At 39.7% G+C, this 57,671-nt stretch carries 50 protein-coding genes (1 of these 50 running past the window's edge); 31 read left to right on the top strand and 19 right to left on the bottom strand.

All coding sequences use genetic code 11. The features are described from left to right. Positions 1 to 6: 6 nt before the first annotated feature. Together pdxH and recJ are read left to right on the top strand one after the other, a co-directional pair. Positions 7 to 663, top strand: coding sequence for a pyridoxamine 5'-phosphate oxidase (gene pdxH, locus J655_RS11525; RefSeq protein WP_032006602.1), 657 nt, complete (start codon positions 7 to 9; stop codon positions 661 to 663). Next, the gene (gene recJ / locus J655_RS11530; protein WP_032006604.1) at positions 664 to 2,364 is read left to right on the top strand and encodes a single-stranded-DNA-specific exonuclease RecJ; all 1,701 of its coding nucleotides are present in this window, start codon (positions 664 to 666) and stop codon (positions 2,362 to 2,364) included. Between the two features lie 45 nt (positions 2,365 to 2,409). On the opposite strand, the gene J655_RS11535 is transcribed toward recJ, so the two are convergent. After that, the gene (locus tag J655_RS11535; protein ID WP_019767384.1) at positions 2,410 to 3,177 is read right to left on the bottom strand and encodes a putative porin; all 768 of its coding nucleotides are present in this window, start codon (positions 3,175 to 3,177) and stop codon (positions 2,410 to 2,412) included. 392 nt (positions 3,178 to 3,569) lie between these two features. Here J655_RS11535 and prfB point away from each other — a divergent pair. From prfB to J655_RS11560, 5 genes are all read left to right on the top strand, one after another. Then, positions 3,570 to 4,665, top strand: a protein-coding gene (prfB, locus tag J655_RS11540) for a peptide chain release factor 2 (RefSeq protein WP_099475557.1) whose coding sequence is annotated in 2 segments (ribosomal slippage) — positions 3,570 to 3,641 and positions 3,643 to 4,665 — 1,095 coding nt in all. Because the reading frame shifts where the segments join, the coding sequence is not laid out codon by codon here. A gap of 221 nt (positions 4,666 to 4,886) precedes the next feature. After that, the gene (locus J655_RS11545; RefSeq protein ID WP_002121891.1) at positions 4,887 to 5,189 is read left to right on the top strand and encodes an ArsR/SmtB family transcription factor; all 303 of its coding nucleotides are present in this window, start codon (positions 4,887 to 4,889) and stop codon (positions 5,187 to 5,189) included. Between the two features lie 28 nt (positions 5,190 to 5,217). Beyond that, positions 5,218 to 6,276, top strand: coding sequence for an alkene reductase (locus tag J655_RS11550; protein WP_032052388.1), 1,059 nt, complete (start codon positions 5,218 to 5,220; stop codon positions 6,274 to 6,276). 158 nt (positions 6,277 to 6,434) lie between these two features. After that, on the top strand, positions 6,435 to 7,727 hold the full coding sequence (locus J655_RS11555) for a 3-deoxy-D-manno-octulosonic acid transferase (protein WP_032006607.1): 1,293 nt from the start codon (positions 6,435 to 6,437) through the stop codon (positions 7,725 to 7,727). Next, a complete protein-coding gene (locus tag J655_RS11560) occupies positions 7,724 to 8,431 on the top strand; it encodes a 16S rRNA (uracil(1498)-N(3))-methyltransferase (RefSeq protein WP_005078645.1) in 708 nt (235 codons plus the stop codon). Before J655_RS11555 ends, J655_RS11560 begins: the two co-directional genes overlap by 4 nt. Here the strand turns inward: J655_RS11560 and J655_RS11565 are convergent. Beyond that, entirely contained in the window at positions 8,411 to 9,391 is a 981-nt protein-coding gene (locus J655_RS11565) for a mechanosensitive ion channel family protein (protein ID WP_005078641.1), read from the bottom strand. The two genes, J655_RS11560 and J655_RS11565, sit on opposite strands and share 21 nt — an antisense overlap. 113 nt (positions 9,392 to 9,504) lie before the next feature. Beyond that, on the bottom strand, positions 9,505 to 10,080 hold the full coding sequence (locus tag J655_RS11570; protein ID WP_019767387.1) for a DUF805 domain-containing protein: 576 nt from the start codon (positions 10,078 to 10,080) through the stop codon (positions 9,505 to 9,507). 294 nt (positions 10,081 to 10,374) lie between these two features. Between J655_RS11570 and acs the strand changes: the two genes are divergently transcribed. Beyond that, positions 10,375 to 12,324 carry an acetate--CoA ligase gene (acs, locus tag J655_RS11575; RefSeq protein WP_019767388.1) on the top strand — a complete coding sequence of 650 codons (1,950 nt, stop codon included), beginning with the start codon at positions 10,375 to 10,377 and terminating at the stop codon, positions 12,322 to 12,324. A 42-nt stretch (positions 12,325 to 12,366) separates the two neighbouring features. Here the strand turns inward: acs and J655_RS11580 are convergent, their stop codons facing one another. Next, positions 12,367 to 12,909, bottom strand: a complete 543-nt coding sequence (locus J655_RS11580) for a cysteine hydrolase family protein (protein ID WP_019767389.1) — start codon at positions 12,907 to 12,909, stop codon at positions 12,367 to 12,369. A 105-nt stretch (positions 12,910 to 13,014) separates the two neighbouring features. Here J655_RS11580 and J655_RS11585 point away from each other — a divergent pair, with 105 nt between their 5' ends. Beyond that, complete coding sequence (locus J655_RS11585) at positions 13,015 to 13,428, top strand: Lrp/AsnC family transcriptional regulator (protein WP_005066843.1); 414 nt, start codon at positions 13,015 to 13,017, stop codon at positions 13,426 to 13,428. A gap of 93 nt (positions 13,429 to 13,521) precedes the next feature. Here J655_RS11585 and sfnG read toward each other — a convergent pair whose 3' ends face one another. Continuing rightward, entirely contained in the window at positions 13,522 to 14,634 is a 1,113-nt protein-coding gene (sfnG, locus tag J655_RS11590) for a dimethylsulfone monooxygenase SfnG (protein ID WP_019767390.1), read from the bottom strand. Positions 14,635 to 14,677: 43 nt separating this feature from the next. Further along, entirely contained in the window at positions 14,678 to 15,418 is a 741-nt protein-coding gene (gene msuE, locus J655_RS11595; RefSeq protein WP_032052389.1) for an FMN reductase, read from the bottom strand. A gap of 376 nt (positions 15,419 to 15,794) precedes the next feature. On the opposite strand from msuE, the gene J655_RS11600 reads away from it, so the two are divergent. Then, entirely contained in the window at positions 15,795 to 16,445 is a 651-nt protein-coding gene (locus tag J655_RS11600) for a response regulator (RefSeq protein WP_032036108.1), read from the top strand. A gap of 43 nt (positions 16,446 to 16,488) precedes the next feature. Here the strand turns inward: J655_RS11600 and J655_RS11605 are convergent, their stop codons facing one another. Then, positions 16,489 to 17,256, bottom strand: coding sequence for a hypothetical protein (locus tag J655_RS11605; protein ID WP_032006609.1), 768 nt, complete (start codon positions 17,254 to 17,256; stop codon positions 16,489 to 16,491). 389 nt (positions 17,257 to 17,645) lie between these two features. Further along, positions 17,646 to 21,143 (bottom strand): PAS domain-containing hybrid sensor histidine kinase/response regulator, encoded by a 3,498-nt coding sequence (locus tag J655_RS11610; RefSeq protein ID WP_032052390.1) that lies wholly within the window; start codon positions 21,141 to 21,143, stop codon positions 17,646 to 17,648. Between the two features lie 181 nt (positions 21,144 to 21,324). On the opposite strand from J655_RS11610, the gene J655_RS11615 reads away from it, so the two are divergent. The 4 genes from J655_RS11615 to J655_RS11630 all read left to right on the top strand — a co-directional run bounded on the left by J655_RS11615 (position 21,325) and on the right by J655_RS11630 (position 26,373). Next, the gene (locus J655_RS11615; RefSeq protein ID WP_000372818.1) at positions 21,325 to 21,657 is read left to right on the top strand and encodes a DUF485 domain-containing protein; all 333 of its coding nucleotides are present in this window, start codon (positions 21,325 to 21,327) and stop codon (positions 21,655 to 21,657) included. A 1-nt stretch (position 21,658) separates the two neighbouring features. Further along, positions 21,659 to 23,374 (top strand): cation acetate symporter, encoded by a 1,716-nt coding sequence (locus J655_RS11620; RefSeq protein WP_002121878.1) that lies wholly within the window; start codon positions 21,659 to 21,661, stop codon positions 23,372 to 23,374. 172 nt (positions 23,375 to 23,546) lie between these two features. Continuing rightward, positions 23,547 to 24,239 carry an ion channel gene (locus J655_RS11625; RefSeq protein ID WP_032006612.1) on the top strand — a complete coding sequence of 231 codons (693 nt, stop codon included), beginning with the start codon at positions 23,547 to 23,549 and terminating at the stop codon, positions 24,237 to 24,239. Positions 24,240 to 24,405: 166 nt separating this feature from the next. Beyond that, complete coding sequence (locus J655_RS11630) at positions 24,406 to 26,373, top strand: BCCT family transporter (protein ID WP_032006613.1); 1,968 nt, start codon at positions 24,406 to 24,408, stop codon at positions 26,371 to 26,373. A 59-nt stretch (positions 26,374 to 26,432) separates the two neighbouring features. On the opposite strand, the gene omp33-36 is transcribed toward J655_RS11630, so the two are convergent. Then, the gene (gene omp33-36 / locus J655_RS11635; protein WP_032052391.1) at positions 26,433 to 27,335 is read right to left on the bottom strand and encodes a porin Omp33-36; all 903 of its coding nucleotides are present in this window, start codon (positions 27,333 to 27,335) and stop codon (positions 26,433 to 26,435) included. Positions 27,336 to 28,345: 1,010 nt separating this feature from the next. Between omp33-36 and J655_RS11640 the strand changes: the two genes are divergently transcribed. Then, positions 28,346 to 30,055, top strand: a complete 1,710-nt coding sequence (locus J655_RS11640) for a GGDEF domain-containing protein (RefSeq protein WP_032006615.1) — start codon at positions 28,346 to 28,348, stop codon at positions 30,053 to 30,055. 40 nt (positions 30,056 to 30,095) lie between these two features. On the opposite strand, the gene uvrA is transcribed toward J655_RS11640, so the two are convergent. Then, a complete protein-coding gene (gene uvrA, locus J655_RS11645; RefSeq protein ID WP_032006616.1) occupies positions 30,096 to 32,927 on the bottom strand; it encodes an excinuclease ABC subunit UvrA in 2,832 nt (943 codons plus the stop codon). 296 nt (positions 32,928 to 33,223) lie between these two features. On the opposite strand from uvrA, the gene J655_RS11650 reads away from it, so the two are divergent. The 4 genes from J655_RS11650 to J655_RS11665 all read left to right on the top strand — a co-directional run bounded on the left by J655_RS11650 (position 33,224) and on the right by J655_RS11665 (position 35,620). Then, the gene (locus J655_RS11650) at positions 33,224 to 33,826 is read left to right on the top strand and encodes a TetR/AcrR family transcriptional regulator (RefSeq protein ID WP_005804456.1); all 603 of its coding nucleotides are present in this window, start codon (positions 33,224 to 33,226) and stop codon (positions 33,824 to 33,826) included. 3 nt (positions 33,827 to 33,829) lie between these two features. Then, entirely contained in the window at positions 33,830 to 34,807 is a 978-nt protein-coding gene (locus tag J655_RS11655) for a zinc-binding dehydrogenase (RefSeq protein ID WP_032006617.1), read from the top strand. A 65-nt stretch (positions 34,808 to 34,872) separates the two neighbouring features. Then, the gene (locus tag J655_RS11660) at positions 34,873 to 35,226 is read left to right on the top strand and encodes a DUF1304 domain-containing protein (protein WP_002122000.1); all 354 of its coding nucleotides are present in this window, start codon (positions 34,873 to 34,875) and stop codon (positions 35,224 to 35,226) included. A gap of 52 nt (positions 35,227 to 35,278) precedes the next feature. Beyond that, entirely contained in the window at positions 35,279 to 35,620 is a 342-nt protein-coding gene (locus J655_RS11665) for a GlpM family protein (protein ID WP_032052392.1), read from the top strand. Between the two features lie 42 nt (positions 35,621 to 35,662). Here the strand turns inward: J655_RS11665 and J655_RS11670 are convergent, their stop codons facing one another. The 3 genes from J655_RS11670 to tenA all read right to left on the bottom strand — a co-directional run bounded on the left by J655_RS11670 (position 35,663) and on the right by tenA (position 37,685). Further along, positions 35,663 to 36,469, bottom strand: coding sequence for an SDR family NAD(P)-dependent oxidoreductase (locus J655_RS11670; RefSeq protein ID WP_032006619.1), 807 nt, complete (start codon positions 36,467 to 36,469; stop codon positions 35,663 to 35,665). A 103-nt stretch (positions 36,470 to 36,572) separates the two neighbouring features. Continuing rightward, entirely contained in the window at positions 36,573 to 36,944 is a 372-nt protein-coding gene (locus J655_RS11675; RefSeq protein WP_005078608.1) for a MerR family transcriptional regulator, read from the bottom strand. A 66-nt stretch (positions 36,945 to 37,010) separates the two neighbouring features. After that, complete coding sequence (gene tenA, locus J655_RS11680) at positions 37,011 to 37,685, bottom strand: thiaminase II (RefSeq protein ID WP_032006620.1); 675 nt, start codon at positions 37,683 to 37,685, stop codon at positions 37,011 to 37,013. A 262-nt stretch (positions 37,686 to 37,947) separates the two neighbouring features. On the opposite strand from tenA, the gene J655_RS11685 reads away from it, so the two are divergent. The 3 genes from J655_RS11685 (at position 37,948) to ssb (ending at position 41,180) form a co-directional block, all read left to right on the top strand. Beyond that, positions 37,948 to 39,030: a DUF475 domain-containing protein gene (locus J655_RS11685; protein ID WP_005066886.1), complete on the top strand. Its 1,083-nt coding sequence runs from the start codon at positions 37,948 to 37,950 to the stop codon at positions 39,028 to 39,030. 146 nt (positions 39,031 to 39,176) lie between these two features. Beyond that, positions 39,177 to 40,541 carry an MFS transporter gene (locus J655_RS11690; protein WP_005078603.1) on the top strand — a complete coding sequence of 455 codons (1,365 nt, stop codon included), beginning with the start codon at positions 39,177 to 39,179 and terminating at the stop codon, positions 40,539 to 40,541. Positions 40,542 to 40,592: 51 nt separating this feature from the next. Continuing rightward, entirely contained in the window at positions 40,593 to 41,180 is a 588-nt protein-coding gene (gene ssb, locus J655_RS11695) for a single-stranded DNA-binding protein (protein ID WP_005066890.1), read from the top strand. Positions 41,181 to 41,220: 40 nt separating this feature from the next. Here the strand turns inward: ssb and J655_RS11700 are convergent, their stop codons facing one another. Both J655_RS11700 and J655_RS11705 read right to left on the bottom strand, forming a co-directional pair. Beyond that, positions 41,221 to 41,544 (bottom strand): AzlD domain-containing protein, encoded by a 324-nt coding sequence (locus J655_RS11700; protein WP_002117414.1) that lies wholly within the window; start codon positions 41,542 to 41,544, stop codon positions 41,221 to 41,223. Then, a complete protein-coding gene (locus J655_RS11705) occupies positions 41,541 to 42,236 on the bottom strand; it encodes an AzlC family ABC transporter permease (RefSeq protein ID WP_032006621.1) in 696 nt (231 codons plus the stop codon). The genes J655_RS11700 and J655_RS11705 overlap by 4 nt, the downstream gene beginning before the upstream one ends. Before the next feature lie 68 nt (positions 42,237 to 42,304). Here J655_RS11705 and J655_RS11710 point away from each other — a divergent pair, with 68 nt between their 5' ends. Continuing rightward, positions 42,305 to 42,853, top strand: a complete 549-nt coding sequence (locus J655_RS11710) for a helix-turn-helix domain-containing protein (protein WP_032052393.1) — start codon at positions 42,305 to 42,307, stop codon at positions 42,851 to 42,853. 305 nt (positions 42,854 to 43,158) lie between these two features. Then, complete coding sequence (locus tag J655_RS11715; RefSeq protein ID WP_002117418.1) at positions 43,159 to 44,601, top strand: amino acid permease; 1,443 nt, start codon at positions 43,159 to 43,161, stop codon at positions 44,599 to 44,601. 66 nt (positions 44,602 to 44,667) lie between these two features. Here the strand turns inward: J655_RS11715 and J655_RS11720 are convergent, their stop codons facing one another. Continuing rightward, the gene (locus J655_RS11720) at positions 44,668 to 46,167 is read right to left on the bottom strand and encodes a PLP-dependent aminotransferase family protein (RefSeq protein ID WP_032006622.1); all 1,500 of its coding nucleotides are present in this window, start codon (positions 46,165 to 46,167) and stop codon (positions 44,668 to 44,670) included. A 156-nt stretch (positions 46,168 to 46,323) separates the two neighbouring features. Between J655_RS11720 and gabT the strand changes: the two genes are divergently transcribed. After that, on the top strand, positions 46,324 to 47,616 hold the full coding sequence (gene gabT / locus J655_RS11725; protein WP_004789969.1) for a 4-aminobutyrate--2-oxoglutarate transaminase: 1,293 nt from the start codon (positions 46,324 to 46,326) through the stop codon (positions 47,614 to 47,616). Continuing rightward, on the top strand, positions 47,613 to 49,061 hold the full coding sequence (locus J655_RS11730; protein WP_017481786.1) for an NAD-dependent succinate-semialdehyde dehydrogenase: 1,449 nt from the start codon (positions 47,613 to 47,615) through the stop codon (positions 49,059 to 49,061). The genes gabT and J655_RS11730 overlap by 4 nt, the downstream gene beginning before the upstream one ends. Positions 49,062 to 49,165: 104 nt before the next feature. On the opposite strand, the gene J655_RS11735 is transcribed toward J655_RS11730, so the two are convergent. Together J655_RS11735 and ycaC are read right to left on the bottom strand one after the other, a co-directional pair. Next, complete coding sequence (locus tag J655_RS11735) at positions 49,166 to 50,140, bottom strand: LysR substrate-binding domain-containing protein (protein WP_032052394.1); 975 nt, start codon at positions 50,138 to 50,140, stop codon at positions 49,166 to 49,168. 20 nt (positions 50,141 to 50,160) lie between these two features. Beyond that, a complete protein-coding gene (ycaC, locus tag J655_RS11740) occupies positions 50,161 to 50,787 on the bottom strand; it encodes an isochorismate family cysteine hydrolase YcaC (protein WP_000046156.1) in 627 nt (208 codons plus the stop codon). 277 nt (positions 50,788 to 51,064) lie between these two features. On the opposite strand from ycaC, the gene J655_RS11745 reads away from it, so the two are divergent. The 5 genes from J655_RS11745 (at position 51,065) to J655_RS11765 (ending at position 56,963) form a co-directional block, all read left to right on the top strand. Next, positions 51,065 to 51,937, top strand: a complete 873-nt coding sequence (locus tag J655_RS11745; protein WP_032052395.1) for a pirin family protein — start codon at positions 51,065 to 51,067, stop codon at positions 51,935 to 51,937. 440 nt (positions 51,938 to 52,377) lie between these two features. Then, complete coding sequence (locus J655_RS11750; RefSeq protein ID WP_049069090.1) at positions 52,378 to 53,676, top strand: FAD-dependent oxidoreductase; 1,299 nt, start codon at positions 52,378 to 52,380, stop codon at positions 53,674 to 53,676. A gap of 4 nt (positions 53,677 to 53,680) precedes the next feature. After that, the gene (locus J655_RS11755) at positions 53,681 to 54,508 is read left to right on the top strand and encodes an SAM-dependent methyltransferase (protein ID WP_032006627.1); all 828 of its coding nucleotides are present in this window, start codon (positions 53,681 to 53,683) and stop codon (positions 54,506 to 54,508) included. Between the two features lie 8 nt (positions 54,509 to 54,516). Beyond that, positions 54,517 to 54,939, top strand: a complete 423-nt coding sequence (locus tag J655_RS11760; protein ID WP_002117390.1) for a GFA family protein — start codon at positions 54,517 to 54,519, stop codon at positions 54,937 to 54,939. 1,358 nt (positions 54,940 to 56,297) lie between these two features. After that, positions 56,298 to 56,963 carry a hypothetical protein gene (locus J655_RS11765; protein ID WP_032052396.1) on the top strand — a complete coding sequence of 222 codons (666 nt, stop codon included), beginning with the start codon at positions 56,298 to 56,300 and terminating at the stop codon, positions 56,961 to 56,963. Positions 56,964 to 57,222: 259 nt separating this feature from the next. Here the strand turns inward: J655_RS11765 and J655_RS11770 are convergent, their stop codons facing one another. After that, positions 57,223 to 57,671: the 3' portion of a hypothetical protein gene (locus tag J655_RS11770; RefSeq protein WP_032052397.1), read on the bottom strand. The gene runs 445 nt beyond the window's last position; 449 of the gene's 894 nt are visible here — the last part of the coding sequence; its start codon lies off the right edge, out of view; it ends in the stop codon at positions 57,223 to 57,225.

Genomic DNA, 57,671 nt, shown 5'->3' on the forward strand with positions numbered 1-57,671 from the left:
CATGACATGAGTGATGTCATTAAAGATTTAAGTGAATTACGCTTAAGCTACGAGCAAGGAGAATTGCATGAGGGGCAAGTTGAATCTAATCCTCATCAGCAGTTTCTTGGTTGGTTTAACCATGCTCTAGTAGCCAATTTGCATGAACCCTATGCAATGTCATTAGCGACAGCAAGCGCGAATGGCAGACCTCATGTTCGAACAGTTTTGTTACGTGGGGCTACAGAAGCTGGGTATGATTTTTATACTAATTACGACAGTCAAAAAGGTATCGATTTGGCAGAAAATCCATATGCCGAATTATTATTTTACTGGCCAAGTCTAGAGCGTCAGGTGCGAGTTGGTGGTCGTGTAGTCAAAATTGCTGAGCAAGAGTCTACAGATTACTATCGTAAACGACCACGTGATAGCCAAATTGCAGCGCATATCAGTACTCCGCAAAGTGGTAAGATTGAAAGCCGAGAGCTGTTACAGCAACGTTTTCAAGACTTACAACAGCAAGTTACAAGTCGTGAAGTACTTGATAAGCCAGAGTTCTGGGGAGGCTATCGTCTGCAACCAGATTATTATGAATTCTGGCAGGGAAGACCAAATCGTTTACATGACCGCTTGAGTTATGAAAAAATCGACGGTCAATGGACGCTGCACCGACTGATGCCTTAAATGACAAAAATACAAATCAAACAAAGACCTTTATTAACACGCCCTGAACAGTTTCAGGGCGTGCCTCCGTTTATTGCCGAAATTTTGGCAAGGCGTGGGGTACAATCTGAACAGGAATTAGAGTTAAAGCTTAAGAATTTATTAGCTCCACAGCTCAAGGGATTAGAAACTGCTGTGGCACTAATAGATCAAGCTATTGATGAGCAGAAAAAAATTGTTATTGTCGGTGATTATGATGCCGATGGTGCAACCAGTACAGCTTTAATGGTATTGGTGCTTCGCGATATGGGGGTACAAGTCGACTATTTGGTTCCAGACCGATTTAAATACGGTTATGGGCTTACCCCCGCAATTGCAGAGCTTGCACATCAAACTTATCAACCCGATTTATTAATTACTGTCGATAATGGGATTTCCAGCCATGCTGGTGTTGATGCGGCACATGCACTGGGCATGCAAGTGGTTATTACAGATCACCATTTAACCACTAAAGAAACACCGCTTGCAGAAGCAGTTGTAAATCCAAATCAGTTAGGTTGTGAGTTCCCAAGTAAGGCGCTTGCAGGTGTTGGAGTTGCATTTTATGTACTGGCCAATTTAGCAAGTTTACGTAACAAGCAAAACAAAAGTACAAGTAAAGTCACTCAATATCTAGACTTGGTTGCTTTGGGAACGTATGCGGATGTTGCTGTGTTAGATTATAACAATCGTATTTTGGTCGATGCAGGCGTAAAACGTATTCAACAACATCAATGCCGAGTCGGAATATTGGCGTTGCTAGATATTGCTGGCCGTGAGGCTTCATCTTTGCGTGCACAAGATTTAGGTTTTGTTTTAGGTCCGCGTATTAACGCTGCTGGACGCATGGAGAGCATGCGTATAGGCATTGAATGTTTATTAGCTGACACTATGGAATCTGCCTATCCAATCGCGAGACAGTTAAATCAATTAAATATAGAGCGCCGTCAAATCGAAGGGGAGATGAAGCAACAAGCCTTGTCTGCTTTAGATAGCTTGCAGCTCTCAAAGGAAGACGTTCCTCAAGCTCTTATACTCTTCGAAGAAAACTGGCATCAAGGTGTGATTGGGATTGTTGCAGGGCGTTTAAAAGAGCAGTTTCATCGTCCCACTATTGTGTTTGCACCTGATGAAGATGGTATTCATATAAAAGGGTCTGCACGTTCAATTGATGGGGTGCATATTCGAGATACGATTGAACAGGTTGCTGAACAACATCCAGAATTGGTGAGCCATTTTGGTGGGCATGCAGCAGCAGCAGGTTTAACCATACGTAAAGAAAACTTCGAAGCTTTTAAAACAGCATTTACCAATTGCATTGCACCAATGGAAGAATCTTTGTTTCAAGCAACGCTATGGACGGATGGAGAACTCCCTGCTTCGGCTTTGCAACTAAATACATTAGATTGGATAGAACAGTTGGGGCCTTGGGGACAAAAATTCCCTTTTCCTCAGTTTGAGGGGCATTTTAAAGTTGTTGATTATCGCTGGCTTAAAGAAACGCATTTGAAGCTTAAATTAGCACTCGACCAATACAGTTTTGATGCAATTGCTTTTAATGCAGCAGGCCGTTTTGAATTTGACCCAATGCGGGATTATGTACATTTGGTCTATGAAATAGATCGTAATGCATTTAATGGCAATGTGAATTTACAATTACGCATCATACATTTAAACCAATAAAAAAATCCGCTCAATTGAGCGGATTTTTTATGACTTTAGGATTGATTAGAAGCGGTATGCTGCACGAACACCATAAGTGTTGTCGTTATCACCAAATCCAACACGGCCTTCAACACTTACTTGCTGATTTAAGAATTTTTTAGCATTAATACCAAATTCATCTTTATCAGTTAAGTCGTTGTTGTAGTAATCAGCACCAACACTTAAAGTTTTGTCGATGTAGTAGTCACCACGAACTTTATATTCGTCTAGGTCACCAAACGCACCGAACGCTTCAAGGTTTACGTCATGTTGGCCTACTTGAGTTACGTATTTAGCACGAACTGTTGGATCAGCTCCGTCTTTACCGTCTTTTTCGTCGTAGCCTTTAACACCTAGAGCAAGTAATAAACCTGGAGCTGGTAAATAACCTACTTCAGCTGCATAAGTAGTTACTTTGCTGTCAATATTAGTGTTATCAATTTCACGCTCATTTCGACCTACATCACCGCTAAGGTAGAAATCTGAGTTAGGAACGTAATATTCAACACCTACGCCATACTGAGTATCTTTTGTACCGCTGTTATCGCCATAGTTGATAAGGGCGTTAACGTTACTTGCACGGCTTAAGAAAGCTGCTTCAGCAAGTGGAGCGTTACGAGTTTGAACAGGATTAAAGTAATAAGTCCCGTCAACACCGAATTTACTTACGCTGCTACCGTTGTCTGGATCAAGATAATTGTAAGAACCACCAACTTCAGCTTGGTAAGCGTTTGCTGCGCCACTCACTGCGAGTGCAGATAAAAGAGCTGATGCAATTGCTAGTTTTTTCATGGAATCTCTCCCCTCTAAAAAGCGATTTTATAAATGTTTTGTTACAACTTTTAGTCTAGACGAAAAAGCTTAGTCGTCAATCTTGCGCAAGTAACCGTACTGTAACCGTGTGATATTTATGTAAATCAATTTAATTTAACAAATTGATTTTAAAGTATAAAAACATAATGTTTTATTTTATTAAAATTGAGGATATTTTGTGTAGATCATAAAAAATGCTGTAAAAGTACCCAATTTTGTATGAGGATGTTACCAATTAATCTTAAATTGAACTGAAGAAAATTTATAAATTAAATTGATGAAATATGATGAGAAATACAAAGCGGGTTCGTAGATAACCGCAGCTATGCTAAAATAATTGACTGTTTATCTGCTCTTATGGGAACACTCGCGTGGAAATTAATCCTTATCTAAACCAATTGAAAGACTTAACTGATCGTAGCCAAACACTACGGGGGTATCTTTGACTACGATCTGAAAAAAGAACGTTTAGAAGAAGTTTTACGTGAGTTAGAAGACCCTGCGATCTGGAATGATCAAAGCCGTGCTCAGGCAATGGCGAAAGAAAAAGGTGAACTAGAAAACGTTATTAATGTATTGGATGGCTTATCTACACAGCTTGAAGATGCAAAAGCGATGTTAGATTTGGCTGTAGAAGCCGACGATGAAAGCCTGCTTGAAGATGTTCAGTCTGAGCTTGGGGCTGCCGAAGATGAACTGGCTAAACTTGAATTCCGTCGTATGTTTAGTAACCCAATGGACCCGAATCCTTGCTATGTAGAGATTCAATCAGGTTCAGGTGGTACAGAAGCACAAGATTGGGCGTCTATGCTTTTACGTATGTATATGCGCTGGATTGAACGTCATGGCTTTAAAGCAGAACTTATGGAAGTGTCTGACGGTGACGTAGCAGGTATTAAATCAGCAACGATTCGTGTTGAAGGTGAATATGCCTACGGTTGGTTACGCACAGAGTCAGGTGTACACCGTTTAGTTCGTAAATCACCATTTGACAGTGGCAACCGTCGTCACACTTCATTCTCTGCGGTATTTATTTCACCAGAAGTTGATGACAATATTGAAATTGATATTAACCCTTCTGATGTTCGTACCGATACGTACCGTGCATCTGGTGCAGGTGGTCAGCATATTAACAAAACCGACTCTGCTGTGCGTTTGACTCACATTCCAACAGGTATTGTGGTGGCGTGTCAGAACCAGCGTTCGCAACATGCTAACCGTGACCACGCATGGAAACAGTTACGTGCACGTTTATATGAATTGGAAATGCAAAAACGTAATGAAGCAGCTCAAGCTCTAGAAGACTCGAAGTCTGATATTGGTTGGGGAAGCCAAATTCGTTCATATGTATTAGATGATTCTCGTATTAAAGATTTACGTACGGGTGTTGAAAACTCTAATACAGGTGCTGTTCTTGATGGTGACCTTGATCGTTTTATCGAAGCGAGTTTAAAACAAGGTTTATAAGAGTCTGCTGAACTTTTAGTTTAAATACAGTTCATCTATGAATATTTAGAACTCTTGGATTTTTAGCGATTAAAACGGCAAAGCAGTTCAGTCTTCGAATGTTAATCGAAAAAATGCGATATGAATATCGAAAAAAATAGATATGAATATCGAAAAAATGCGATATTATGTTTTCGAAATGCTGAACAAAGCTTTGTTCGTTTAAAAGACGTGTTGAGCCTATGGATATTGATGCAATTAGCAAAGCCCTTTCCAACCCTCTACGTCGGCAAATTTTGCAATGGTTAAAAGAACCTGCACATTATTTACCGGTGGAAGAATGTGGTGGTAGTTTTGAGAAGGGTGTTTGTGCAGGTCATATTGAACGTTTGGGTAAAGTAGCTCAGTCTACAATGTCCAATCATTTGTCTGTGTTACAACAGGCGGGGCTTATTCAGGTCCAAAAATATGGTCAATGGTCTTATTTTTCACGTAACGAAGCTTTGATTCAGCAATATATCGAACATTTAAAACAAACACTTTAAATTATTAAAAGTGTAAGTCGAGGCGATTATGGCTGAACTCAATACTCCTTTAACGGTTGGTGATTTTGAAATCAAAAATCGATTGGTAATGGCTCCATTAACGCGTGCGCGTAGTGGTGAAAGCCGAGTGCCTAATGATTTAATGGTTGAATACTATCAACAACGTGCAAATGCTGGTCTAATTTTGACCGAAGCAACAGTAATTGGTTCAAAAACTGTGGGTTACGCAGACACCCCAGGATTATGGTCACAAGAGCAGGCACAAGCTTGGAATAAAATTATTGAGGCAGTTCATGCTCAAGGTTCAAAAATTGTAGCTCAACTTTGGCATGTAGGCCGTATTTCGCATCCTGAACTTTTAGATGGTGATATTCCTGTTGCACCAAGTGCAATTCAACCTGCGGGTGAAGTGAGTTTATTACGTCCTAAACGTCCCTATGTAACACCGCGTGCACTTTCAATTGAAGAGATTCAAGAAGTTATTGCTCAATACAAACATTCAGCAGAACTGGCTAAAGCAGCAGGTTTTGATGGTGTTGAATTACACGCAGCGAACGGTTACTTAATTGACCAGTTCCTTCAAAGTAATACCAACCAACGTGATGATGAATACGGTGGTCCTGTTGAAAATCGCGCACGTTTATTATTAGAAGTCGTTGATGCATTTATTGAAGTGTGGGGCGCAGGCCGAGTAGGTGTTCATATTGCACCGCGTGGTGATTCACACGATATGGGAGATGAAAACCCATTAGCAACTTTTTGTTATGTAGTGGAACAGCTTAATCAACGTAATGTTGCTTTCATTTTCTCTCGTGAATATGAAGCTGCTGATAGTATTAGCCCTAAACTTCGCGAAAAATTTAATGGTGTATGGATTGCCAATGAGAATCTAACACCAGAGTCAGCAAAACGTATCTTGCGTGAAGGTCAGGCAGATGCTGTATCTTTTGGTAAGGCATATATTGCTAACCCAGATCTTTTACAGCGTTTAGAGCAAGATTTGCCACTAAACGAACTTCAAGCAACGACTTTATATGCGAAAGGTGCTGAAGGTTATACAGACTATCCAACACTAGAAGCTTCATAAGGTTCTTTGAAATGATGTTTTGCTGACTTCGTCCATTTCTGAATTCAGTAAATCGCTTTTCTTGTAATGGTAGAGTTTAGGTATCGAAACTCTGCCATTTTTTCTATCTATGTTATATTTTCCCCAGTTTTAAACTTTGACTATTTGAGGCAAACCGCTTGGCGACCCCATTTTGGTACAACACCGCACTCCATTTATTAAAACCTTTTTACCACTGGCGTATAAAAAAACGTGCAGAAAGCCAGGAATTATATAATCAGGAATGTCTTGAAAGATTTGGGCCGTTTGAATCTCCGAAAAATGTGAGAGCAATTTGGTTCCATGCTGTTTCGGTTGGAGAAACCAATGCTGCGCAGCCTTTAATCGAGCATTATCTTAAACTCGGTCAGCCTGTGTTAGTTACTAATACGACTAAAACTGGGCAAGCGCGTGCCAAATCATTATTTTTAAAAGCGCCGTATTTAGATTTATTTCAAGCAGTTTATTTGCCTGTTGATCAAAAACATCTGTTAAAACAATTTTTTGAGTTGTACCAGCCAAAACTTTTAGCATTGGTTGAAACTGAACTTTGGCCAAATTTAATTGATCAAGCCAAGCTACAACAGGTTCCTTGTTTATTATTAAATGCGCGATTATCAGAAAAATCAGCTAAAGGTTATAGCCGTGTTTCAGGTCTAACAGCAGGAATGCTGAAACAAATTGATTGGGTGCTGGCACAAGATAATGCGACTCGACAACGTTATGTAGAACTTGGTTTAGATCAACAAAAAAGTCAGGTGGTTGGAAATATTAAATTTGATATTCACGCACCAGAAGCATTTATAAATCAGGCAGCAAAGCTATACCAGCTATGGTATTTGGGCCAACGAAAAGTACTGACAATTGCCAGTACACATGCACCCGAAGAACTACAAATTTTGCAAGCACTTCAGCCTTATCTAAGGTCAGATCCAGAGTTAGTTTGTATTGTCGTACCTCGACATCCTGAACGTTTCGACGAAGTCTTTGAAATTTGCCAAAACCTAGATTTAATTACTCATCGTAGAAGCTTGAACCAAAGTATTCATACGAGTACACAGGTTTATCTAGCCGATAGTATGGGGGAGCTTTGGTTATGGTACGCCCTAAGTCAGGTGTGTTTTGTAGGTGGATCACTTAATGAACCGGGCGGTGGGCATAATATTTTGGAGCCTATGGTTTTAAATGTACCGACCGTAATTGGACCTCGTTACTTTAATTTCCAAACCATTGTTGATGAATTTATTGATGAAAATGGGGTGCTCATTGCTCAAGACGCTGAGCAAGTTGTAGCAATCTGGATGGCATGTTTAGCCGAGCCTGAAGAAGCAAAGCAGGTGGTAGAGCAGGCGCATAAAGTCTTACAACGTAACCAAGGTTCATTACAAAAGCATATTGGTGTAATTAACCGGTATTTGGCCGAAAAACCATGAATATCGTTTTACTAGAACCTGACGATGTTCAGTCAGATTTATGGTTAATCCGTTCAAAACGCCAATTGCAGCATTTACGTGAACATCTTGATATTACGGTGGGCCAAAATCTAAAAGTTGGTGTTCGTAATGGTGCACGCTATACCACTGAAATTGTTTCGATGAATGAGCAAGAAGTTTGTATACGGCCTATCACTGAAGAAGTTGTACCTGCAAAACTTCCAGTACATTTAATCGTAGCGTTACCAAGGCCCAAAGTTTTACGCCGTTTAATTATGGATAGTGTGACTCTAGGTGTTGAAAGAATTAGTTTGATTCATAGTTCTCGTGTAGATAAAAGCTATTGGCAAACTCCATTTTTGCAACAACTTGATAACTATGTGACTTTAGGGCTTGAGCAAGCAGGCGACACCATTGTTCCTGAAATTCAATTATATAAACGCTTTAAACCTTTTGTTGAAGATGTTTTACCAAACTTAATTTCAAAGGAAAGTCCCGCCTATGTGGCTCATCCGTATGCCGAGCAGAGCATGCCAGTTAATATTCCGCATGCGTGCAGTGTAGTCGTTGGACCCGAAGGCGGCTTTATTCCCTATGAAGTTGATTTGCTCACAAAAAACGGCTGCCAAGCTGTGAGCTTAGGCAACCGTATTTTAAGAACTGAAACGTCTATTTCTTATATTTTAGGTCGTCTCTTTAGTTGATGTTTCTGGGTTTAAAAGTGGCTGATTTGAAGCCATTTTTAATTCCTGAATTGGGTAAGGAATATTAATACCGTTCTCATTGAAAGCTTGTTTTACTTGAGCTTGAATTGTACTTGTAGATGAGGACATATCAGTTTCAGTAGTATCAACCCACCAACGTACAGTCAGGTTAACCGAGAAATCTGCTAAAGCTGTAACGTTAACCGAGAAAGCTGGCTGACTGAGTACATTTCGGTCATTATTAAGAATATCTAAAATAATCTGTTTAGCTTTTTGTTCATCGTCATCATATCCAATGCCGACTACAAACTCACAACGTCGTTGTTGATAGGCAGTATTTACAGTTAAAGCACTCGTATAAACAGTGGCATTTGGAATAACAATACGACGGCCATCTGGCGAGCGTAAGAATGTTGCACGAATTTGGATATCTTCAACAGTTCCTTCAAGTGAATTGACCACGATTGAATCGCCAATACGGAACGGTTCGCTCAATAAAATCAAAATACCTGAAAGCAAGTTTTGGAAAATATCTTTAAATGCGAAACCAATCGCGACCGAACCGATTCCTAACGCGCTCATGAGTTGCCCTGGGGTAAAACCTGGGATCATGATGACGAGTGCAATTAAGAATCCAAAAAATAAAATGGTCGTACTTCCTACCCGGTTTAGAACCAACACTAGGTTTTGGCGCGTATAAGAACGATTTTCTAAGGTTTTACGAACAAAGAACTTAAATAATTTGGTGAGTAGCCAAAAAATAATAAAAACGATAATCGCAATACAAATATAAGGCACACGTTCCCAGAAGCTATCCACGATTTTATCAATGGTGGTATAGGCATCATGATACTTTTCGGTATGGGCTAAAACCGTTTGAGTGGTTTTAGTACCTGCTTCTTGCAAAAGTTCGCCTGTATTTTTTGCAACATCCGTTAAGGATTTTTGTTCATCAGCCACAACAAGTCTCTATTTTAAAAAATTATGAAAGCGATGATCGGCCTTCATTATAGTAGGAGATAAAATGTGCGCCTACTATAATGAGTTCATCTGAATAATAAAGTGTTTTTTAATTAAAAGTATTCCGTTCCTTTTTGTAAGATTTGTGACGGGGTTTGAATAGTATCGGTACCAGAGAAGTAGTAAAAAAAGCCTGCGGTAGAAATAAGGCTAATTAAAATAGCGAATAAAATAAACCAAGCCATTAACTTTTCTATGAACGTTGATGGTCGAGAAGGACCATATTGATTTGGCCCTGCCGTACCTGAGGCAAGCAGTAAATAAATCATAAAAAAGAACTGAACAACTGGAATGAATAGTAGTAATCCCATCCAACCACTTTTATTTAGATCATGCAAACGTCGCACGACGAGAACAATATTTAAATAAATCAGGAATAGCCAAAAAGCCCATACCACCAAAGCACTGAGGCCAGAAAGAGAGCTATAAAACTCAAAATTAAATAAATTACTTGAAAGCTGAAAACTTCCAAGAAAGGAGGCCAGAATAAAATAACCCACGATTGTGACTAAATAAATCAGTCCATATCCACCTAAATAACTCATACGGTTAAAACGGCCGTGAATTGAAAAAGGGCTATCTTTTAAAGGCAGCTGTGGTGGGCGTGAGGAGCTTGTTTGGGCAAACATATTATTTTATTCCTAGGTTGCATATGAGAGACAAAATAATCTTTGTTGATGATCAAAACCATCAAATATTGAAAAAATTATAAAAGTAAAAGCTATAGACAAATGTTTTAAATCAACTTAATTTTATAAAAATGTTCATAATTTCGTATGCTTGAGTAAGTGATTAATATATGACCAAAGTCGCATTGTCTAGGCTTTGAAAGAGTCATCATACTGCAAAGGCATGCAAATAAGATCCAGTAAAATAATAGCCACAGTCTCGAGATGGGATGCACAAGATCAAGGAAGTTGCGTATGAATGAGATCTATCCAGTACCAGAGGAATTTAAAAAAACAGCTCGTACTGTTGAAGCAGACTACTTTAAACGTTATCAACACTCTATCGAGAACCCAGATGAATTCTGGGCAGAGCAAGCTAAAATTGTCGATTGGATAAAGCCATTTACCCAAGTTAAAAATACCAGTTTTGACAAAGACAATTTCAAAATTGAATGGTTTGCTGATGGCGAGTTGAACGTGTCGGCAAACTGCCTAGACAGGCATCTTAAAGAACATCCACATAAACCTGCAATTATTTGGGAAGGGGACCATCCTTCTCGTCATAAAATCGTTTCTTATAAAGAATTACATGATGAAGTCTGCCGTTTTGCCAACGTTTTAAAGAAATATGGCATTGGTAAAGGTGACCGCGTTGTACTGTATATGCCAATGGTGACAGAAGCCGCAATTGCCATGTTAGCTTGTGCCCGTATTGGTGCTGTTCACTGTGTGGTATTTGGTGGGTTCTCGCCAGATTCTTTAGCAAGTCGTATTGAAGACAGCCAAGCTAAACTGGTGATTACCGCAGACTCAAGTCTACGTGCCGGAAAACTATTACCGCTCAAAGAAAATGTTGATTTGGCTTTAGCATTGCCGGGTACTGAGTGTGTTGAAAATGTGATTGTGGTTTACCGTAATGCAAACCCGATTGAAATGAAGCCTGGTCGTGATTTGTGGTATCACCTCATTATTATGGAAGTTGATGCAAACTGTCCTCCAGAGCCGATGAAGGCAGAAGATCCATTATTTATTCTTTATACTTCGGGCTCGACAGGTAAACCTAAAGGGGTGTTGCATACCACGGGCGGTTACTTAGTTTATGTAACCAGTACCTTTAAAGAGGTATTTGATTTAAAACAAGATGATGTGTATTGGTGTACAGCCGATATCGGTTGGATTACAGGGCATAGTTATCTGATTTATGGTCCACTGGCAAATGGTACGACGACCCTAATGTTTGAGGGTGTGCCTCAATATCCAACATGGGCACGTCTTGGTCATGTGGTCGATAAACATAAAGTCTCTATTTTATATACAGCGCCAACCGCGATTCGTGCCATGATGCGAGAAGGTGATTCGTTTGTACGTGAAAGTAATCGTAGCAGTTTGCGTTTACTTGGTTCGGTTGGTGAGCCAATTAACCCAGAAGCTTGGAACTGGTACTACAACGTTGTTGGTGAAGGCCGCTGCCCGATCGTTGATACATGGTGGCAAACCGAAACAGGCGGTATTTTGATTGCGCCATTGCCAGGTGCAACAGCATTAAAACCGGGTTCGGCAACACGTCCGTTATTTGGTATTCAACCAGCCATTGTAGATGGTGAAGGCAATGAACTCGAAGGTGCAGTTGAAGGTAACCTTGTGATTAAAGATTCATGGCCAGGCCAGATGCGTACTATTTGGGGTGATCCAGACCGCTTTATTGAGGCTTATTTCTCGACCTTTAAAAATACTTATTTTACGGGTGATGGTGCTCGCCGTGATGAAGATGGCTATTACTGGATCACAGGCCGTGTTGATGATGTCTTAAACGTTTCAGGCCACCGTTTAGGTACTGCTGAAATTGAAAGTGCTCTTGTTTCGCATGAATCAGTAGCAGAAGCAGCTGTAGTTGGTATGCCGCATGATATTAAAGGGCAAGGTATTTGTACTTTCGTGACCTTACAAGCGGGCGTTCCAGAGTCGGAAGAGCTGCGTAAAGAGTTAATCAACTGGGTACGTAAAGTGCTTGGACCTGTAGCTTCACCAGATGCATTACACTGGGCACCAGCATTACCTAAAACGCGTTCGGGTAAAATCATGCGCCGTATTTTAAGAAAAATTGCAGCGAATGAATTAGATAGTTTGGGTGACACTTCAACCTTGGCCGAGCCTGCTGTGGTTGATCAGTTAATTGCAACGGTTTATCCTGATAAGCAAAATTAATTTTAACAAAGCCCCATCTGGGGCTTTTTTATTGAACCTTATTTAAGATTTCGCTAAAAAATCGGCAGTATTTTGTACATTTGCAAACGTACTCAGCGCAGTTAAAAAAGCAGTTTGTACGTCTTCAGCTTTTACAGTTTTTCCAGCATGGCTTAAATCGCGAGTTGCGGTTGCATCTGCAATTAAGATGGGTTGATAGCCAAGTTCTTTGGCTGCACGAGTCCCTGAATCAATACACATATGCGTCATCATGCCTGCAATAATAAGTTGCTCAATTTTATGTTCTTTTAAAAGCTCATTTAAATTGGTTTCTAAAAAACTGTTTGGATAATGCTTTGTCACGATTAATGAATCACTGACAGCACTAAGTTCAGGATGAAGTAAAACCCCATCTGTATTTTCTTGGAAGAAACTCGCTTGTGGTGGATTAATATGTTGTACATAAATAATTGGCAAGTTTTTCTCGTTAAAATATTGTTCGAGCTGCTTTATTTTGTCTAGAGCTTGATCTGGCCTAACCAATTCCATTTTGCCATTTTTAAAATAATCATTTTGAACATCGATAACTAATAGTGCTTGTTTCATGAGATTACTCTTGTTGATATGAGATAAAACAAGATTATTCTCTGCTTGAAAAATCGGCTATAGTCAGATGAAAGCATTACCGCCAGTTTTCTTTCGCCATGAAAAATGAATATTGAATTAGACCCGATTGATCTAAAAATTATTGCATTGCTTAAACAAGATTCTCGTCTGACAAATAAAGAAATTGGACAGCGCGTCCATCGAACAGGGCAGGCGGTGGGCGCTCGAATTGCTCAGTTGATGGATGCTGGTGTTATCAAAAACTACACCATTGCCGTTCAATATTCGCATAAACAATTTATTCATTTGCATTTAAATGAACAACGCGCATTTGAAGAAATTGAAAATTTGGTTAAGCAATATGAACAAATCGATGAATGTTTTAAAGTCATGGGTAATGCTTGCTATATGATTGTCAGCCATTTTGAACCCGCTGCCTTAAATGAATTTATCGAAAAACTTTCAAAATGGTGCCGTTACTCGGTTGAAACAGTGATTCGAGAAGTCGAAAAATCTTAAAAAATAAAGGCTCAAAGCCGAGTCTTGGAGCCAATAAATTCTTTATTTTTAATTTATTGTTTTTATTATCTTGCGCTGTTTTAACTGGGTTTTTTAGGCTGATTTAGCTTGGATTTCTACCTCCTTTTCCTGTTGAAGTTCTAACTGACGAACGAGCGGCAGAACTTTTTCTCCGAAATATTCCACCTCTTCAATAAAGTGTAAAAATCCGGAAAGAATCAAATCAACACCTACATTTTTGAGTGCCACAATACGCTCTGCAATTTGCTGCGGCGTACCAATTAAATTGGTTTTAAAGCCATCGTTGTATTGCACTAGATCTTCAAAACTTGATTTTGCCCAGTTACCTTGTTGCTCTGGTGAAGCAGCACCTGCTTCACGTGTCGCATCTCCAAATGCATTTACCGCTTCAGTGTTGGCTTTATCAATAATCTCTTGAAGTACCGCTTTTGCTTCTTCTTCGGTATCTCTGGCAATGATGAACGCATTTACCCCAATTTTGACATGGTGATTATTGGCTTTTGCTTTAGTGCGAATATCTTCTACCTGTTTTTGAATTTCTTCTACCGTATTACCGTTAGTGAAATACCAGTCAGACACGCGAGAAGCCATGTCACGAGCAGCACGTGAGCTACCGCCTTGAAAAACTTCGATATAAGGCTTTTGCAAAGGTTTTGGTTTAAGCGTGTAGTTTTGGAACTGGTAATATTTACCATCGAAACTATAGTTATCGGTGGTCCAGATTCCTTTTAGAGTGCGAATAAACTCTTCGGAGCGAACATAACGTTCATCATGCTCAGGCCACTCTTCACCAATGGCATCAAACTCGCCTCTGAACCAGCCACTCACCACATTAATCGCGATACGGCCTTCGGTTAGATAATCAATCGTTGCAAGTTGTTTTGCCGCCAACGCTGGTTTCCAGGGGCCGGGGAGAATCGCCGCAATGACTTTCAGTTTTTCAGTTTTTGCTAGTAATGCATGACTGAAACTTACCGATTCATGTTGGTTTTCTGCCCCGTACCCCGCCGTAAAACGAATTTGGGTGAGCGCATATTCAAAACCATTGTTTTCGGCAGCCTGTGCAAGTCGAACATTGTAGTCATAACTCCAGTCTGTACGCTGTTCGATATTACTCACTACAAGGCCACCGCTTACGTTTGGTACCCAATAAGCAAATTTAATTGGTTGTTGTAATTGCGTCATGGTTTGCTCCCCCAATTCGTATTTTTATTTAGCGATATTGCACTTAGGCAACATGCGTTGTTAATAATTTGCCAGACTTGTGGTGCAAACGAGATTCTGCCGCATCAAGGTCTGGTACCGCCGCTGAAGGTAATACTTCTTCTTGCTCAATTTGCTTGTTAATACCAAGCTCTTGATTTGCTTGCTGAGATTTAGGTTTAACTACTTCAGCACGTTTACCCTTCGCTGGCGCCCATTCTAAAATTGGCAATGCACGTGCCACTGCTAACGTAATCCGGTCTGATAATTGCTCACTTTTCACCGTATATTCCGGAGTAAAGTCACGATCTGTCGCATATACGCCAATTGGTAAAGTTTGTGCTTGGAAGAAACTGAACAATGGGCGAAGTTGATGTTCAAGTACCAGTGCATGACGATCACTACCGCCCGATGCTGCTAAAAGTACAGGCACATCGACTAAAGCAGTCTGTTCAACAAAATCGAAGAAATGTTTGAAAAGACCTGTAAAAGAAGCACGGTAAACGGGTGTACCTACAATTAAAGCATCTGCTGCTTCAACTGCGGCAAGGTCATCTTGTACGCGCTGTGGAAGTTGATTGCGATAAAATGCGCCGCCTAATAGAGGCCCGATTTCGCTTAATTTAATAAAGTGAACTTTAATATCGATTGCTTCTGATAATTCATCAAGAATGGCTTGAACCAGACTTTCCGTTTTAGATGGGGGATTTAATCCACCAGAAACAGCAACGATATTTAAAGGTTTTGGTGATGTGATACCAGTCATAATTTGGTTCCTAAGCCTAAAATAAGAGATTGGACTTATTAATCAACAACGACGGTAAACTGTAAAATAACGAAATTGGTCAACCTTATCAGTTTTAAATATAAAAGGTAAATAGTGGATTTTTACACTTTGTTTTTCTATTAAGTTGCTGTTTTTATTTTATATAATTATAGGTGATATATTTTTTATAATAAAAAGGAAGCTTATATAAAAAACAGATTAATTTTGATTAAAAGTTAAAAAACATCTGAAAATCTTGGCTAAGTTCTGCATTTATCAACATTTTGCATAAAAATGGATAAGATGAACGTATCTTTCATCTAAATAGTAGGGTTACAATAGGCCATACTTATGCTCAAGATTACTTTAATCGCTTATGAATATTTTAATCGTTGATGATCATCCTTTGTTTCGTCATGCTTTAATTCAAGCAGTACGTTATAGCCTGCCACAGGCACAAATTCATGAAACAGCCTCGGTTGATGAGTTTTATGAGCGTTTGGAAAATGGGGCAGAACCTGATCTAGTATTACTCGATTTAAATTTACCGGGTGCTTCAGGCTTTTCGGCTCTGGTTTATGTAAGAGCACAGTATCCATCTATTCCGATTATTGTGGTTTCTGCACATGAAGAAACTTCAATCATTCAGCGTGCAATCGCTCATGGTGCGATGGGTTATATTCCTAAGTCGGCTCATCCAAGTCATATTGGCGAAGCGATTCGTCAAGTCTTAGAGGGTGATATCTGGTTGCCACCGAACTTGCCATCTAATCTTAACCTTGACCCGAGAGCAGCAGATGAAACTGCTTTAGCTGAACGTATTCAATCATTAACACCTCAGCAATTCCGTGTGTTGATGATGGTTGCGGAGGGTTTGTTAAATAAACAAATCGCATATGAGCTTGATGTTTCAGAAGCAACGATTAAAGCTCACGTAACGGCTATCTTTAGAAAATTAGGTGTGCAAAACCGTACAAAAGCCGTATTGGCCATTAGCGCACTCAATATTGAAGATAAAAAAATCTAAAAAGAAAAAAGACCTCGATTGAGGTCTTTTTTATGTGTACCACTTATGCAAGGCAATCTTGCTTTGGTGTTAGGCTGTCGCAGTACAATGGGTTAAGCGCGCATTGCAAATCATCAATTTGTTCTTGAGTCACATAGCCTTTCATTTTTAAATATTCAGCCACGCGGTCATCGCGTAGGCTTAAGAAGGCTGCATCATAAACGCCTAAATCAACAAACAAAGCAGCTGTTTCTAGACTGTTGAAGCGATCAAGAAAAATATCATTGCCATACATCAAGAAGATATGGTCGAGTTTTGCTTTTTCATCAACATGTAGTCGTTCAGCAAGTTGATCGGGGTGCGTTTTAATAAAGAGTAAATCCGATAATTCATCAAATTGAGTCATATCTAACTGATTCTCGCCGAGTTTGACATGACCAAGCCAAGCTTTGAAAACGAGTACAGCACCGCCACGGAGTAGCATGCTCCAGATTTGATGACGTGTGTCATGGTCAAGATTTTCACTTTCAGCGCTAAGAACTTTTAAGAAATTTTCTTCTTGTTGTGCCAATTTATCAAATAAACCTAAACCTTGCGGATGATAAGCCGCAGGTGCAAATACATCAAAATTTAGGTCGTGAAATACATTAAGTGCGAGGGGGACGGCGCACTGATAAATTGTATTTAACGCTTTAATGTTTGCTTCATTGAGCTTGCTGTGAGGGAAAATACTTTGCCAATCTAATTCAGGAAGTAAAGCATTGGCACTGTATTGACGATAAAACTGTTGAGACGAAAGTTGGCCTTGTGGGCTGTTATCAGAAATATTCATGGCAATTGTCCTTTGCATTAATTCGTGAGCAGGGGTGCTTAATATGGAAATGGGTTATAAAAATAGCTGTACATAGAATAAATTGGTTTTGAATATTTATGTGTCATGAAGAATGCAAGTAGAATACGACTAAAGTCTTATATGGTTGTTTTTGTCTAATTATAATTTTAAAAAACATCAGCTTATGAAATTGTAACTAAGTGTACAAGTGTTCACTTACAAAAAAGGTGAGCTTTGCCATAGAAAAAGGACTATTGGAAAGTTTGGCCAATTATTTAATCAACAAAAGTAGACTTTTTGAGCAGTTCTGCCTATTGGCTTAAATTAGGCCAATAATTTTTGCCAAAAATCTCTCCCAAACTTATTAAAAGGTTTGGGACAGAAAATATTTAATCTACCTCACTGGCAATTTTAAGTCCCGATAACCATGCTCTTAGAGAAGCAGGCTTAAGTGGTTTTTTGAGTAAAACAATATTCAGCTCTTTCAATTGTTGAGGTAACTCAGGATGAGAGTCAGCAGTAATTAAAGCAACAGGAACATCATGTTGACGATTTTGCAAAATAAAATCGACACCGAGTTGGTTGTTATTTAAATGCTGATCGATAAGCCAGACTTGAATATTTTCTTTTTGAATAATTTCAAGTGCTTGTTCCGGTTCAGTGGCTTTAAAAACCTCATACCCCCATCGACCTAATAAGCTACTCATACCCTCAAGAATGGTTTCATCATTGTCTAAACATAAAATCCGATAGGCTTTGGTTTTTAAAGGTACTGCCTGTACGGTTGGGGTTATTATTTTTGGAGCTTCTACCACCGGAACCTCAATCATAAAGCAGGAGCCTTTATCGAGTTGTGAATAGACATGGACTGGATAATTCAACAAACCAGTCATGCGTTGCACAATAGCAAGACCCAAACCTAAACCTTGCTCACCCCACGGTGATAAATGCCCACAGCGTTCGAATTCTTGAAATAGTTTAATACGTTGCTCTTCGGCAATTCCGGGACCTGTATCCCAGACACCAATTCGAATGTGTCCAGGTTTTTGTGCTGAACGTAATACACCAACAATCACTCGGCCTTTGGCTGTATATCGTAAAGCATTACTTACAAAGTTTTGAATAATGCGTCGTATCCACTGTGGATCTGTGTCAATCCAGAATGATACATCGTGAACTTTTAATGAAATATTTCGCTGTGCAGCAATCGACTTAAACTGGAGTTCAAGGTCGCTTAATAAATCGTGCAGAGGATAAGGCTGTCTTTTTGGCTGTATGGTACCGCCTTCCAAACGTGCAATATCGAGCAGGGCAGAGAGCATACTTTCTGCACCATATAGAGCACGGTCAAGTTGTTGCAAAGTTTGACGATCTTCTTCGGTCGCAATGCTTTGTTCAAGAACCGTACTAAACAGACGAGCAGCGTGCATAGGTTGTAATAAGTCATGACTTGCCGCAGCAATAAAGCGGCTTTTTGACATATTGGCCATATCGGCTTTTTCGCGCGCGAGCTGTTGCTCGGTTAAGGCATCGGCAAGTTGTTGGGTTCGGTCTTTTACACGGGCTTCCAGTATTGCCTCATTCGCACGGAAAGCCGTAATGTCGGCGAAGGTAGTCACAAAGCCACCACCTGAAATAGGATTACCGCGCATTTGAATAACGCGTCCGTCTTTACGGATTCGTTCAAATTCATGCGCACTTCCGACTTTCATCCAGTGTAAGCGTTTACGAACATGTTCTTCGACTGAACCAGGGCCACATTCGCCGCGTTCAGCGTTATAACGAATCAGATCGGCAATTGGACAACCCACATAAACTAAATCTTTAGGGTAGCCAAATAGTTTTAAATATTGGTTATTCCAAGCCACCAAACACATGTTTTTATCAACCACACTTACCCCTTGGGTCATGTGGTCAATCATGGTCATCAGCAAATTTTGATTGAAACGTTGCCATTGCGAGGCTTGGTCTAAAATATTGGCGACTTGGCCTAATGCCAGACCATTATTGATCATTGCTGTAGTGAGCAAAGTACGGGCAGAGGCTGCGCCGATAATGCCAGCTAGATATTGTTCGGTGAATCGCCACCACATGCCATTGGCGATACTATTCGGGTTGAGCGTGAGATGATTTTGTTCACAAAAGTTCTCGAACGCTTGTGTTGTGGGTTGCTCACCCGTAATTCTTTTAGCAAGCGCAAATAAATCGCCTACTTTTAAACGTGCAGCATCGTGCGGTAAATAAGTTAAATCGGTAGAGGTATGCGGTGATGGCAGGGGCTTAGTTTCATAATAAAAAAAGCTTTCTGCCTGAATTTGTTCTGCCACACTTGGGCGGTAAAGTTTAGAAATCCAAATATATAAAACAATATTTAAACCAAGCGACCAAATAACGCCGTGGGTTAAAGGTGCAAATGACTCAAAGCCAAAAAGTGATTCTGGACGTAATGCATTAATTCCCAAAGGACCAAAAAGCAAAATACTTTGGGCTGTTTCTTGATAGGCTTCCGGCAAACTACGTAAGATGGTTGGAAATAGTAATGTGTAACTCCACATTAAGAATCCAACAATAAGACCTGCATAAACGCCTTGGCGACTTCCACCTCGCCAATACAATCCACCAATTAGTGCAGGAGCGAATTGAGCAACCGCACTAAATGCCAATAAACCAAATACTGAAAGCTGGTTAATATCATTAAAGAAATGGAAGAATAAAAAGCCAAGTAACATCACCGCGACAATACTAATACGACGGCTGAATTTAAGAACTTTAGGTAAATGTTTATCGTGACGTGATAGCAGCTTAAAACGCCATAGTGCGGGCATAATCAAGTCGTTACTGAGCATGATAGATAATGCAACTGATGACACCAGTAACATGCCTGTTGAGGCAGAGAACCCACCTAAAAAGGCCAGTAGGGCTAACCATTCTTGGTTATAACTCAATGGTAATGAGAGTACTGCCACATCAGGCACAGTTAGGAATTTTGGCGCTGCATGCAAAGCCCAGCTTGCAATCGGGATAATAGCTAAAATCGTTAAAATGAGATAAGCCGCAAACCATTTACGTGCACCGCGAATGTGCTTTTCATCGCGTAATTCGACAACAGCCACATGAAATTGACGGGGTAAACAGATAATTGCGAGACCTGCCAATAATGTCTGAATCCAGAACGTTTCAGGTACCCCAAATAACTGAACTTCTTGGAAGGTTTGGTTTACGTCGGCCGAAACTTGTACTAAGTTCGCGGGTGCTTCAAAAATAAAAAATAAAGCGACACAGATTAGGGCGAATAATTTTACAAAAGATTCAAATGCAACGGCTAACATGAGGCCGCCATGCTGTTCGGTGTTTGCAATTTGCCTTGTACCGAAGATCATGGCTAAGATCGCAAGGACACTGGTTAAAAGCAAAACGCTATTGGTGGTCGTATGAATATGAGCATTTTGCTCTAATATGACTGATGTGCTTAAGGCAATTGCGCGTAACTGTAGGGCGAGGTAGGGAATAATCGCAATAACTGCCAAGATCGTAACCAGCGATGCCAATACCCCGCTTTTGCCATAACGCGCAGCAACAAAGTCGGCAATTGAGGAAATCGCGTGGTGCTGACGTACTCGGCCTAAACGTCGCCAGATATCGTAACCAAACCAAACAAATAACAGCGGACCTAAATAAATAGGTAAGAAAATGACGCCTTCTCGGACGGCAGCTCCGGTTGCACCGTAAAATGTCCAAGATGAACAGTAAACACCTAAGGTCAAACTAAACAAGAACATCCGGCCACGTGTACTCAGGCGGCTAGCATGCTTCTCGCCAAAAAAAGCACAAATAAATAAGAGTGCTATATAAAGAGTGAGTACCCCAATAATCAGCCAGCTGTTCATATGACCTACATGATTAAAACCTTGCGCCTATCATACCGCAAGCAGAAACAAAGCTATAAATTGATTAAATTTTAACGACCAAAGTCTAAGTTACGAATTACACGTTATTTTGCTAATTTTAATAATGAGAAACTACTATTAAAAAAGTGACCAAGGTTGGGCACAGGCAAGGAGTTTGGTTATGGATCAGAGCCAAGTAGAACAGATTCTACGCAATCCAAAGTTTCAAAAGATGGTCAAGAAAAAAAGTGCATTAAGCTGGACGCTCACAATCATTATGTTAGTGCTTTATGTGGGCTTTATGCTACTTGTTGGCTACAACAAAGAATTTTTAATGAGTTCATTTAGTGGTGGTGTAACGACATGGGGTATTCCACTAGGCTTAGGAATTATTGTTTTATCTTTCCTACTGTGTGGCGTGTATTCCTATATCGCAAACAATACCCTTGACCAGTTGAGTGAAGAAGCGTTGAAGGAAGTTGAAGCCATCACGCATGAGAAAGGATTACACTAATATGAAATGGAATTCATTAAAAGCGAAAGCCTTATTGGCAGCAGCATCGCTATATTCAACTGTTGCTATGGCTGGGCCAGATTTGGGTGAAGCCGAACAGCAAGCCACTAACTGGCATGCCATTATTATGTTCTTGATCTTTGTTGGTTTCACTTTGTTTATTACTAAGTGGGCTGCGAAACAAACTCAATCAGCACAAGATTTCTATACCGCAGGGGGCGGAATCAGCGGTTTCCAAAACGGATTGGCAATTGCCGGTGACTATATGTCAGCAGCATCTTTCCTTGGTATTTCCGCGATGGTGTTTAGTTCGGGTTTTGATGGCTTACTTTATTCTCTTGGGTTTATGGTAGGTTGGCCAATTGTTTTATTCTTGGTTGCAGAGCGTTTACGTAACCTTGGTAAATACAACCTTTCAGATGTAGTGTCATTCCGTCTTGAAGAAAAACCAGTCCGTACCTTAGCTGCCTTGAGCTCGCTTGTTGTTGTGGCATTCTACTTGATCGCTCAAATGGTAGGCGCGGGCCAGCTCATCAAATTACTATTTGGTTTGAACTATAACATCGCTGTTGTCATCGTTGGTCTATTAATGATGGCATACGTAATTTTTGGTGGCATGCTAGCAACCACATGGGTACAAATCATTAAAGCTGTTATGTTGCTTAGTGGTGCGACTTTCATGGCATTCATGGTGATGAAAGCGGTTGGTTTTAGCTTCAGCAACATGTTCACTCAATCAATTGAAGTATTCAGTAAAGTTCATAGCGTAAGCTTTGAAGAAGCTGCAAAAATTATGGGTCCAGGTAAACTTGCCGCAAACCCGATTGATGCATTGTCTCTTGGCTTGGCACTCATGTTTGGTACAGCGGGTCTTCCACATATTCTTATGCGTTTCTTCACTGTAAAAGACGCAAAAGAAGCGCGTAAATCGGTTGTGGTTGCGACAGGTTTCATTGGTTATTTCTATCTTCTAACTTTCATTATTGGTTTCGGTGCGATCCTTTTCGTATCAAACAACCCTCAATTCCTTGATGTTGCAAAAATGGCAGTATCAGGCAAGCTTGAACTTGTTGGTGGTAACAACATGGCAGCCGTGCATTTAAGTGATGCTTTAGGCGGTGACTTATTCATGGGCTTCATTTCAGCAGTAGCGTTCGCAACGATTCTTGCTGTTGTTGCTGGTTTAACACTTTCAGGTGCATCTGCAATCTCACATGACTTATACGCTAACGTATTCAAGAAAGGTCAAACGACTCCAGCTTCAGAACTTCGTATGTCAAAAATTGCGACACTTGGTTTAGCAATCTTTGCCATGATTTTGGGTATCTTGTTTGAAAAGCAAAACGTAGCATTCATGGTGGGCTTAGCGTTCTCTGTGGCATGTTGTGCAAACTTCCCAATTCTTGTTCTTTCAATGTTCTGGAAAGGTTTAACTACTCGTGGTGCAGTTATCGGTGGTGTGGTTGGTCTTGTAACAGCGGTAGTCCTTATTGTTCTGTCTAAAGCGGTTTGGGTAGATACTTTAAAAATCTCTGATACACCAGTTAACCCATTCAATGGTCCTGCATTATTTGCTATGCCATTGTCATTCCTTTGCTGTTGGTTCTTCTCGGTGACTGACAACTCTGCACGTGCTAAAAAAGAGCGTGCTGCATTCGATGCCCAATACGTTCGTTCAATGACAGGTATCGGTGCTTCTGGTGCCTCAGATCACTAAAATCAAAATGGATTAAATATCTATTTCATTAAAAGCCCTGCGGGGCTTTTTTTGTTGATCTCATACATTAAAGTGAAAGAAGCTCTTTAATAAAGAACAACTTGTTTGTCCTATTTTTTGTACAGTATGATTTCCTATAATTTAAAACATAATGAAAAAGGAAAATAATTAAATGCGATCTATTATGGACTTCTGGGCGAGCTTTCGACTGCTACCTTCTGCATGGTTGCTGCTTGTGCAATTTATCCTACTCATTTTGGCCATGCTCACTTTTCATGATGTATTTTACCGGACCCTAACGTGGGCTTTAGGAGTGCTTGCCTTACTTATTATTGCCAAAGTGATTCGCCAAACCCCAATGTTTACTTTTCTGGGATTAACTTTTGTCAGTGGAGCGATTATATCCTCAGTCTTTATTTTATTGGGCTATAGCAATTTAACGATCCAGATTTTTGCCCATAGCTGTGAAGCGCTGGCTTACTTTTCGGCTGCTTACGGTTTATTTCGTTATATGTTTGCTGATCGATATTTAACAAGAGATGAATTATTTGCAGCCGCCGCGGTTTTTACTTTGCTTGCTTGGGGCTTTGCATTCCTCTACAACATTTGTCAGCTATTGATTCCTGCTAGCTTCCAAAATCCAAACAATATTCATCATTTGCAGACTTGGTTAGATCTATTGTTCCTGAGCTTTAGCTTACAGTCAGCAACAGGCTTATCTGATCTAATGCCACTTAGTCCACCAGCACGCGTTTTGGCCATGCTACAAATGTTTTGTGGCGTGATGTATCTCGCTTTGATTGTCACACGTTTAATTGCTCTACAGTACATTGCCCATCCAACAAAGAAAGATTCTGACAAATAAAGGAGAAGGTGTTTTAATTTTTTACACCTTTGTAACTGCAATATTATTTAAGTTTATTTAAAGTATTATCGGCTTTCTCTATTGAAAGATTTAACTTTGTTCATTCTGTGAATGTCTTTATTGGCTTTATGCCTGTCACTTTTCATTAAAATAACATGGAGGAGTTATGCCTTCCAAACAACCAGGTTGGTTCGCAAACGTTAATCCTAACGTATTTTTTGGTACGGTCATTATCATTGCTTTGTTCTTGGCAGTTGTTGTGATCGCCCCGAGTTCTTTTGAACTTCTAACACAGCAATTAAAACAATGGATCACCGATTCATTTAGCTGGTTTTATGTTTTATCTGTAGCCTTCTTTCTCATTTTATTGATTTATATCGCCTGTTCATCAATAGGTCGAATTAAATTAGGACCTGACCATAGTCAGCCTGAATATAATAATGGGTCTTGGTTTGCCATGCTGTTTACAGCAGGGATGGGTATCGGTCTCATGTTCTTCGGGGTTGCCGAACCGGTCATGCATTATGTTAATCCACCGAGTGGAGATGCGCAGACTATTGAGGCGGCACAGCAAGCATTAAGGGTGACCTTCTTCCACTGGGGCTTGCATGCGTGGGCTATTTACGCAGTGGTCGGATTGGCATTGGCTTATTTTGCTTATCGACATAATTTACCGTTAAAGACCCGTTCAGCCCTTTATCCTCTCATTGGTAAGAAGATTTATGGGCCTTGGGGCGACAGCATCGATATATTCGCGACCATTGGTACGGTATTTGGTGTAGCAACTTCTCTCGGGTTTGGCGTTACCCAGATTAACTCGGGTTTACATTATTTGTTCGGTGTCGAGCAAAGCACCCATATTCAAGTATTACTGATTATTTTTGTGAGCATTTTAGCTTCCTTGTCTGTGTTCTTAGGTCTTGATAAAGGGGTTAAACGTTTATCAGAGCTAAACTTAGTCTTAGCCTTAATATTATTAGTCTTTGTTTTTATCGCTGGTCCTAGTATTTATTTACTCCAGACTACTATTCAAAACACTGGGCAATATATCTCTAACCTTTTTACCATGACATTCAATTTATACGCTTATCAGCCGAATGGATGGATTGGTGGTTGGACAATTTTATATTGGGCTTGGTGGATTTCTTGGTCGCCATTTGTGGGTATGTTTATCGCAAGGGTTTCACGTGGTCGTACCATTCGAGAATTTATTGTAGGGGTTCTCCTCATCCCGACAGGCTTTACCATTATCTGGATGGGCTTTTTAGGAAACGCTGCATTATTTAGCATTATCCATGAACATCAAAACACTCTTATTCAGGCTGTTCAGCAAGACTCATCAGTAGCTCTATTTGAGTTTTTAGGACACTTACCGTGGTCAGGTGTCATGAATATTTTGGCTACCGTTTTAGTTGTTTTATTCTTTGTGACCTCTGCTGACTCGGGAGCATTGGTAACAGACTACTTAACTGCAAAAACTGACAACTCACCAACTTGGCAGCGTTTGTTCTGGACAGTACTGATGGCTGTACTCGCCATTATTTTATTGTTAGTCGGTGGTTTGGCTGCGCTTCAATCTTCAATCATTATGAGCGCATTGCCGTTTACTGTGGTTATGCTGTTCATGAGTTGGGGATTAATAAAAGCATTGCATCTTGATGTCACGAAAATGCAAGCAATTCAGGAAGCTCGAATTACCCCACGTGCCATTCATAATCCAAGAAGCTGGCAACAGCGGCTAGGTTTAATCATGCACTATCCTCATAGTGAAGAAGAGGTTAGAGAATATATCGAAAAACAAGTGGCTCGTGCGTTTGAAAATATCAAACATGAATTTAGACGCCGTCATTTAGAAGTTTCAATTACTCAACTTGAGGATGGGATGCAACTTCGAGTCGATCATCACAATGAAATTAATTTTATTTATAAAGTTGTTTCACGTGAAACAGTGCCACCAAGTTTTTTAATTGGACGTACTGAAGCCGAAGATGGGCAATATTTCCAAGCTGAAGTGTTTTTAAGAGAAGGTGGACAGAACTATGATGTAATGGATTGGACTCAAGAAGATTTAATTCAAGACATTATCGATCAGTATGAACGTCATCTATATTTCTTAAATATTGTACGAAGCTAAATTTAGTTGTAAAAAAAGGACTCATTTGAGTCCTTTTTTAATTCGATTTCTAAATTAAATTAGAAACGGAATTTAGCATTTAAGCCGATAGTTTGTGTATCGTAGCTAGACTTTTTAACGTCAGCTTTTATGTACGATGCACCAACTGCTACAGCTGGAGTAATGAAGTAGTTTACGTTACCACCCCAAGCTTGACGGAATTCACCAAGGTCATTGCCTTTGATGTCAGCTGAACCATCGTTACCAACGAAAGAAGCGCCAACGCTTAACTTAGGAGTTAAGTAAAGGTCAGTTTTCAAACCGTATTGGTTTTCTTGACCGAAAGCACCAGCAGCTTCAAAACCAATTGCCATGTTAGTTCCATCGATTGGACCTACATATTTAGCACGAGCTGTAACAGCATCTTGGTCGTCTTGAATCGCAGCAGTTTGGTTCGCAGCAGTGTAGATACCGTTGCTGATGATACCGAAGTTATCTAAAGCGAATTGGTTTGCAACGCTTGTATAACCAACAGTCATTAAGAAGTTAGGTAACAACATAGCACCAACTTCTAATGCATAACGGTCACCGTTGTCATCACGAGAGATAGCGTTTTTACCATCAACATCAGTGTGGTTATAAGTTGCGCTAGCGTATACAGGAAGGTAAGGAGTAGGAACGTAAGCCTCACCTTTAACGCCGTATGTACCAACGTGGTAGTTCAAACCGTTGTTTTGGTCATACTGTTGGTAGCTATAACCTAAAGATACGCTAGAAGCTTGGTTCAAGAAAGCTGCTTCAGCTAAAGGACCCTTAGCGGTATCAACATTTTTTAAATAGAATGTACCAGCAACGTCACCAGTGAAGTTTTTATCGTTTGCAGTTGTGTCAACATATTCAGATTGACCTTGAACTTCAAATTGATAAGCATGAGCACCGGTCATGGCTAATAATACAGCAGTGGCTAAACCAAGTTTTTTCATAATCATTTCCAGCATTAACAAGAGATAAAGCTGGGGTCATTGTATTGTAACAATTTATGAAGTCAATAATCTAGAAAAGGTAATGTTAAAGATATTTGACACTTATGTTAAAATTGGTGAAAAACTAATCAAATGAAAAGTGGTTTGTCAACCTGATAAAAAAATGAACATTTACAATAAGCTAATAATTATATTTCATTAAGAATTAAGAAGTAAATGTTAAAAATATATTACAATTGTGATTGGAAAAATAGATTGCATTAATCGGTTTTAACATTAACAAAAATATAGCTGTGTTTACAATGTGAGTAAAAAACCGCCATTTTATTGTCAAATTCGTTTTATTTTGAGGAATAGTTAACAATATTTGGATTAGTTTAACTAAAAAATTTAACTATTCTTAATTATTATATAAGTGAATAAAATAAAAGAAATCTCTATTTTAAGTTGAAAAAACGATTAAAATTTTAATCCTGATTAATTTAATCAACTTTACAAAGGTAGAGGTAAATCACATAATTCGATTGCAAAGTTCACTGCCTAACGTTTTTTAGGATTTAAAGTGCTTGCCCAGATACGATGTGTAGAACACATCAGATTTTACGAGCTCAGCTTTCCCCAAGGTTGAGCTTTTTTTTATCTGTAAGAAAATCTAAAAATTAAAATAAGAGTTATGTGAATTTTATTGAAAAAATGAGAGGCCAAAAAGAGCCCAGCTTAAAGCTGGGCAGTGGATGCTGGGAGAGGCATCCAAGAGGACAAGTAAATACTGTTTTTACTATCATGATTAAAAATCTTTAATCTGTAAAATAGAGTTTTTTTATAAAAAGCATTCAATTTTTCGATTCATTTTGTTATTTAAGCTGACAAAATTTAGGGATCGTATAATTATTAAAAAAGAAATGAAGGGGTTAATGATGAAATTTTAGTTATTAAAATGCTAGGATGGATTTAAGCCTAATTTATATCGTATTAAAAATGGCAGGACATTTACGGAGTACCAGCTAGAAATGTCAGGATTACGTTCAGAGCATATTAGTAATCGACTGTTCTTTTTTATGCTGGTTATTATTTTATCCTTATTATTCATGGCAGTACCTCTTATTGTGGGAAGCTATCAGGATTATATAAAAACTAGACAAGCCCTAGCTGAAATAAAAAGTTTAAGAGCAGTAGCCGATATTGCCTATAAAGTTTCTAAGGAACGTGCTCCTGCTAATAAAATGATGTCGAGTGGTCCTCATGATTTGGTAAAAAATCAGCAAGAATTAAAAAAATTTCGTTTAATCGTTGATGCACAAATTGATACAAGCATTTTAATTTTAAAACAAGCTGGTTATGTTTCCTTAGCCAATGAGCTGCAAACCAATTTTAAAGAAAATCTTAGACAAGCCCGACATGTGGTTGATTATTACGGTGAAACTCCATATACAGCAAGAACTTCTGTTCAACTGGATAATGCCATTTTAGGGATGTTTGGCGCATGGGATAATTGTAGGGAAATACTGCAAAAACTAATGTTGCAGTTAAAAAGTAAAGATAGCCGTATCTCTAATTATTTTACGCTTATTATTGTGCTGACTGATATGCGTGATCAGGCTGGGCGTATGGCCTCTAACATTATTGCTCCCGTCAGTTTTAATGAAGAGATCCCAAGTAATAATCGTGCACGTTCATTACAAACTCAACACCAAGCTAGATATTTATGGATTTTGGTCGATACCTTACAGCCTGAACAGGCAAAAACTCCAGAATACCGTCGGTTATATTCTAGAGTTAAAACAGAGTTTATAGATCAGGGTATTCCGATTGTAGAAAGGCTATTAGAAGAAAGCCAAAAGAGCGAACCATATTTTTTAAGTGGTACACAGTTAACCGAAGCAATTGTAGGTAAATTTACCACTGTGGTTGATTTGCAGAGTTATATTCTTAATGAGAGTGTAGTCATTGCCACTCAAGAAAATGCAATTGCTCGAAATGGTTTCTTTTTAACTTTATTTATTTCTCTAATTTCTTTAGCAACAGCGTTACTTACCCTGATATATGCGCAAAGACGAGTATTTTCGCCTTTAATTAAAGCGAGAACTTTAATTTTAGATTTATCGCATAGTTCTGATCATTGTAAAGATGAGATGAATGTCGCCACCAAAGGTGAATTTTTTTCTCTATTTGAAGCAATTGACCGATTACAACGTATGTTGCAACAACGCGACGCTTTTGAATTTCAGTTAAAGAATATTGCCAATACTGATCCACTCACCGGAGTCTCCAATCGTTTAGCTTTATCTGAATATTTAAAAATTGTTGAAAGTTACCCTCAAAAATTTACGCAAACCTGTTTAATGATTATCGATATAGATCGTTTTAAACAGGTGAACGACCAATATGGGCATATTGTAGGTGATCGCGTCATTGTCAGTATTGCCGAGCAATTAAAGCAAAATATTCGAAGTTCGGATTTAATTGTTCGTTATGGGGGTGATGAATTTTTAATATTGCTAGAGCAAGTACAATTTGTAGATGCTCGTCTTTTAGCAGAGAAAATTCGGATTGCGATTTCTTTAGAAGAGATTGATTTATCTGGTTCAGATGAAAAATTGCATGTCTCTGTCAGTATTGGTTTTGCTATCGGGGCGGCGAGTTGGATAGAGCTTTTAGAGAAAGCTGACCGTTCTTTATTAAGAGCTAAAGCCAGAGGTCGGAATGCGGTTGAGGGGTAAAAAAGCCGGAAATGAGTTCCGGCTTTTTTTATTCAATAAATTATTTCAACATCGGTTTTAAGAAACGACCTGTATGTGAAATTTCAACCTCAGCCACTTGTTCAGGTGTGCCTTCGGCAATGATCATACCACCGCCCGAACCACCTTCAGGACCTAAGTCAACAACCCAGTCGGCTGTTTTAATCACATCAAGGTTATGTTCAATCACCACAATGGTATTACCCTTGTTACGTAGCTCATGCAAAATATCGAGTAACTTGGCAATATCATGGAAATGTAGACCTGTTGTTGGTTCATCCAAGATATATAAAGTTTTACCCGTATCTCGTTTTGCTAACTCACGCGCAAGTTTTACACGTTGCGCTTCACCACCAGATAAGGTCGTAGCGGCTTGACCTAAACGAATATAGCCTAAGCCCACCTGAGTTAAGGTTTCTAAGCGGCGGTGGATGACTGGAATGGCACTAAAGAATTCAGCAGCATCTTCGACAGTCATTTCTAGAACATCAGAAATGTTTTTGCCTTTATAGCCGACTTCAAGCGTTTCACGGTTATAACGTTTGCCATGACATGCATCGCAAGGTACATACATATCTGGTAGGAAGTGCATTGCGACTTTGATCATACCGTCGCCTTCACACGCTTCGCAGCGTCCGCCTTTTACGTTAAACGAGAAACGACCAGCACTATAACCACGGGCTTTTGCCTCTGGGGTTTGAGCAAATAACTCACGGATTGGCGTAAATAACCCTGTATAAGTCGCTGGGTTAGAACGCGGTGTACGGCCAATTGGGCTTTGGTCAATATCAACAACTTTATCTAGATGTTGAAGTCCATCAATTGAATCAAACTTTTCAGCGGTTAAAGTTGTTGCGCCATTGAGCTGTGTTGCAGCCAATGGAAGTAACGTACGGTTAATCAGCGTTGACTTACCTGAACCTGAAACGCCAGTCACACAAGTCATAATGCCGAGCGGAATTGTTAAGTCGACATTTTTTAAGTTATGACCTGCTGCACCTGAAAGTTTGATGACTTCATCTGGACGTGGTGATTTAGTACGTTTTTTTGGCACTTCAATTTTGAGTTTGCCAGAAAGATACTGTCCTGTAAGAGAATCAGCATGTTTAGCCAATTCATCATACGTACCTTCAGCAATAATCACACCGCCGTGTACACCAGCGCCTGGACCGATATCAATAATATGGTCAGCAGCACGGATTGCATCTTCATCGTGTTCAACGACTAATACTGTGTTACCTAAATCACGTAAACGAATCAGCGTTTGTAATAAACGATCGTTATCGCGTTGATGTAGACCAATTGATGGTTCATCAAGGACATACATGACGCCCATTAAACCTGCACCAATTTGTGAGGCTAAACGGATACGCTGCGCTTCACCACCAGATAAGGTTTCTGCAGAGCGAGCCAGACTTAAATAATTCAGTCCAACACTCACCAAGAAATGTAAACGCTCTCGAATCTCTTTAAAGATTTTATCTGCGATTTCGCCTTTAGCTCCTTCAAGATTTAAACCTTGGTAGTAACTTTCAGCATCACCAATCGACATACGAGTAATGTCAGCAATGGTTTTGTCTTTCACACGAACATGACGTGAAATTTCATTAAGACGTGAACCATCACATGCATCACACGCTGCATTAGAAAGGTATTGAGCTAAATCATCTCTTACATAGTTACTTTCAGTTTCACGGTAACGACGTTCAAGGTGCGGCAAAATTCCTTCAAATGGTTGCACGCGAGTGTGTTTACGGCCACGTTCGTCGATATAGCTTAAATCAACTTTTTCTTTGCCCGTACCTTGTAAGAATTTCTTTTGAGTATCTTTATCTAGCTGATTCCAAGGCGTATCAAGTTTTAAACCAAAATGATCGGCAACTTTTTGCAGCATCGAATAATAATATGGACGCTGACGATCCCAACCACGGATTGCACCTTCACTAATCGCAAGGTCAGGATTTGGAATGAGCTTTTCAGAACTAAAATGACTGCGTGTACCTAAACCATCACAAACAGGGCAGGCACCAAATGGGTTGTTAAATGAAAACAAACGTGGCTCAAGCTCTGCGACAGCGCGATCACATTCAGGACACGAGTGCTTTGCAGAAAAAACGCGATCAGCATGTTCACCATTCATCCACGATAAAACAGCAATATCGCCACCTAAACGTAGTGCGGTTTCAAATGATTCGGCAATACGGTTACCTAAGTCTTCACGTACTTTGAAGCGGTCAACAACGACTTCAATGGTATGTTTTTTCTTTTTGTCGAGTTCTGGTGGTGTATCAATATCAATGATTTCGCCATCCACACGGGCACGAACAAAACCTTGACCTTGTAGTTGTTCGAACAGGTTACTGTACTCACCTTTACGCTCACGAACGACAGGGGCAAGCAACATGAGTGCTGTGCCTTCTTCAAGCGTTTTTACCGCATCGACCATTTCAGAAACAGTTTGCGCGACCATCGGCAAATCATGTTCTGGGCAATATGGTGTACCGACACGTGCATAAAGCAAACGCAAATAGTCATAAATTTCGGTAATCGTACCAACCGTTGAACGTGGGTTATGACTGGTAGATTTTTGCTCAATGGCAATCGCTGGTGATAAACCTTCAATCGAGTCGACTTCAGGCTTTTCCATTTGCGATAAAAACTGACGGGCATACGCTGAAAGTGATTCGACGTAACGGCGTTGTCCTTCGGCGTACAGGGTATCGAAGGCAAGAGAAGATTTTCCTGAACCTGATAACCCCGTAATTACCACAAATTTGTCGCGTGGAATATCGAGAGACACATTTTTTAAATTATGGGTACGTGCGCCTCGAATACGGATATGACTTTGGCTCATAAAACATCTCAATTATATATTGATGAAAATTTAGGTGCTGATTGCTCAGTCGCAGAGAGGTGTGACTGGTTATAAGCAACAGACCCTATATATGATAACGATTTAAAATTGTTCAAGTGGTACAAAATGATTTAAAGCGACAAATTGTGACGGTTAAACGACAATCGACAAAATTTGTTTAAATAAGCAGATTGTATTTTTAACATTCCTTACTTCAGATTTCTACTCTAAGCAAATTTTAACCAGCAACATAACTTTACTAGACGACTGGTCTAATAGTTGTTTATGATGTGTGCATGAAACGATTAAATAAAAGTGAAACCACGCGACAACACATTTTAGATACGAGCTTTGAGCTGGTACTACGTAAAGGTTTTGTCGGTGTTGGTTTGCAAGAAATCTTAAAGGCTTGTGACGTACCCAAAGGTTCGTTCTATCACTACTTTGCTTCGAAAGAGGCATTTGGCTGTGCATTGCTCGAGCAATATATGGCTGATTATAAAGTTCGTATGGAACAACTTTGGCAACGCAGTGAGCAAAGTGCCCATGCTCGTTTAATGGCCTTATGGCAGGCATGGATTGATGATCCTGTAAACGGTAGTTGGGCTGAAAACTGTCTGATTGTGAAGTTGGCGGCAGAGGTTTCTGACTTGTCAGAAGACATGCGTCAAATTCTCAATGATGGCGTGCACAAACTAACGCAACGTTTGGCTTTGCTACTCAAAGAAGGGCAACAAGAAGGATCAATTCCAAAACATATTGAACCTTTAAAAACTGCGCAAGTCATGTATCAGTTATGGTTAGGTGCTGCTTTACTCACAAAATTGTCGCAAGACAAAGCACATCTACATCTAGCTTTAGAAACCACCCAACAACTCATAAAACCGATAGAGGAATAAAGCATGCGAAGTATTATCCATGGTAATTTTGGCGAACCTGTAGACGTTTTAGAGCAGGCGGATATGCCAAAGCCAGAACCAAAAGCAGGCGAAGTGCGTATTAAAACCATCATGTCTCCAATTCATAATCATGATGTATGGACAGTACGTGGAAGCTATGGCTACAAGCCAACCTTACCTGCGATTGGTGGTAGTGAAGCGGTTGGTGTTGTAGATGCGTTGGGCGATGGGGTCACTCATCTACAAGTAGGGCAACGTATCGCAGTTGCGGCTGTGCATGGCAGTTGGGCTGAATACTTTATTGCACCTGCTCATGGGATTATTCCACTCAATAATGAAATTGATGATGAAACTGCAGCACAGCTGATTGGTATGCCAATTAGTGCTCTCATGCTACTCGACTTTGTAAATGTTCAACCGGGTCAATGGCTCATTCAAAACACGGCAAATGGTGCAGTCGGTAAAACAGTTGCGATGATTGCACAGGCACGTGGCTTACCTGTAATTAATTTAGTTCGTCGTACTGATGCGATTGCAAAGATGCAAGCATTAGGTATTCAGCATGTTGTTGCGACTGATCAGCCTAACTGGAAAGAGCAAGTTAAACAGATTCACGGCGACCAATCTCTTATTGCTGGTGTGGACTCGATTGGAGGAACCGCAAGTGGCGAAATGCTGAATTTACTCAGTGAAAATAGCTTGCTCGTTTCGTTCGGTAGTATGACTGGCGAAACCATGCAGATTTCATCGGGTGATTTGATTTTCAAACAAGCGACAGTAAAAGGTTTCTGGGCGAGTGTAGTTAACAAAGAAATGCCTGCCGAACGCAAAAAAGAACTCATTGTTGAGTTATTAACGTTAGCAACTCAGAAAAAATTAATCCTTCCTGTAGAAGGTGTATTTAGTTTTGATGAGATTAAAACTGCCGCTCAAAGAGCAACGCAAGGTGCTCGTCAAGGCAAAGTGTTGTTAAAACCGTAACACATTAAAAGATCAGTCGAGAGACTGATCTTTTTTCATATCTTTAAAATAAAAAGGAAAATCGTATGATTGGACAAATTTTAATTGCACTTATCGCAATATTACATGTCTATATTTTAGTGTTAGAAATGTTTTTGTGGGACAAACCCTATGGCATGAAAGCCTTTGGAAATAATGCCGAAAAAGCAAAACTCACCAAAGTCATGGCACAGAACCAAGGTCTTTATAATGGCTTTTTAGCGGCGGGTTTGTTTTGGGCTTTATTGGCTGATGCACCATTTGCAACATCAATTGCTAATTTCTTTTTAGGTTGTGTACTGATTGCAGGTATTTATGGTGGTCTGACTGCTAGTAAAAAGATTATTTATATTCAGGCAGTTCCAGCATTGATTGCTTTAGTCGCTGTTAATTTTCTTTAAAAAGCGCAAAATACAGCATTTTGAAATGGAAATGACCAGATAGGATCAGTGTATGTGGGCATTATTTTTAAAATGTATGTTGGGGGCTGGGGTTGTCCTCATTATTTCGATTTTATCGAAAAGTAAGGCATTTTATATTGCAGGTTTAGTCCCACTTTTTCCTACCTTTGCTTTAATTGCTCATGTGATTGTTTTTCAGCAAAAAGGAGCCGAAGCATTACAAAAAACGGCTCTGTTTGGTCTATGGTCACTTATTCCTTATGCCATTTATTTAGTTGTTGTTTATGTGCTGGCAACACGCATGTCGATGTGGTCGTGTCTAGGAGTGGCAACGTTATGTTGGGTTGTGGCTGCGGCAGGGTTGATTTATGGCTGGCAGCCATTTCAACAATAAAAGAATAAGAGAAATCCCTTAATCTTTTAAATTGAACTATTTTTATGAATGCTCAACAACACGGGTTTTGAGCATACCTTCAACTAAATTAATCATCTTTTGGCGAGAAAGAATTCGGGGCAATTGAGACGTCAAATAGTTGCTACATCCCACCACAACTGTTGCTTTATTCTTATCTAATGCTTTAACCGTTGCAGACACAACGTCCTCAACTGTAGAGCTTTTCATACCACTCGTATCGGCATTTGCGACCTGAGTAAAATTGGTTTGGGTATTGCCCGGACAAACCGCCAGAAATTTAACTCCTGAAGAGCCGTATTCTCCTGCAAGAGCCTCAGTAAATTGCAATACATAAGATTTAGTTGCCCCATACACAGCAATATAAGGCAGAGGTTGAAACGCACCTGTAGATGAAATATTAATCATGATGCCTTTTTTGTTCGCAAGCATGTGGGGCAAAAATAAATAACATAAAGACGTTACACTGCTGATATTTAGCGTAATCATTTCTTGATAGGTAGATACAGATTGATCTAGAAACTTCGTCCATTTTCCAAATCCTGCGTTGTTAATTAAAATCTCTACCGATAAGTTTCTGGCTTGCACTTCATCAAATAAGCTTTGAGCTGAATGGGGTTGAGCTAAATCTAAGACGATCACCTCAACATTCACGTTATATTTTTTTTTAAGTTCATCGGCTAAATCATTCAGCTTCTGTTCGGAGCGTGCCGTTAAAATGAGATGAATTCCTAAAGACGCAAGTTCTTGAGCATAGGCTTTGCCTATTCCTGAAGATGCGCCTGTGATTAATGCTGTTGAATTTTTAAATCTAGAAAGGTGAGTGCTCATTTCATTGGTCTGTAATAAAAGAAGCTATTACCATAAACCTTGTCCCTAAGGGCAGAGTCAAGCACTCATTTTGAAAGCTATTTTTAGATTTTAATAAACTGTTTTAAGCAGAAATCTTATTGGTAATATAAGTTTGAATAATCTCATCTTCTAGTTGTTTTAAATCTTTTTGCAAACGGCTTAAAGCTTCTTTTTGCTCAATAATTTGTTGGTTCTTTTTCTGAATAAGCTGCTGTGCAATTTCTACAGGAAAACGATTATTTTTATATTTTAAAGCTGACAGGTCATAAAGCTCGGAAAGGCTAAATCCAACAGCTTGTGCAAGGCGAATCATCTTAACCGATTGAACATCAATCTCTTCATAAATACGATAATTACCTTTTCTTTTTGCGACTGGCAGTAAGCCTAATTTCTCATAATGCCGAATGGCCTTAGGAGTGGCTCCAGTCAAAGCCGCTAATTCGCCGATATACATATCTGTCTCGCATTTTATTGAAAATCGATCAGGCTATTAAGTGCACTGACCGATTCTTTTGAAGTTTTAAATATGATCTAAACCTAACCACTGTCTTTGGTGATAGGCACTATCCCAAAATAACCACTCAAGTTTTGCACCCATCGTATAGGCTGCATGCATTTTTTCTAAAGTGTCTGCATCACAACGTGCGGCAACTTTATCTACTGTCGCAATCACATTACGAACGGCTATATCGAACTCTTCACCTGCATAGGTATCAATCCATGCTTGGTAAGGGTTACTTGGAATTGATTTATTTACAATATCTTTGCCAACTTCGGCATAAATCCAGAAGCAAGGTAAAAGCGCAGCAAGTACAACGGGGTAGCTTTCAGACCAAGCAGTTGCTGTTAAAAATGAAGTGTAGTGGTGGCCTGCCAAAGTTAATGGTGTATTTTTAAATTCTTCTTTGGTTACTCCAAAGTTTTTCATGAAGTCATCATGCAAACTACGCTCCACCACAATCGCAATTTTAGCTGCATCTGAAAATTGCATAATATCGTCAGCCTCAAAGGCCTTTGCTGCTGCAACAGCAAGCACACGACCATAGGCCACTAAATATTGAGCATCTTGAATAACATAATGACAAAAAGCTTCTTTATCTAAAGTACCGTTAGCAAGTTCCTGATTAAAAGGCAGGTCGAGAATTTTTTGATATAAATTTAAATTACGTTGCCAGAGTTCTTGAGAAAAAAGCATAAAATCATTCCATTTAAAATTAGACAGCTAAACTGGATTTTAAATCAATTTTAAAATACAAAAATAAGAATGATAGATATATCGAAAGAAAATATTTAATACGATTAATGAGTTAATTAAATATTATAAATTTCTTTATTAAACAGAGAGATAAAGTAAAGGGAATAACGGCACAAAACAACATCGTTTTGTGGTTAATTATCGATATAATAGCGGCGGTTTTTAAGAAAGATTAAATTTATTCTTGGTATAGGTCTGATCCATGAAGCATTTCCGATTTTCGATATTTTTTACGGTGGTGTGTTTAGCACTATCCGCGTATTGGGGTTTTACCCATGGACCTGAAGCGGGCGTGTCTACCATGCTTAAAGCTTTAACCATTACAGCCATTTTAGCTGTAATGGAGGTCTCTTTATCTTTTGACAATGCTGTCGTAAATGCATCGGTTCTACGTAATTGGGACCCGTTCTGGAAAATGCTCTTTTTAACGGTAGGTATTTTAATCGCCGTTTTTGGTATGCGTTTAATTTTCCCGGTGGCGATTGTTGCGGTGACTGCGGATATGGGAATGATTGAAGTAGCTAAATTGGCACTCAATGATCCGAAAACCTATTCTGAACGTTTAATGGCACATCACGCTGAAATTTCGGCTTTTGGTGGAACATTCCTATTACTGGTGTTCTTAAACTTCTTCTTTGATGAAGAAAAAGAAACCCATTGGTTCAGATGGCTTGAAGCTAAACTTTCTAGTTTAGCAAGTGTACCGGCAATGTCTGTCTTTATTGCTCTAATTGCGATGTTAATTATGGCAGCAAATGTTGATGAGTCGCAGCGCCTTGTGGTGACTATGGCTGGGATTTGGGGCATTGTGGTTTATATTGGCGTTGAAGTATTAAGTCATATGTTAGGTGGTGAGCCTGAAATTGACGAAGATGGCAATGCTATTATGAAAGATGGATCGGGCGCGGCTTCTGGCGTAGTTAAAGCGGGTATAGGTGGTTTCTTATATCTTGAAGTATTAGATGCATCATTCAGTTTTGATGGCGTGATTGGTGCTTTTGCAATTACTAGCGATGTTGTCGTGATTATGCTGGGCCTTGCGATCGGCGCTATTTTTGTCCGTTCAATGACAGTTTACCTTGTTGAAAAAGGCACACTAGATGCCTATGTGTTCTTAGAACATGGTGCGCATTATGCGATCGGTGCTTTAGCATTCATTATGATTGCAAGTGGTACAGGCGTACATGTACCTGAAGTTGTTACTGGTTTAATTGGTGTAGCGTTTATTGTTTGGGCGGTTATTGCTTCAATTCAATATTCAAAGCGTGAGCAACAATCGCCTTAAGCTAATTTTCAGTAAAGTTCGATAGAATAAAGAGGCTAAATGCCTCTTTATTTTTTTAAGCCCAAATCGTTATTTTAAATAAGGTGTTCCGTATTTTTAGAAACGAATCGGCTTATAATTTACCTAGTTTGATAACGTGTATTGATATGATGAATGCTTTGGAACGTCGCTCAACTTTTGCCTTAAGTAGTATTTTTGCGCTACGCATGTTGGGCTTGTTCATGATTATTCCTGTCTTTTCTGTAGTTGGGCAGTCATATCAATATGCGACTCCAGCACTCATTGGTTTGGCTGTAGGGGTTTACGGCTTAAGTCAGGCGATTTTACAAATTCCATTTAGCTTACTGGCAGACCGTTTTAGCCGTAAACCGCTTGTAGTATTTGGTCTATTACTGTTTGCGATTGGTGGTGCAATTGCGGGTTTATCTGACACGATTTATGGCGTAATTATTGGTCGTGCCATCGCTGGTGCTGGTGCAGTTTCAGCAGTCGTGATGGCGCTTTTAGCCGATGTGACACGTGAAGAGCAGCGTACTAAAGCCATGGCCGCGATGGGCATGAGTATTGGTCTGTCTTTCGTGGTCGCTTTTAGCCTTGGGCCTTGGCTCACAAGCCTTGTGGGCATTTCTGGTTTGTTCTTTGTGACAACCATTATGGGCTTGATTGCGATTGCGATGTTATTGCTTGTACCTAAAGTCACTCGTCATCATCGTAATTATCAACAAGGCTATATGGCGCAGCTTAAGCAAGTCATTCAAATGGGTGATTTAAACCGTTTACACGTTTCGGTTTTTGCATTGCATTTATTGCTGACAGCCATGTTTATTTATGTGCCTTCACAGCTCATCGAGTTTGCGCATATTCCTTTGGCGAGCCATGGTTTGGTGTATTTGCCGCTGTTAGTCATTAGCCTGTTCTTTGCATTTCCAAGCATCATCATTGCTGAAAAATATCGCAAAATGCGCGGGATTTTCTTAACAGCAATTACAGGGATTATTGCAGGTTTGCTGCTGCTCATATTTGGTTATCAATCAAAATATGTATTACTCGCTGGCTTAGGAATTTTCTTTATTGCATTTAATGTGATGGAGGCTTTATTGCCTTCTTGGCTGTCAAAATCTGCTCCAATCCAGTCAAAAGCAACGGCTATGGGCGTAAATGCCAGTAGTCAGTTTTTAGGCGCTTTTTTTGGTGGCACACTAGGTGGTCAATTATTGATGTTACATAATACTGCGATTGGATGGAGTGTCTTAGCAGGGATTGCTATAATATGGTTGCTAATTAGTTTTGGTTTAGCTCAGCCGCGGTATTTGTCATCGATTGTGTTGCCATTGCCGCAAGTGCAACAGGTGAATGAGTGGACCACACAGCTATTGGCAATTCGTGGTATCGAAGAAGTTGTGGTGATGCCTGACCAGCAAGTTGCTTATATTAAAGTCGATAAACAGTCTCTAGATGATGCTGCGCGACGTGATTTAACGCAGTTGTTCGGTAAAGAGGTAGCCATTTAAGCATAACTCTTATAAAGTAAAACATAGAAATGTATAGGATGAAGACAGCTAATGCGTGGTGTAAATAAGGTTATTTTGGTTGGTACTTTGGGTCGTGATCCTGAAACAAAAACTTTTCCAAATGGGGGCTCGTTGACCCAATTTTCAATCGCGACAAGTGAAGCTTGGACTGATAAAAATACCGGTGAACGTAAAGAACAAACAGAATGGCACCGTATTGTTTTGCATAACCGTTTAGGGGAAATTGCTCAGCAGTTCTTGCGTAAAGGTTCTAAGGTTTATATTGAAGGTTCACTACGTACACGTCAGTGGACAGACCAAAATGGCCAAGAGCGTTACACTACAGAAATCCGTGGCGACCAGATGCAAATGTTAGATGCTCGTCAACAAGGTGAACAAGGTTTCGCTGGCGGTAATGATTTTAACCAACCACGTTTTAACGCACCTCAACAAGGTGGTAATGGTTATCAAAATAATAACAACCAAGGTGGCGGCTATGGCCAAAACAGCGGTGGTTATGGTAACCAAGGTGGTTTCGGTAATGGTGGAAGCAACCCTCAAGCGGGTGGTTTTGCGCCTAAAGCACCACAACAACCAGCTTCTGCACCAGCTGATTTAGACGACGATTTACCGTTCTAATCAAAGTTTCAAAAAAGGCGAGTTTATCTCGCCTTTTTTATTACTCAATTCCAAGCAAACGTATAAGTGCCGTGCCGGCAGCTGCCAAGCAAATCACTAATAACAGCGGTACTTTTTTCCAAACCAAGAACAGTGCTAAGCCAACACCAAATATACGCGCGAAACCCGCAAAATGTTGACCTTCAAAAAATGTAGTGGTCACTGCAATCGCACAGAGCAAAACAGTCGCACCGTTTGAGAGTAAAACTTGGTACTTTTCAGAAAAAGAGAACTTGGCACCCAAATGAAAACCAGCGAAACGAATCCCATACGTTCCAAGTGCTAGCAAGCCTATACCTAAAATAATTAGTAATTGTTGACTCATTTCTTTCTACCAAATATTAAGCCAAAAAGTGAAATCAGAATTGGAAGTCCTGAGGCCAAAAAAGGTGTGGTGATCAGCGCTAAAGTTGATCCGGCAAATGCAGCTTTTCGAGTGGTTTTATTCTTTAAAGCATTAAAAGTAAGTGCAATTAAAATCGCGGGGAAAATGGCATCTAAGCCAAATGTTTTAGGGTCTGGAATAGCACTTCCAATGAAATAACCCGCAGTGACACCCAGTGGCCAACTGAGCATAATGCATATACCACATAACCAGTAAGCAGCTTTTTTTGTTTCAAAATCGGGCTGTGCCATACCAAACAAAACGCTTTCATCGTTCATGATATGAGCCCCGAAATATCGAGAATATTTGCCACGGATTAGTTCATTGACCGCAATACCAAAAGGTAGATGTCTTAAATTGACGAGTAGTCCTGCAATCGCAGCTGCAATTGGGCTACCACCTACAGCCAAGAAACCAATAAAGATAAATTCGGCAGTTCCTGCGAGCACAAACACGGATAGACAAAGCGGGATCCAGAGTGATAAGCCATAACTTGCAGCGAGTGAACCTAAAGACATACCAACGACACTCGTCGCTAGACATACAAAGAAAATCGAGCGGGTAGTGTCTTTACTAAGTTTTTTAATCAGAGAGTATGTAGACATAGCATGATATAACGAACGATTTTCCATTATAATGAATAAGTCTGATCGTTTTGTCAAAACGAACGATCGTTTTTTTTATAGAACGGATGTGGTGAATGTCTCAGCCAATCGAAATTATTGCCAAAGGTTTAACGCGTGAACGTCAAAGAGCAGGGCTTTCATTGGCAGAGGTTGCTCGTCGTGCAGGTGTTGCCAAATCGACTCTTTCACAATTAGAAGCGGGCCAAGGTAACCCTAGCATTGAAACCTTATGGGCACTTTGTGTTGCGCTCAATATTCCATTTGCACGGTTGATGGAAGAGCCGAGTAATCAGGTGCAAGTGATTCGCTGTGGCGATGGGCCAACAGTGAGTTCTGAGATTGCCAACTACAAAGCAATTTTGTTAGCGACTTGTCCGCCACATGCGCGCCGAGATGTTTATTTACTAATTGTTGAACCAGGCGAAGACCGCCTTTCAGAGCCGCATCCAGTTGGTTCTGTGGAGCATATTATTATGGTTGAAGGTAAAGCTTTGGTGGGCTTAATTGATGAAGCTGTTGAGCTTGGTGTTGGAGATTATATTTGTTATCCAGCTGACCAGAAACATATATTTAGAGCGTTGGAAACAGGCACAAAGGCATTATTAATTTCTGAACAAAACTAAAGAATTTCAATCTGATTAAAATAAAAACTAAAAGCCATTTACCAGCATCCCCTACAAAAAGGGCCAATTTTGCGTATAAATTTTGCAATTGGCTCTCTCTTTTATTACAAAAATGGCTCTCGTTTCTTGAGTGCCGAAACGACAAATTAAAGCTATTGGAAGTATGCATACGGAAGCGCCGGATAAGCTCAGTGAATTTTCTGTTTTAGGAATTGGGCAGAACGGCTAAATTTTTAGGGGATATTTTTTGGCTTCGGAGGATTTCCGAGACTAGCCGATATCCTCCATATATTAAGGAAAATGATATGGCAGCTCATCAAAATGGTTCTGAAGCCAATCACTCCCAAAGTTTAAAACATGGACTCAAATCACGCCACCTGACCATGATCTCGATTGCAGGGGTTATTGGTGGTTCTCTATTCGTCGGCTCAGGCAGTATTATTTACAATACTGGACCTGTAGTTTTCTTAACTTACGCTTTAGGTGGTCTACTTGTTTGGTTCATCATGCGTATGTTAGGCGAGATGGCCGTTTTAAACCCTGATAGTGGCTCTTTTTCAACTTATGCTGACCGTGCGATTGGCCGTTGGGCAGGGTTTTCAATTGGTTGGTTGTACTGGTGTACTCTGGCCATGCTCATGGGGTGGGAAGCCTATGTGGCAGGTAAAATTCTAAACAATTGGTTCCCGTTTATACCGATCTGGGTCTATATGGTCGTGGTGATTGGTGCACTGGTTGTTGTTAATTTACAAAACGTGAAAAACTATGGTGAATTTGAGTTTTGGTTCGCCCTCATCAAAGTCATCGCGATTGTTATTTTCCTTGTGATTGGTAGTTTAGCGATCATGCATTTGTGGCCTTGGGGTAATCCGGCTGCTTCTGGTATTAGTAATTTAACTTCTCAAGGCTTTATGCCAAATGGCGGCTCATCCGTTATCACAGCTTTGCTTGGAGTCATGTTTGCCTACATTGGTGCTGAAATTGTTACGGTAGCGGCAGCAGAGTCGGCAAATCCATCGAAAGAAATTCGTAAAGCATCAAACTCGGTGGTTTGGCGAATTATTTTATTCTACGTTGGTTCAATGTTCGTTGCGGTATGTTTGATTCCCCACAACAATGAACTTTTGAAAGATTCAACTTGGGGAACCTATAGCGTAACGTTGTCTGCACTAGGCATTCCTGGCGCGCGCCATATCGTAAACTTCGTGGTTCTAACCTCAGTATGTAGTTGCTTTAACTCAGCTCTTTATACGTGTTCACGTATGTTGTTCTCTTTAGCTAAACGTGGTGATGCACCGAAAAGTTTTGGCTCTGTAAACAGTAAAAGTAGTCCTTGGGTAGGCGTGATTGTGTCATGCTTCTTCTCTGTGATTGCCGTAGTTTTAACTGCAACCGAGAGTATGAATGTTTATGATTTTTTCATGTTAACAACAGGTGCAGCAACACTGTATGTTTACCTGACTATTGCTTATTCTCAGCTTCGTATGCGTAAAAAGTTAGAGGCTGAAGGCGTGAAAATTGACTTTAAAATGTGGATGTTCCCTTATCTAACTTATGTGGTGATCTTTGCAATTATTGGTGCAATTCTTACCATGTTGATTGAAGGCACCTATTTTAAAGAAGTGATTTACACCACAGCGCTGTTCGGCATTATTGTGTTCTTCGGTTTGTTGTCTGAAAAGCTAGGTTGGGGTAAAGATCGTAGAGCGACCCATTTAACTCATAGTCATGAAGAAAAGTTAGTTTAAATTTTTAAATAAAAAAAGAGCCTTACAAACAGGCTCTTTTTTATTTGTTTTAATAACAGAGGAAAGTTAATTTAGCGTAGGTACGCCTGCTTCACGTAAGCATTGGAGCAAGACGCCAAAAGCCATCACCATATCTTTTTCATTTACACAGGCAAAGCCCATCAGCAGCCCACGTTCTGCATGTGCATGTGACTGCATGTAGTACTGTGAAAGAGGACGAACTTTGACACCACGTTCAAGCGCTGTGGCTGCAATCGCGACATCATCGCAAGAGTTCGGTAGTTTTAAAACCAGATGTAACCCTGCCGCTTCATCATATTCATGAATAAATTCGGGACCAAGATAACGTTGAATTAAGCTCACCAAGTAGTCGCGGCGCTTGCCATAGAGTAGGCGCATACGGCGAATATGCGCTTCATAATGGCCTTCACGAATAAATTCAGCTAGGGCTTTTTGCTCAAGCAAGTGTCCACCACGATAAAGCTCGGCTGCTACAATGCGTAATGGTGAAAATAACGGCTTAGGTACGACTAAATAGCCAATTCTTAAGGATGGATAAATAGTTTTACTAAACGTGCCCATGTACAGCACAGGCGCATCATTTTCTAACCCTTGTAAAGATGGATAAGGCTGACCCGAGAAACGGAACTCACTGTCATAATCATCTTCGACAATCCAGCTATTATGCTGACGTGCAATCTCAATCAGTTTACGTCGGCGGTTTAGGCTTAAATGAGAGCCAAGCGGATATTGGTGTGAAGGCGTGACAAAAATGAGTTTTGGTGGCTTGGCCGGATTTTCCTCAGGAATAATACCTTCAGCATCGACAGGCATCGGCTGAATATCGAGACCATTAATACGCAATGTATTACGCATTCCCCAGTAAGCTGGATCTTCAATCCAGATTTTATCTCCCATATCGCTGAGCGCACGTGAGACTAAGTCGATCGCTTGGTGAATGCCTTCGGTAATAATAATCTGGTCTGCATCGCACTGAACCGAACGCGCAACACGTAAGTAATCTGCCAACGCACTTCGAAGCTCTATACATCCACCTGCATTGCTATAAATCAGGCGGTTAATGTCAGGCTCTCGGCTCAAGCGTGCTTGAATACGACTAAAAATATGATGTGGGAACTCGGTTACATCCGGTGCTCCCGGCACGAAAGCTCCCCATTGGTGTGGCGACGCTGCGGCATAGCCCAATAAGTTGGAACCACGCTGTGATAGCGCATAAGAATTTTGAACTTTTGGGCTTGAAACTACTGTTTTCTTGTTTTGTGTATTTAAAAAACTCTCTGGTAATTTTTCGGCAACCCATGTGCCGTGTCCCGTACGGGCTTCTAAGTAGCCTTCAGCTTGTAGCTGTTCATAGGCACTAAGCACTGTATTTCTTGAAACATGAATTTCACTGGCTAAGTCGCGTGACGCAGGTAGACGAGTCTTGGGCTGGATGACTCCATCAATAATGGCACCACGCAGGCAACGGAAAAGGCGTTGATGTAGTTTCCCTTCAGTGTCCTGTTGGAGTCGTTGCAGCAAATGATCTCCAAGTAAACTACGCAATTGGCTCTCTCCTACAGTTAAAAAGTGGCTCTCGTCAGTTGGCATCAGACGAGCGAAATTACATGCATAGGCAGTCGTTGTAAAGCACCCTGAAAATTAAGCACAGGATGCAAGAAACCAAAGCTGCAACTGATGATGAAAATATGAGGGAATCAAATGGATAATCAACATTCTGCACTTAACGCACGTAAACAGCAAGCAACTCCACGTGGTGTAGGCGTGATGTGTCAGTGGTATGCGGAAAAAGCTGAAAATGCCACGCTTTGGGACAAGGAAGGCAACCAATTTATCGACTTTGCTGGCGGTATTGCGGTTTTAAATACAGGCCATCGCCACCCTAAAGTGATTGCAGCGGTGACTGAACAACTCACTAAATTTACGCATACTGCCTATCAAGTAACACCTTATGAAAGCTATGTCGCTTTAGCTGAGCGTATTAATGAACGCGCGCCAATTGCGGGGCCTGCGAAGTCAGCTTTTTTCACAACTGGTGCAGAAGCAGTTGAAAATGCGGTAAAGATTGCTCGTTGTTATACAGGTCGTCACGGCATTATCACTTTTGGTAATGGTTTCCACGGTCGTTCATTCATGACGATGGCAATGACAGGTAAAACAGCGCCTTACAAACGTGATTTCGGTGTAATGCCAGCGGGTGTGTTCCACGCGCGTTACCCAGTGCCTGCTAAAGGTATTTCAGTAGACGCGGCAATTGAAAGCGTTGAAGATATTTTCAGTGAAGATATTGCACCACATGATGTTGCGGCAATCGTACTTGAGCCAGTACAAGGTGAAGGCGGTTTCAATGTTGTGCCAGCTGAGTTCTTAAAACGTTTACGTTCAATTTGCGACAAGCACGGCATTTTATTGGTTGCTGACGAAGTACAATCAGGTTTTGCCCGTACTGGTAAATTGTTCGCAATGAACTATTACGAGACTAAAGCAGACCTCATCACGATGGCGAAAAGCTTGGGCGGCGGTTTCCCTATTTCAGGTGTTGTGGGCCGTGCAGAAGTGATGGATGCACCAAACCCTGGTGGTTTAGGCGGTACTTACGCAGGTAGCCCAATTGCGGTTGCTGCTGCGCATGCTGTGATTGATGCGATTGAAGAAGAAAACTTATGCGACCGTGCAAATGAATTAGGTGCAGAGTTGGTTGTTGCACTTAAAGATATTCAGCAAGCAACAGGCGACGTCGTAACTGATATTCGTGCATTAGGTTCAATGGTTGCAGTAGAACTTGAAACAGCTGAACAAGCAAAAGTTGTACAAAACTATGCAATGGAAAACGGGTTGTTACTTCTTACTTGTGGTAAATACGGTAATGTAATTCGTTTCTTATATCCATTAACCATTCCTGCTGAACAATTTCGTCAAGGCCTTGATATCTTGAAACAAGGTTTTGCGACACTCAAAGCAGGTAGTGCAAAAGCAATGGAGCAATCTGCATGATTCAAAATAATTTGCAGTATTTATTAAAACATCCTGATATTTCATTAGAAGCACCTGCATCAAATGACTATATCGAAGTTAATGATGCTGCTACAGGTGAAACTTTGGCATGGGTAAAAACCTATGACCGTGCAGGAGTTGAAGCCGCAATTAACCGTTCAGCAAAAGCGCAAGCTGCTTGGAAAAAGCAAACTGCTTTGGCGCGTGCTGATGTGTTATTGGCATGGTACAACCTCATGCTTGAGCACAAAGAAAATCTGGCTCAAATCTTAACAGCTGAGCAAGGTAAACCATTGGCAGAAGCACGTGGTGAAATTGGTTATGCAGCCTCATTCATCCGCTGGTTTGCCGAGCAAGCTCGCCGTATTGATGGTGAAGTCTTAACACCTACGTTGCCAAACCAACGTCTGCTCGTGATTAAACAAGCGATTGGCGTTACAGCTGCAATTACGCCGTGGAATTTCCCTGCTGCTATGATTACGCGTAAAGCAGGCCCAGCCATTGCTGCGGGTTGTTCAATGTTGGTTAAACCGGCAGAGCAAACGCCGTTAACCGCCTATGCACTTGAAGTATTGGCTTTACAGGCAGGTTTACCAGCTGATGTTTTAATTAACATTAGTGGTGATGCGGTTGAAGTGGGTAAAACACTATGTGAAAGCGATATTGTTCGTAAGTTAAGCTTCACAGGTTCAACTCAAGTTGGCCGTATCTTGATGCAACAATGTGCGCCAACCATTAAAAAGCTTTCGCTTGAACTCGGTGGTAATGCACCAGTTGTGGTATTTGACGATGCTAACCTTGAGCAAGCAGTTCAGGGCATTATGGCAAGTAAATATCGTAACAGCGGTCAAACTTGTGTATGTGCTAACCGTATTTATGTTCAAGACGGTATTTACGATGCATTGGCAGAGCGTTTGGTTGAAGCTGTGTCTAAGCTTAAAGTTGGCGATGGCCGTCAAGAAGGTTCAACTCAAGGGCCTTTAATTGATGAAGATGCGATTGCAAAAGTTCAGTCTCATATTGCAGATGCAACTGAGAAAGGCGCGACAATTCGTATCGGTGGTCAGCGTTCGGCACTTGGTGGCACATTCTTTGAGCCAACAGTTTTAACTGGCGTAACTCAAGACATGAAAGTGTCTAAAGAAGAAACTTTTGGTCCGCTTGCACCACTATTCCGCTTTAAAACTGAAGATGAAGCAGTGGCGATGGCGAACGATACCGAGTTTGGTTTAGCTGCTTATTTATTTACTCAAAGCACAGCTCGTCAATGGCGAGTGGGTGAAGCACTCGAATACGGTATGGTCGGCATTAACACGGGCGCGATTTCAAACGAAGTTGCTCCGTTTGGTGGCGTAAAACAATCAGGTCTAGGTCGTGAAGGTTCAAAATTCGGCATCGAAGAATATGTCGAAATGAAATACCTCTGCGTAGACTTATCTGAGTAAGGAATAAAGCGAGTTCGTTTTGTTCTGAACGAAAACATACAGTTATGCTGTATGTGATGTTTCACAAAAACCCGGTCATGCCCATTCATGACCGGTTTTTTATTTTAAGTCGATAGATAGCCATCACGACTTTCAGGCAAACGCCTGAGTTCATCAATCAGCGTTTCAATGAGTTTTTCAACCACCAAACGCTGACCTTTTCTTGAAACATATACCAATTGCAACGTACCAATATTCGACTTCCAGTCAGAAAGAATATGTATAAGCGTACCTTTACGAATTTCAGATTCGACGGTCAAAAAAGGAAGGTCGGCAATGCCTAAACCATCCATCACGGCATAATACACACCAGCCAAATCATTACTTTTGATTCGTGGTTGATAAGGCACATCGACAGTTTCACCATTACGAATATTGCATAAATGCCAAATAGGATTTTGCTTTTGAGTACCTAAGCTAATACTCGGAAAGTCCTGTAATTCAGAATAATGTTCAATGATGCGACCTTGCAGTAATTCAGGCGAAGCCACCAAACAATGATCGGTTTTAATCACATCACGAACAATTAAATTCGAATCTTCATTGGGTTCAAAATTGGTACGAATCGCGAGGTCGATATCATCATGCAAGATGTCTACTCGACGGCTTGTTAGCTCGAGTGCGATCTCAACTTTGGGGTAGGTTTTTAAAAACTGATTTAAAATTTTTCTAATTTGAAAATGCATCATCAGAGGTGGACAACTTACTTTGACCAATCCTTGAGGCTCACTTTTTTGCTTTAATAACACGTTTTCTGCACATTCAACTTGAGTAATAACTTTGCAGCATTCCTCATAAAACTCTTGGCCTAAATCGGTCACCTTAAAATCACGTGTTGTTCTTTGAATCAGGCTGACATTAAATTTATTTTCAAGGTCAATAATGCGTCGGCTGAGCTTAGATTTACTAATATTTTCAGCATCACTGGCTGCACTAAAGCCGCCGTGTTTTACGACTAAATAGAAATAATAAAAATCATCAAAAGAACTTATCAATGTCCGATCAATCCATTTAAATTTAAGATTAGAGCGCTTAAGCACTCTAATCTTGGCAATTGAACTTATTTTTGGCTAGTGTTGTGATTGTAGCTTGAAATCAGGTTACGGTAGTCAGGAATGTGATTTGAGAACAATGTACCCAAACCTTCGATGTCGTTACGCCAGTCACGGTGTAATTCACATGCCATACCAAACCACGTCATAAGCTGAGCACCTGCTTTTGACATACGGTCCCAAGCAGCATCACGTGTTAATTCGTTGAAAGTACCAGAAGCATCAGTAATCACAAATACTTCAAAGCCTTCTGCGAGTGCAGATAAAGCTGGGAATGCCACACAAACCTCAGTTACCACACCTGCAATAATTAGTTGTTTTTTACCTGTCGCTTTAACCGCTTTTACGAAGTCTTCATTGTCCCATGCATTGATTTGGCCTGGACGAGGGATGAAAGGCGCATCTGGATGAATCTCTTTTAACTCAGGAACTAAAGGACCGTTTGGACCAGTTTCAAAACTGGTTGTCAAAATCGTTGGAAGGTTGAAGTATTTTGCTGCATTCGCAACAGCAAGTACGTTGTTTTTAAATTTATCTGGATCGATATCTCGAACTAAAGAAAGCAAACCTGCTTGGTGGTCAACTAAAAGAACCGCAGCATTATCCTTGTCTAAACGCACGTAATCTTGAGCCATTTTTTATGTCCTCGTGTTATCAAAATAAATAATCAAAAATTATTGAGTAGGTCGTTATTGCCTAAAATTATGCTAGTTGAGTTTTATGTCGTGATTAAGTCTAAAAAATAGGATTAAGAATTTTAAAAATAGGACGATCTTAAAAAGAGTACATTAAATTCTATGATTGTCTCATAGATGAAATAATGTGTTGCTAATCCTGATCTATAAACTGCAATTATTGAGGCGTAAAATCAATACCAGTTCAAGAAAATCCTACATATATAGGAGAGATCAGATGAAGAAATTTCTTGGTGCATATCAAAATAACCACATGCATTGGGTGGGTGATGGTTTCCCTGTATATAACCTATTCTCTTATGACCGTTTAGGCCAAACCTTAAGCCCATTTTTGCTACTCGATTATGCAGCGCCTTATACATTCTCGCCAACGACTGAACAGCAAGGCGTAGGTTCGCATCCTCACCGTGGCTTTGAAACAGTGACCATCGCCTACCAAGGTGAGGTGACCCATAAAGACTCAAGTGGCGGCGGCGGAACCATTAAAACTGGTGATGTACAGTGGATGACTGCGGGTGCAGGCGTGTTGCATGAAGAGTTCCATTCTCCTGAATTTGCAGAGCATGGTGGTCTTTTTGAAATGGTGCAATTGTGGGTAAATTTACCTGCTCATTCAAAAATGACGCCTGGAAAATACCAAGCGATTGAAGCGAAAGATATTCCAGACATTGCACTAGACGAACAAGGCAGTCATTTGCGGATTATTGCAGGTGAATATGCAGATGCAAAAGGTGCTGCAACTACATTTAGTCCATTAAATGTATGGGATGGTAAATTGGTTAAAGGCCAAAAACATACCCTCTATGTACCTGAAGGTCACACCACGCTTGTTGTGATATTAGATGGTGCTGTTGTGGTTAATGATGCAAATCGTCTTGAAGGTAAAACCGTTGCGATTTTGTCTCGTGAGGGCGTTGAGTTTAGTTTAAATGCAGAAGAAGACACTAAATTTTTAGTGTTAACTGGCCAACCACTCAATGAACCAATCGAAGGTTATGGTCCATTCGTCATGAATACCAAAGCCGAGATTATGGAAGCGATTAATGATTTTAATCGTGGAAAATTCGGTTCAATCATGCAAGAAGCATAAATTGCCGAATTGCATTTGAAGAACCTCTAAAAACAAAGTAATAAAAAGCCCGCTATCAAGTGTGAATAGCGGGCTTTTTCGCTGTAAAGATTCTGTTTTTATGATGGTTTTCATTGTTGTTGCGGCAGTGTTTTATGTGATTTGCTTCTCATTATTATGACTTAATAATATATTAAAAAAAGATTCTTGTAAAACAAATGATATAAAAATAGTTAAATTATCTTATTTTATTTAAAAGATTTTTTTTAAATTTTCAAAAAATATAAGGTTTTATCAGCTTCTCTGATTTTGTAAAAAAATATAAAAACTTGATCTTATTAGCAGCTAAATATTTTCTATATAAATTGATGCAAAAAATAAAAATCTGGTAGTTTTTAATACGGTGTTTTTTTGGGGTATGAGTGATAATCAAAAAAATTCTCGAAAAATGGGACATCATTTTGAATATCGCAATTATTGGCAGTGGAATGGCAGGTCTTGCGGCAGCAAGAATTCTGAAAGATGCAGGGCATACGATCACGATATTTGAAGCACTTTCTGGCCGGGGAATGGATAGCCATAGCATTGAGTTCGATGGTGGAATTATTGATGCACCGCTTCGTGTGATGAATCCTCACTTATGGAAAAATACACTCAGCCTTGCTGCTCATTTAGGCATTAAAACTTTCCCAGTTCGTACTTATATGTCTTGTAGCTGGTTATTCGAAGATCGTACGGAAACATGGTTAACGACATCTCGTAGCCGTATTGGTAATTTCCCGATTATTAATAACCGTAAAGGCATCCAGCAATATGGCTGGCGTCTTGTGAAAGGGATGTTGCAATTAAAAACTGCGATTCACCAGTTTTTTAAATCTAAAAATCAAGATATTACCCTCGCTGAATTTATTAATCAGAACGATATTGAGGAAGTATTCTGGCATGGTGTGGTTATGCCAGTGCTCTATACAATCTGTACGTGTAATCCGAAAACAATTGGCGATTGGCCTGCAAAAAACTTACTTGAGTTTTTACGTCACTTAACTGATGGCGACATGTTATTGCGCATGAAGGGTGGTACACCTGCATTTGTAGATAGCTTGATTAAAGGCATCGATATCCATAGCGGATCGGCAATTAAGAAAGTTGAGCAACAAGGCGAAAAAGTACTGGTTGAAAACAGCCAAGGTGAACAGAACTTATTTGATCGAGTGATTGTTGCAACGCCAACCTCTAAAATCGATGAGTTTTTAAATCCTGAACAGTTTGCAGAAGATATGAACTTGCTTAAGCAATTCCGCTTTGAACAAGGCGATCTTGTGATTCATACCGATGCGACAGTCATGCCGCCACGCCGTAAAGACTGGTCAGTACTGAGCTACATGATGGACCGTAAGTTTACGCGTCAGCAATTTACAGTTTGGATGAATGCGGTTGAGCCAACACTCGTAGGTAAAAATCCTGTATTCCAGACTTGGCGTCCAGTGGTTGATATCGACCCTAAAAAAGTTATTTCAAAAGTGACTTTAACGCGTGCGGTTGTAGACTCACAAACAGTTGCTTTAAACAAAGAATTGCAACAACGCCATTTAGACCCAAGCCGTAAAGTATTTTACTGTGGTTCATGGTCGTGTGATGGCTTGCCAATTTTAGAGTCAGCAGTTACTTCTGCCATGCATATTGCTGAAATTTTAGGTGCACCTTTACCATTTGTAGGTTTAAAACCTAAGGTGGAAGTCGCCCCAGAACTCGGCTACTAAAATTGTGAAAACAAAAGTTCGAGCAGTTCTCTCTCGATTCATCCCTCATAAATATGCAATTGATGCATCAAGCTTAGGGGATGATCAAGAGCTTGCTTGGACAAATTTGGGTTTTTGGAAAAATACCCAAAACTACCGTGAAGCTTGTCGCCAATTGGCTGACCATTTGGCACAAGCTATCAATTTAAATTCAAAAGATCATCTCTTAGATTTAGGCTGCGGACAGGGTGCAAGTTTGTTGCACTGGTTACAGCATTATCAGCCTAAAAGCCTCAGTGCAGTTGAATTGCAAACCCAATGTGTTCATAAAATTCAAAAGCTTATTCCCGAAATAAGCCAGATTCTCTGTGGTTCATTTTTAAATTTAAAACAATTTGAATTTAAACAATACTTCGATGTGGTGATGTGTATTGATGCGGCTTATCACAGTCATTTAAATTCATTTCTAGATTCCATCACTCCAGTTTTAAATTCAAAAGGACGATTAGGTTTTCACTACCTAATGCGTGCCGATTCATGTCAAAACATGACCATTTTACAAGAACAAAAGCATCGTTATTTACTCAAAGCAGCAAATGTCGCTTGGGATAGTGTGCCAAATGAAAAAATGCTCAGAGCTACCTTGGAACAACAAGGTTTTGTCGATATTCAAATTGAAGATTTATCTCAGCAAGTATTACTCGGTTTTTCGCAATATATTCAAAATCAACAAGGACAAAAGCAAAGCCGAGGATTGGCAAATTTTAAAATTCAAATGACTGCAAAGTTATGCCAACAACTCTACCAAAATGGATATGTACGTTATATTCAAATCACAGCAATAAAAAAATAGGATGAGCTATGTCAGCCAAATATCAAGGATCGTGTTTATGTGGAGCTGTGAGCTACCAAAGTGAAGCAGAGCCACGTTATAGCTTTAATTGCCACTGTCGGGATTGCCAAAAGGCCACAGGTTCAGCATATGCACCAATCGCTTTTTTTCACCAGTCTGAATTGAAAGTAAGTGGTGAGCTTAAATATTTTGAGACTTTGGGATCTTCTGGCCGACCTATTAAACGAGCGTTTTGCCCGACGTGTGGTTCTCAGCTTTTTGGCTTACCTGAAATTGCGCCTGAAATGATTTCAATACGTGCAGGTACGCTTGATGACCCGAGTCTTTATCAACCTAGAGCAGAGGTGTTTGTGAGCCAAGCCTATGCATGGGATACACTGAACCCCAACCTTAAACACTTTGAAAAAATGATAGAGAAGAGCAAGAAATAAGGCTTAATTAAAAAAGCCAAATATTGCCAAAGTACAGATTAAAGTAAAGCTGACAATGGCGAAAAATAATATGGTTTTTCTAAATTTTAGCTGAGGCATTTTACTTACAATGAAAATAAGGCATGTAAGTATGGTCACTAAAGGTTGAAAAAGATTTGATGGAAAAGTAAACATCTCGTTCATTGTTGTTTTTAAATTTATTCTAGAAATAAAGTAATAAACTCATTATATCGTTTTCTTATTTAATTGACGAACAGAATTTGTTTATAAATTCATATTTTTATTTCAATGATAGTAAATCAAGTTTTAAATTTAAAAGAACCATGTACGCTTTTTCGTACATATATTCGGGAAATTGACCCCTTTTTATGACGTGATAAATTGCCTATGATGAACTCATCAGGAACAGGAAGTTCCGAAACGTAAAACAACAATAATAAGTTTAAGCATCAGGACGTGAGGTATTACAGGAAGTGTACCTAGTAACGAAATACGAAAAAAGCCCAACAGGATGTTGGGCTTTTTTCATTTCTTATTAACGAATTTCTTTGCCACCTAAGACAATAGAGTCACAAGGTAGATTGTAAAATCTACAGACAACAAAAAACCCATAAATCAAATATTCATGAGGTTTAATGATGGTGCCGGCACACGGATTCGAACTGTGGACCTACTGATTACAAGTAAGAGTAAGTCATTATTTTTATTGAATAAATCCAATATTATGCGAGCATAGAATTGTAAATTATTGAATGAAATCAATGAGACCAGACTTATTTTTTCATAAGTTATTGAAAAATAAGAGGATGGCAAAAAATGATAGACTCATAGGAAAATATTCATTTTTGTAAGCCTAAGATATATAAGACCTCCATTCTGGAAAATTTGGTACAAAACCGTTGATGGACCGTACAATTGCTACCGACCGTAAGAATAGACCGTAGAAAGATAAGAGATTTTGATAGACCGTAAATGACCATGTTAAATCATTGAACAGTGGATACGACCGTAATCTTCTGATCATTTGTGACTGTAAGCATGTTCTAGTAGATAATGCGATGAATAATAGAGGAGGAGTGTCGGGATTTTTTTTCTTTTATATCAATTTCTCCCCCTAACTCTTGCTATTTTTCCATAATTTTCAAAGGAATTCTCATATTTTCAATGCGGAAAATATTTTCCGCATTTGTATTCTCTGCTCTCTGAGAGGTCGATAGATGAGTCTCTTTGATCAGAGAATACAAATGAAAAAGTGAGGAATCTGCTGAAGCTAATTGTTATAGAATGACTTTTAATATTTCAATTTTTATTAATGATGATTTGAATTATCATATTTACATTAGTTTCGAGAAGAAATAATGAAAAGTAAGAAAATTGCATGTTTAGGTTTTTTAGCATTTATAGGGATTATTCTTTTTAGTACGGCTATTTTTAATTGGTTCTGGACAGGAACAGGGGAAAGTAGTTCAAGAAGTTTTTATGCACCGTTCACAAATGATCTTAACGAGTTCAAAGAATATGCTGCACTATATATAGCTTTACTGAGTTGCTGCGCTACGGCATTTGCGGGGTTTGCTGTATTTCTAGTATTTAATGATTGGAAAGACCAACATAATAAAACAGTGATTGCTGAAGAAGCAAAAAGTCTTTTAATTGCTATCAATGATGACATTGAAGTTATTACTAGTATATCTGGAACATTAAGAAACAAAAAACGCAGTTTGCTGGTTCATGAAATATATGATGAGATAGCTACTAGAACTAAAAAAATTAATGAGAATAATTATAAAATATCTAGTAAGGCTTTGGTTTTATATGAACTAAATGATGATGAAAAACTAAAAGAGATTCGAGATAAATATGATAAAAACATGATTGAACTGCAAAGAAAAATACTCCTTCATTTAGAAAGTAATAGTAATGTTGGTTGTATGATCGATATGTTTGACGAGATTTTGCCTAAATTTATGCATAATAATAAAGTTTATAAGAGAAAAGTTCGCTCTTACATATTGGCTGAGTAAAACTCTACAAGATGGTATTATTGTTTGAATAAAAATGGCACATTACGTGCCATCCATCCATTTAAAAAAGCTAGGCTATTAGTCGTCAAGCGACCTTTCTTCTAGCCCTATCCGTGCATTTAAGATAATGAACTTCTTTTCCCTCACTGAGACGTTGTAAAACCCATATCCGAAGACTGTTAAGCCCATGAATTGAGCTTTCCTAGTCAGATAAGGTTTTTTATCGTTAAATACTTTAATTAACGGTATTTAGAGGATTCTATCTTCGATTGTGTTCCGTTCTAGATGCGATGTCAGGTATTGAGTCTGCTGGGCTAATAATCGTTTGAACATTTGCACGTTCTTTTAGCCTATGTTGAGCTACATAAGCAAAAGATTTTCCAGTTCGTTCTGCTTCTTTCTGTATTTCATATATCTCTTCGCCAGAGATAGGATTATTGCTAGCATCAATGAGTGTTGAGAAGTGGTATGTAGCTTCGTCTTGATTTTCTGAGATAGTTGTATGCTCAAGTATATCATTTAAATCAACATCAAGAGCTTCTTGCATACCTGAACCGATAGCTCCGAAATTGTGTTTAAACCAGCCACCTTGTTCCTTACTTGTTTTTAATATGAATAAATCATATTCATGGAATGGTAAATGAAATTCGTTGAAGTTAATAAACTGCTGCCCATCGATTCTCATTTGAAAGTGGTAGTGCGGGTAGT

Source organism: Acinetobacter sp. 1294243 (assembly GCF_000588015.1).
Lineage (GTDB): Bacteria > Pseudomonadota > Gammaproteobacteria > Pseudomonadales > Moraxellaceae > Acinetobacter > Acinetobacter pittii.

Coding starts and splice junctions, on each gene's coding strand:
- J655_RS11605 (WP_032006609.1), bottom strand. CDS start 17,256: ATGAATATTTCTGATAACAGCCCACAAGGCCAACTTTCGTCTCAACAG.
- J655_RS11675 (WP_005078608.1), bottom strand. CDS start 36,944: ATGTATATCGGCGAATTAGCGGCTTTGACTGGAGCCACTCCTAAGGCC.
- ycaC (WP_000046156.1), bottom strand. CDS start 50,787: ATGGCTCAAGATTACGTGCGTTTAGACAAGGATAATGCTGCGGTTCTT.
- J655_RS11580 (WP_019767389.1), bottom strand. CDS start 12,909: ATGAAACAAGCACTATTAGTTATCGATGTTCAAAATGATTATTTTAAA.
- J655_RS11550 (WP_032052388.1), top strand. CDS start 5,218: ATGGCTGAACTCAATACTCCTTTAACGGTTGGTGATTTTGAAATCAAA.
- J655_RS11600 (WP_032036108.1), top strand. CDS start 15,795: ATGAATATTTTAATCGTTGATGATCATCCTTTGTTTCGTCATGCTTTA.
- J655_RS11660 (WP_002122000.1), top strand. CDS start 34,873: ATGATTGGACAAATTTTAATTGCACTTATCGCAATATTACATGTCTAT.
- J655_RS11625 (WP_032006612.1), top strand. CDS start 23,547: ATGCGATCTATTATGGACTTCTGGGCGAGCTTTCGACTGCTACCTTCT.
- J655_RS11655 (WP_032006617.1), top strand. CDS start 33,830: ATGCGAAGTATTATCCATGGTAATTTTGGCGAACCTGTAGACGTTTTA.
- J655_RS11715 (WP_002117418.1), top strand. CDS start 43,159: ATGGCAGCTCATCAAAATGGTTCTGAAGCCAATCACTCCCAAAGTTTA.
- J655_RS11620 (WP_002121878.1), top strand. CDS start 21,659: ATGAAATGGAATTCATTAAAAGCGAAAGCCTTATTGGCAGCAGCATCG.
- sfnG (WP_019767390.1), bottom strand. CDS start 14,634: ATGACGCAATTACAACAACCAATTAAATTTGCTTATTGGGTACCAAAC.
- ssb (WP_005066890.1), top strand. CDS start 40,593: ATGCGTGGTGTAAATAAGGTTATTTTGGTTGGTACTTTGGGTCGTGAT.
- pdxH (WP_032006602.1), top strand. CDS start 7: ATGAGTGATGTCATTAAAGATTTAAGTGAATTACGCTTAAGCTACGAG.
- J655_RS11535 (WP_019767384.1), bottom strand. CDS start 3,177: ATGAAAAAACTAGCAATTGCATCAGCTCTTTTATCTGCACTCGCAGTG.
- J655_RS11585 (WP_005066843.1), top strand. CDS start 13,015: ATGAATATTGAATTAGACCCGATTGATCTAAAAATTATTGCATTGCTT.
- J655_RS11730 (WP_017481786.1), top strand. CDS start 47,613: ATGATTCAAAATAATTTGCAGTATTTATTAAAACATCCTGATATTTCA.
- J655_RS11705 (WP_032006621.1), bottom strand. CDS start 42,236: ATGGAAAATCGTTCGTTATATCATGCTATGTCTACATACTCTCTGATT.
- J655_RS11745 (WP_032052395.1), top strand. CDS start 51,065: ATGAAGAAATTTCTTGGTGCATATCAAAATAACCACATGCATTGGGTG.
- J655_RS11570 (WP_019767387.1), bottom strand. CDS start 10,080: ATGTTTGCCCAAACAAGCTCCTCACGCCCACCACAGCTGCCTTTAAAA.
- J655_RS11665 (WP_032052392.1), top strand. CDS start 35,279: ATGTGGGCATTATTTTTAAAATGTATGTTGGGGGCTGGGGTTGTCCTC.
- acs (WP_019767388.1), top strand. CDS start 10,375: ATGAATGAGATCTATCCAGTACCAGAGGAATTTAAAAAAACAGCTCGT.
- J655_RS11640 (WP_032006615.1), top strand. CDS start 28,346: ATGTCAGGATTACGTTCAGAGCATATTAGTAATCGACTGTTCTTTTTT.
- J655_RS11690 (WP_005078603.1), top strand. CDS start 39,177: ATGATGAATGCTTTGGAACGTCGCTCAACTTTTGCCTTAAGTAGTATT.
- J655_RS11610 (WP_032052390.1), bottom strand. CDS start 21,143: ATGAACAGCTGGCTGATTATTGGGGTACTCACTCTTTATATAGCACTC.
- J655_RS11760 (WP_002117390.1), top strand. CDS start 54,517: ATGTCAGCCAAATATCAAGGATCGTGTTTATGTGGAGCTGTGAGCTAC.
- tenA (WP_032006620.1), bottom strand. CDS start 37,685: ATGCTTTTTTCTCAAGAACTCTGGCAACGTAATTTAAATTTATATCAA.
- J655_RS11710 (WP_032052393.1), top strand. CDS start 42,305: ATGTCTCAGCCAATCGAAATTATTGCCAAAGGTTTAACGCGTGAACGT.
- J655_RS11615 (WP_000372818.1), top strand. CDS start 21,325: ATGGATCAGAGCCAAGTAGAACAGATTCTACGCAATCCAAAGTTTCAA.
- J655_RS11700 (WP_002117414.1), bottom strand. CDS start 41,544: ATGAGTCAACAATTACTAATTATTTTAGGTATAGGCTTGCTAGCACTT.
- J655_RS11670 (WP_032006619.1), bottom strand. CDS start 36,469: ATGAGCACTCACCTTTCTAGATTTAAAAATTCAACAGCATTAATCACA.
- gabT (WP_004789969.1), top strand. CDS start 46,324: ATGGATAATCAACATTCTGCACTTAACGCACGTAAACAGCAAGCAACT.
- J655_RS11765 (WP_032052396.1), top strand. CDS start 56,298: ATGAAAAGTAAGAAAATTGCATGTTTAGGTTTTTTAGCATTTATAGGG.
- recJ (WP_032006604.1), top strand. CDS start 664: ATGACAAAAATACAAATCAAACAAAGACCTTTATTAACACGCCCTGAA.
- J655_RS11560 (WP_005078645.1), top strand. CDS start 7,724: ATGAATATCGTTTTACTAGAACCTGACGATGTTCAGTCAGATTTATGG.
- msuE (WP_032052389.1), bottom strand. CDS start 15,418: ATGACTGGTATCACATCACCAAAACCTTTAAATATCGTTGCTGTTTCT.
- uvrA (WP_032006616.1), bottom strand. CDS start 32,927: ATGAGCCAAAGTCATATCCGTATTCGAGGCGCACGTACCCATAATTTA.
- J655_RS11545 (WP_002121891.1), top strand. CDS start 4,887: ATGGATATTGATGCAATTAGCAAAGCCCTTTCCAACCCTCTACGTCGG.
- J655_RS11630 (WP_032006613.1), top strand. CDS start 24,406: ATGCCTTCCAAACAACCAGGTTGGTTCGCAAACGTTAATCCTAACGTA.
- omp33-36 (WP_032052391.1), bottom strand. CDS start 27,335: ATGAAAAAACTTGGTTTAGCCACTGCTGTATTATTAGCCATGACCGGT.
- J655_RS11685 (WP_005066886.1), top strand. CDS start 37,948: ATGAAGCATTTCCGATTTTCGATATTTTTTACGGTGGTGTGTTTAGCA.
- J655_RS11650 (WP_005804456.1), top strand. CDS start 33,224: ATGAAACGATTAAATAAAAGTGAAACCACGCGACAACACATTTTAGAT.